A 57,671-nucleotide genomic window follows, 5' to 3' on the forward strand; every position below is an offset into this window, starting at 1 on the left:
GTGAAGCAACTTGCTGCCAAAGTCCACGCCAGCCGCCAGCCGGTATGCCTGCCCCAGCTTGGTGGCGTACAGCCCCAGCACCACATACGGCAGATTCAGCAGAACGAGTTTTCTTATATTGATTTGCTTCATCGTTCACGCTCCTTTTTCCTGGTGTGGTCGGTGATGGCGTTCTTCACCAAATCCTTGAAGTGGTTTAGCCTGGCAAGGACAGAGGGACGCGATGCTTTCTTGACTTTCTTACTGGAATACTCCGAAAAGGCGGCGGTCAGGGCGTCGGCATCACGGGCCTTGAAGAAAATCATGTATTTGGGCGGTGTGGTGCTGCGGTCTTTCTTCACGGCATAGTCCACACCGTACTTCCGGGCGATTTTCTCAAAATCCCGTACCGATGGGTCTGTGATTTCCAGATTGGAAACGCCCTGGTTCTGGCCCACCAACTGCTTGACCGTCTGTTTCCCCTTGGGGATTACCGGCGCATCCCGGCTCTTTTTCGCTTTCTTTTCTTTGAGGTGCGCCATGTACTTGGAAATGGCGGCTTTTAACAGCCGGCCGGTAAAACGGGAACCGCTGACAATTAGCGTCACGGTTCGGTTTTCAACTTCTTCCTGCATCGTTCATCGCTCCTTTCCTTGGGATTTGCAGGGCATATTCCGACTAAGGCGGCACCACCAGCCGCCGCAAAAGGTGCTTTTGCATGGCATCCCCCTTACCGAACCTGGTCTTTGCGGTCGTAGTAGAGATTGCCACTTACCACCTTTGCATGGCTTAAAATCCTGATGTCCCCGCGCTCCTGACAGGCAAGCATTTTCTGGTATCCCCCGTCCGTCAGGAACAGGCGCATCCGCTCCCCTTTGTCGCCCACCGGCGATTCATGGGTCAGGACATCAAAGATAACCATGTGCCGGGTATCCGGGGCAAAACGGTTTAGATCCATGTATTCGTGGCCTGCGTACTCCTTGGCTCCGGCTTTCAGCCGCATTTCCTCCATCAGTTCGCCGATTGTCTTTTTGTTACTCACAGTCCTGTCCTCCTTTCCCGGTATCGCGCCCCTGCCCTTTGACAGTGAGGATACCAGCCAGCGTGGTGGCGGTGATCCGCAGCCGCTCCGCCATCGCAATGTCATTTTTTACAGTTTCATCTACCACGGAGCCACAGACCACCAGCACATGAGCGCGCCGGAGGTAATCCCTCGCCATGTCGATGCCGTCCTTATGCTCCGCTGGAATCTCATCTTTCAGGAATAAGGGCAGGAACAAAAGCGGGCAGGCGGGAGAAAAACCGGCCTCGTAAACCAGCCGGCAGTACCGAGCGGCATTTTCCGTGTTTTCAAATTCATTTGCGCCCCACGGGGCGGTGATATAAGCTAAAGGTCGTTTCATAACAGTTTCCTTTCTCCCGGCATCCGGGCCGCAAAAAAGGCAGCTAAATGCTGCCCTGTGCCATATCGTGGTTGACAAGCGCCGAATAGTAATTGCTGATAGTGGCCGGCGCATTGAACAGTACCGTCAGCAGATATTGCTTGATATTGCGCACCTTGGTGGTGTTCTCCTTCATGCAGGAAAGCACGAACTGGATATGCTCGCTGTCCAGCTTCAAAAGTCTTGATTTTACCACCTCATGAGGAAAATCACTTCCGGCAACCCGTGTATATTTGCGTTTCGCGCAGACCACCTCCAGCATCAGTTCCACAATTTCCTCCAGGGCTTCGGTGTCATAGGGGAATTGCTGGCACAGGCCTTCAAAGCCGATATTTTCAAGAATCAATTTCCGATAATTCTCAAAATCATCTGTGTCCATCATTTCCCTTCGTTTCGGTTCCGGCGGGCTTGCCGCCGTTTTCCCGAAAAGGAAAGGAATCGAATCGGTACTTACTCTGCCTGTATTTATTTTTTCTGTATTTTGTATATCTATATTTAATTGCGTTGGATTTTCCGATGACGATTTTCCCGTTGACGGATTATCCGTTGTCGGAAAACCCGACAACGGTTTTTCCAATGACGGTTCCGGTTCCATAGGGCTTTCGTGGATGATGTACTCATTCCCACTGAATTTGCCGCTGGCATCGGTGGTCTGGCGGCGGATAATATACCCGCCCTTTTCCAGTTCATTGATTGCTGACCGGATGGCGTCCTTGCTTTCCCGGTTGATAAAGGACAGCCCTGCAAGGGTATAGTCCCAATCCTCCGGCAGCGAGAGCATCTGTGAGAGCAGACCCTTTGCTTTCAGTGACAGGCTTTTGTCCCTTAGATGATAGTTTGACATTACCGTGTAATCCCGTGTGCGTTCGACACGAAACACAGCCATTGGCTTCACCCCTTCCTGCTTTTTGGCATGAAAAAAACCGCAGCTTCAAATCTGTGAAACTACGGCAGTATCAATGATATTTTATTGTTTTGGCGCGTCCGTAAAAACCGTATGGCTTCATTCGGAAACGCCGTTCCTGCGCAGGGTGGAGCAGCGCGTCCAGCTGTGACAGGGCGTGTATGCTTTTATCACGGCTGTCCTCCTCGCCGCTGTTATAACACTCCCGCACACTTTCCCGGATTTCTTTTTCCGTACACATGATACCCTCCTTACAATTCATAGAATGGGGCTTCGCCCTCAAACTGCGGCTCACACAGTTCAAACAGCTCTGTTGTCAAATCGTCCGGCATAAACCCGATGTCACAATCGGCATCCAGCTTTCCCTTGACCGTGCGGTATTCCGCAAGATAGCTGGCATCTCCGCAAGCGGCCTTTACCGTCATGTTGGAAACCGCCATGACCGTCATATCCTCCAACAGCCACAGTTCATAGGAATGGGAAGTAAGGATGAAGTCAGCCTGACAGCGGTTGACTGTTTCAAACAACTTTGTCGCCCGCTGGGGAAACAACTCCTGCCCGCAGTAAACAAAAGCGTGTTCATAGTCGCCGCCGGCTTCAAACGCATAGACCGTCCTTGCGTTGTCACGGACAGCCTGCGCGATGGCTTCAAAGTCCAGCCCCGCCAACTCCTTTGCGACTTCCTCATCACTGTAATCAGGAAGCAGGATTGTAAAAATATACTTGATTGCGGATGTAATCGCCCTTTCAGAATACATAGATTAAGCCCTCCCTTTCTTTTTCAGGTTTTGATAAAGGATATTCCCCTCGATCACATGGGCGTACCTCTTGATTTTGATCTCTTTCTGGTTCTGGCTAAAAAGCGCCTGCCGGTAGGCTTCATCGGACAAGAACAGGCGGATTTCATCGCCAACGCAGCCATAAGCAGATTTTTTTCGGACAACAAACTCAATCATGTGCCGGGTACTGTCCATGAATCGCTCCAGAGCCAGAATGTTATGGCCTTTCATTTCTTTTGCGGAAATGTCCTGCATAAGCGGCTCCTTTCATCGCTCCTGTTGCTGCTGTCGTTTTTTCTGCCATTGGTCTAACAGTTTGATAATGGTTTCCTGCATACGCAGCGGCGTGTAGCTTTTCGGGAAATACTTTTTCAGCACATCCGAGTTCAACACCACCTTATCCAGATCGCTTTTCTTTTCTTCGGACATAATCGCGGACATGGCATCGTACCCCAACTTCCCCTCGGCACTGAATTTTTTCAGCCGCTGCGCCTGCGATAGGGACGGGGTGGCCTGTTCCTCATCCATAACGTCAATGAGCTGTCTTTGTTCCTCTGGCTTGAGGAAAGACAGCTCATAGGCGGGATTAAAGGCTATTTTCTTTTCATCGACCATATCCAGCAATTCGGGGATAAGTTCGGTCAGACGGACAAATCGGAATATCTGGTTTTTGCTCTGCCCAACCTGTTCGGCCAAAATCTCACTGGATTTCTTACCGCCATAATCGTTCCCAAGTTGGGAACCATTTTCTTTAGAAGGTCTACCGGCCTGTCGCTTCATAGCTTCCAGCTTCATCTTATATGCAAAGGCTCTCTCGCTGGGGAGCAGTTCCTCACGCTGTAAGTTGCTGTCAACCATGATAATGGTGGCAGCATCATCGTCCAGATCGCGGATAATGACCGGCATGGTATCCTTCCCGGCAATCTCGCTGGCATGGTGGCGGCGGTGTCCGGCAACCAGTTCATAGCCGCCGTCCGGGTCTGGTCTGGCAATGGCAGGCACCAGAACGCCGTACTGGCGTATGCTCTCGGCGGTATCCATCATCGCTTCATCATCCTTGACTTTGAACGGGTGATTCTTGAACGGGTGTAACTCCGCCAGCGAAACTTCCATCACCTTTTCATGTTCCACATCGGCTCGGCTTTCTTCTGTGGAAAACAGGTCATCGACCGAAGCCAGCTTTACATTTTTCGCGCTGCTTTTCAATTTTAAGCACCTCCTTTGTCAGATTTTCATACCCCTCCGCCACCTTGCCGCCGGGGTCATGGGCAAAGATGCTCTTGCCCTCGGCGCTGGTTTCTTTGGCGCGGACAGAATGGGGAATGTCGGTTCCAAACACCTTGATTTTGCCGCCGTAGGTTTCCCGGAGCAAAGCGCTGACCTCTTTTGCAAAGTTCGTCCGGCTGTCCACCATTGTCAGCAGGATACCGTCAATTTGCAGCTTCGGATTGATTTGCCGCCGCACCTTGCTGATGGTCTGCAAAAGCTGTTCCAGGCCTTTGGCGGGCAGATACTCTGCCTGGACGGGAATCAGTACCCTGTTGGCGGCGGCAAGGGCGTTGACCGTCAACATACCAAGGGACGGCTGACAATCTATCAGAATATGGGTATAGTCCCGCTTCACAGTGTCTAAATATTGCTTTAAGACTGTTTCCCGGCTCATGGCGTTTACCAGCGATACTTCCATGCCGGAAAGCTGAATATCTGCTGGCATGAGATCAACCCCCTCTGCATGGTGCAGGATTCCCTCGTGCGGTGCTATCGGCTGGTCGGTAAGAACCTTGCCCATCATGTCAGAGAGCGTAACCGGCAGCTTGTCCGGCTGCGGGTTTCCTAAGCTGATGGTAAGGCTCCCCTGCGGATCGCCATCCACCAGCAGCACCTTTTTCCCTGCCCGTGCCAGTCCAATGCCGAGATTGGCACAGGTGGTGGTCTTTCCAACACCGCCTTTCTGATTTGCGATTGCAATGATTTGTGCGTTCAATTTGAAACACCTCCTTATTTTTGGACAAAAAAATAGAGCGCCTATCCGTCCCCGTGAGTAGGGGCGCATAGACGCTCTATGTAAATTGTCGAGGCAAATCGGACATTCGGAATCCGCTTCGCTACTTCCTCATAACCTCAAGTAAAAAGCAACTTGAGGTTAAATTTTATTTGGATTGCACAAATTCATTCAAACCATGCCAAACTGCATCAGCGGAAATTTGCTCTCCAGATGATCCTAAAAATCGTTCTCGAAAAAGGGCCGAATCCGGCTCGAAATTAGCCCATTATTTAACCAGTCAGCCTATCTTTTTTGCGATTTAACCCCTATTTAACCAGTAAAAATTGAGTTAAAGCACATCAGATACTGTCAAATTTCGTCAAACCATTTAGGTAAAGAAAAACCCCGAAAGCCGCATGGCTTCGAGGTTTTTCGGGGTTTTTGTATGTCGATTATCGCTTGGAGAACTGCGGTGCTCTACGTGCTGCCTTGAGACCGTATTTCTTTCTCTCTTTCATTCTCGGGTCACGAGTCAGGTAACCAGCGGATTTTAATACTGGTCTGTACTCAGCATCTGCCTCCAGTAATGCTCTGGAGATTCCGTGACGGATAGCACCAGCCTGTCCTGTAAATCCACCGCCATGAACGTTTACTAACACGTCAAATTTGTCTGCTGTCTCAGTTGCCACTAAGGGCTGACGAACAACAACTTTCAGTGTCTCTAATCCGAAATATTCATCAATGTCTCTTTTATTGATAGTGATCTTACCTGTTCCCGGTACTAAGTAAACACGAGCTACAGATGATTTTCTTCTTCCTGTTCCATAGAATTTTGTACTAGCCAATGTTCTCTACCTCCTATTAAAATGTTAATACTTCTGGCTTCTGAGCTGCATTCTTGTGTTCCGGTCCTGCGTAAACGTGCAGCTTTTTGATCATGGATCTTCCTAAAGGTCCTTTCGGAAGCATTCCCTTAACAGCGAGTTCAAGAACCTTTTCCGGCTTTTTAGCCATCATTTCTCTCAATGTGGTCTCTTTCATTCCGCCAACATAGTCAGAGTGATGATAATAAATCTTCTGGTCTAATTTCTTACCAGTTACGCTTACTTTCTCAGCGTTAACGATGATTACATAATCACCTGTATCAACATGAGGAGTGAAAACTGGTTTGTTTTTTCCTCTTAAAACTTTAGCTACTTCAGATGCAAGGCGGCCTAAGGTTTTGCCTTCAGCGTCCACTACATACCATTTTCTTTCAATCTTATCCGGATTAGCCATATAAGTGTTCATGGTTTTACCTCCTAATTTTCAGCATATACAGTAATATTCAAATTCATAAATTTATAATGAAAAATACCATACCGGGGCTTTTGGCTAGGTATTTTCGCACTACGTCACATTGAGATATTATATTACACTTATCCGGGCATGTCAACAGGTTTTCTCGAAAATTTTGGCAAAAAATAAGCCTTTCTGCGTGCTTCCCATCTAAATGGACCAGCCCGGCAGACGGATTTGTCTGTCGGGCTGCCACTTCCACACTTTTGCAGTTACTTTCTAAGATGATATATCTCGATTGCTTTATTCATAAGGCATTCGGGCATTTTTTGTTTTATTTTTTTGTCATGTTTTACTGGATATATGTGGATGTATATGATATAATAAGGGTATTGGAGGTGTCAATTATGCATTTAAGAAAAACTAAAACATCAAAAGGACGTATCTATCTGGCAATTGTAGATTCCTATTATGACAAACAGCGAAAAATGTCTCGTTCTAAGACTGTTGAATCTTTGGGCTATCTTGATGAATTGGAAAAACTATATGATGATCCTATTGCCCACTTTCAAAAACGTGCTGAAGAATTAAAAATCGAAAAAAATGCGATGCAAGCTCCCATTAACTTTACTTTTTATCCTTCCGATCGTTTGTGCACGGATGATACTTCTCTTCGAAAAAACTTTGGCTATGCTGCTCTAAGTAAGATTTATCATGAACTTGAAATTGATAAGTTCCTTATTAATCGCAGGCGCCATTCAAAAGAGAAGTTTGATGCAAATACTATCATGAAGATGCTTGTATATTCAAGGCTTCTCTTTCCAGCATCAAAGAAAGCTTCTTTTGATAACAGGGAACAGTTCTTCGAAAAAACAGACTATTCTTTAGATGATGTTTATCGCTGTCTTTCCTTCTTTTCAAAACACAAAGAAAGCCTTCAAGTCTGGATGAACGATAAAATCAAAGAGAAATACGGTAGGGACACCAGCCTTATTTATTACGATGTGACGAATTACTATTTCGAATCAGATGACCAGAATGATTTCCTTCGAAAAGGTGTTTCCAAGGAACACCGTCCAAACCCAATCGTACAGATGGGATTATTCATGGATAACAATGGAATTCCTATTACCTACGAACTTTTTGCAGGAAATACCAACGACTGCCTCACCTATCGTCCAAACTTTGGGCGAATCAAAAAAGAGTTTGATCTTGGTCGTGTTATTTCTGTTGCAGATAAAGGAATGACCACTGGTGATAACATTTGGTATACCATTAATACTCCCACAAAAGATGGCTATGTATTCAGCATGTCTGTACGTGGTGCTGATAAAGAAATGAAAAAGTATGTGCTCGACGAAGAGGATTATACCTGGCTGGGCACTGAATATAAAAGAAAGTCACGCAAGCACCCTCGCACGATTCAAGTCACCTCTCAAACCGGACGCAAGCTAAAGAAAACTGTACATGAAAAGCAGGTTGTCTTTTGGAGTGAAAAATATGCGAGACGAGCAAAAGCCGATCGTGCTGCGGCTCTTGCAAAAGCTGCAGACCTTGCAAAAAATCCAGGTGGTTATACCCGAGCAACTTCTTATGGTGCAGCAAAATATGTAAAGAAAATCGATTATGATAAAGATACTGGTGAAATTTTAACCGCATCTTCCATCTTAGAAATTGACGAAGCAAAGCTTCGTGAAGAAGAGGCACTTGATGGTTATTATGTTTTACTTACAAGTGAAATGGATGAAAGTGATGACAAAATCATTGACATGTACCGAGGACTTTGGAAAATCGAAGAATCATTTAAGGTAACTAAAAGCGAATTAGAAGCCAGACCCGTATATGTATGGACAAGAGAACATATAGAAGCACATTTTCTTACCTGTTTTGTGGCCCTTACCATCGCTCGCATACTTGAAACAAAGTTAGAGCAAAAATACAGCATTGGTAAGCTTCTGGAATCACTCTCTAAAGCAAGCTGTACCCTAATTCAACAGAACTATTACTTGTTTGATTACTACGACAATGTACAGAAAGACATCGGCAAGGTTCTTGATATTGATTTCAGTAAGAGAATCAGAACTCTTGGTGAAATAAAAAAAGTTTTAGCAGCCACAAAAAAGTGAAAATACACCATGAAAATATGACAAAAAGACAAACCCGTTAGTCAGCTTATTTGCTGGGCTAACGGGTATTTTTATACTTAATCATCTGCAAAAGTCAGGNGTGAAATAAAAAAAGTTTTAGCAGCCACAAAAAAGTGAAAATACACCATGAAAATATGACAAAAAGACAAACCCGTTAGTCAGCTTATTTGCTGGGCTAACGGGTATTTTTATACTTAATCATCTGCAAAAGTCAGGTTATATTACACTTATCCGGGCATGTCAACAGGTTTTCTCGAAAATTTTGGCAAAAAATAAGCCTTTCTGCGTGCTTCCCATCTAAATGGACCAGCCCGGCAGACGGATTTGTCTGTCGGGCTGCCACTTCCTTCCTATATAATATTTACAGAACTCAAAATATTATGACTTGCGGACCTGTTTTTTCTTTTTTATTACAAGGCCGATCCCGCCCAGTCCTGTGGCCGCTAATATGAGATAAAGTACAATCGGTGTCTCGTCTCCTGTCTTGGCATTGCCGGCACTTGTTGTCTTAGTCCCCTTGCTTCCTGTACCACCTCCCTGATCGGAAGGTTTTGTACCGGGAGTTTTTTTATCTCCGCCTTTGCCGTCATCTTTTCCGTCGTCTTTACCATCATCTTTGCCATCGTCCTTGCCGTCATCTTTTCCATCATCAGACGGGTCCTTGCCATCATCCTTTTTCTCAACACTTACATGTGCCAATTCCACTGTCTTATCAAAAACAGCAGCCGTCCAGCTCACATCATATGCTTCATCGGGGTTGATACTGCCTGTTATGTCATAAGAAAAACTGTCTTCTGCAGAACCGTCTGCCGTATAGTCCCGTTCAGATGCGGTGTATACGGTTTTACCTCCCTGTGTGACCGCAAGGGTAACCGGTATGGAGAGTGACGGCGCTTCATTCTCTGTGTATATGGATTCCGGTATCTTATTCATATAACTGCTGATGCTGTCCTCAACTTTGATCCCGGCCTTTACAATGGCCTTTCCATCTGTATTTTCCAGAACCGCCGAACCGCCAATCTGCTCTGTCACCGTTTCGTCTGCCTGATACATATGATCTCTCACATAAGAAAATGCGGATTTGAAGTAAGGGATATAAAATTCACTGTTGTGGTCCCCGTTCTCAATGAAGAAGCAATGCTCCACACCACGTTCCGTAAGAGCGGCATCCAGTTCAATGGCCGGAACGCCGAAGCCATAGAGATCCTGGTTTCCGCACATAAAATACATGGAAAAATACTGCAGGTATTCTGTTGATACCTCCTGTACAATTTTATTTGGGCTGTAGTCACCACCCATACTGAACGCTCCGAAGAAGCTGACTGCACCTGAAAACAAATCAGGATTGCGCAGAGCCAGGCCATAAGCCCCCTGTCCGCCCATGGATGCTCCTGCTGTCAAACGGTATCTGGCATCCCGGATCGTCCTGTACCCCGCATCCATCATGGGCACTATCTCATCTGTGACCATCTTCTCCCAGTCACCTCTCCACCAACTGCTTTCCGCACTGTTTGGTATTACCACGATCATTTCATCAATGAGACCTTCCTCAATCGCTTCATCAAAAAGCCTGTCTACATTATCTGTCATGTATGATGTATGGTCACTGTTAAACTGGTGCAGCAGATAAGTAGTCGGATAATTTCTGTCAGATTCAAAATACCCTTCCGGCAGGTATACCAGATATTTTTCTTCTGCTGTTCCTTCTGCACCTGCCGCGGATGCCGCATAAGCAGAATCGTATGAAGTCTCAAAAAATCTGGAATGGTTTCCATACATATAAATCCTGTCATCTCTGCTGATATATGTATCCTGGAACTTTATTTCCTGTATATTTCCGTCTGCAAAAGTAATTTTTCTCTCTGCATTGTATAAATAAGAAGTGACACCCTCTTTATCCTCTGTCTCAAATATGGTAATACCGGTATCCTCAATATCCGTAATGTCATTCTCATTTATCAGTGCTTCTGCCTCTTTTACCCTGTCTTCCTTTTTATTTCCTGATGAGAAGTAGTCCTCTGCTATTGTATTTGCATAGTCTTCTATCTTTCCTTCTTCCAAACAGGTATTCTGATATGCAACTGCCTCTGTTACAGACTCTTTTACTTCTTTTTCAGGCACTCTGGAGGGCAGGCCCTGCAGTTTATTGTAAGCAGCCTGACTGTAAAGGCCAACCGGACCGCTGTACCATCCGCCGCCGCCGTACGGAGGATCATTGTATACATGCACATACACCGTATTTGTACCACCGTAGTTCAAAATACTTGGGTCAATGGAAAATTTGCTGAGAACAGCCCAGGTTGTATCCCCTGTACTGCTGCCGTCTTCCTTGACACCGGTACCTCCCACTCTTTTTCCGTTGACAAAAACTTCGCCTCTGTCATCCATATAGCCGATGGAAAGTGTCAAATTCTCTTTCGTGAAATCTTCCGGCAGTTCAAAGGTTCTGGCATACCAGCCCCAGCCGGTGTTCATATACCAGATTTTTGTAATATTTCCAAATCCCTGTTCCCAGTTGGCAAGGGCAGGCTGAACCACGGACCATGATTTATATTCCTCTGCGGTCAATGTATCTGCCTGAAACGGGTCAGACAACCCTACATAGTTAAAGTACCAGTCCCCCATCAGATCGATCTGCTGCTCATCTTCCGACTCCCCGGTATCCTGGATCCGGATCAGTGTGGCTGTATCAAGGTCCAGGCGGACGCCTAAAAGATCAGCGTACATTTGGATCGTGGAGGACGTCTTATTTACTTTATTCGGAACCTTCACGCCGCCCTCATACTTTCCGGGGCCGTTTATGGTCTGTGAAATGGTGGTATCGTATAATACCTCTTTTGTGGAGGGATCAAGAACTGCAATGGTGATATCCATATTGCTGTTCCCTCCCTGGAAAAATTCAGCATACTTATTTCCAATCTCTATGGAATAGTTCACTTCCGCTGTCTTATCATTTCCTGTAAGCGCCGCTTTTTTCAGAGAAACATTTCCTGACGCCATACCGGAAATAAAGCGGTTTGTCATGCGGCTTACAACTCTTTCCAGGGATTCCTGCAGGTATTTGGCGCTGTAAGAGCCTGTTCTGACCGTAAATTCATGATAGTCAAAGGAAATGGATTTTTCCCAACTGATAAACAATGCGCCCATATCGCTGGTAGAGTGGGCCATATTTGTCCATCCATCGCCCGCCGGTGCATCCATGTACGTGTAGAAACTGTTATAAAATCCCTTCTTTGCATTTTGGCACTGCACTAAATAATCATATACATCACCGTATATCTCATACCAGGGGTTTTCACTGCTGACAAAATCACCTCTGATACTGGCGATCATGCCGAATGTTTTAGGTGTTGTAAGAGGAGTGCCTGCAATTACCTTCTGCTGTGCATCAAGTGTTTCGGGTGCATCCGTATCGGTCTCCTGCGGTTTTTGTGCATTCATGTCCGTATTCTTTTCGGATTCCTGCGGAGTCTGTGCATCGGTATCCTCATTGCTTTCGGACTCCTGAGGGGTCTGTGCATCTGTTTCTGCGTTCTTTCCAGACTCCTGTGGGGTCTGTGCATCTATTTCCGCAGTTTTTCCGGTATCCTGGGGGGTCTGTGGAATCTGTGCATTTATTTCCGCTGTCTTTCCGGTCCCCTGGAGATTCTGTGTATCTGCTTCCGTAGTCTTTCCGGTTCCACGGAGATTCTGTACATCTGTTTCTACTGTCTTTCCGGTCCCCTGAAGATTCTGTATATCTGTTTCTACTGATTCTACTGTCTTTCCGGTCCCCTGAAGATTCTGTATATCTGTTTCTACTGTCTCTCCGGTCCCCTGGAGATTCTGTGCATCCGCTTCCTCAGACTTTCCGCTCTCCTGCGGATTCTGTGCATCTGCTTCCTCAGACTTTCCGCTCTCCTGCGGATTCTGTGTATCTGCTTCCTCAGTCTTTCCGCTCTCCTGCGGATTCTGTGTATCTGCTTCCTCAGTCTTTCCGCTCTCCTGTGTATCAGAATCCGAGGAGTCCGATTTGTCTATGTCTGTATTTTCCTCATTATCCTGCCCGGCCCGGGAATCCACGTCTGTTTCCGTCTGACCTGCCGTCTCTTCTGACTGTTCTTCCGCTTCCTTTGGATCCTCCCGGTCCTCAGATTCTTTTGTCTCTGTCAACCCCAGTATATATGCAAGATATCCACCCACACCGGTCCCCACAACTGCTCTGTTGGCGGCTCCCGGAACCGTATTATACTTTGCATCCACATCAGCAGCAACCAGATCCATGACCTGCCGTACGTCCATATCCATGGTAAATACAGGTTTTACCAGGATCATATCCATTCCTTTTTCCCCGGACATGGTTTCCTGCAGTACATCTTCCATTCCCTCCGGATAATTTCCCAATCCGTCCTCCGGAAGCAGGTACATAACCGGATATTGCAGTCCCCCATCCGGGTCATATCCCTCAGGGAGTACCACCTGATACTCGCAGGTATTCCCATTCCACTCCACACTCTGGTTATCAGCCGCTTCTGTTTTCGCCTTTATTTCCAGAGGCGAAATAATGCTGCTAAGAACCATGGAAAGAGTTAGTAAAACCGTCACAATCTTTCTCTTCATAAAAGCTCCTCCTGTACATTTTGACATATGACTTTTATTCTCCCTTTTTAACTCCCGTCATATTGTCAGATTCATACCTTTAAAATACAGGATAAGCCTTCCTCATAGTAAGCAAAATCGCTCCTTAAACAATCAAATCTGATTTTCTTTCCTGTTTCATTTCTGCTCCTCCACCAGGATCTTTTTAATTTCGTATTCTCCCCTCTCCTTTTTTCTGTAAAGCCGTCTTTCCTCCCTCCATTTTGCCGGCAGAACGCCCATACGTTTTTTAAAATTCCGCTCAAAGGATGATATGGAGAGATAGCCGCACTTCTCCCCGATGATCCTGATCGGCTCCATTGTATTTTGGAGCCTCCAGCACGCTTCCCTGACTCTTATGCAGTTAATGTAATCCACCGGACCGAGCCCCTTCATTTTCTGGAACACCTTACGGAAATGGCTCTCACTGAAATGGCACATTGCGGCCAGCTCACCCACTTTTATCTGTTCCATATAATGGTCGAATATATAATCAATGGCCGGCAGAAGGGGCAGGCTCACTGCCTCCTCCTCAGCCATATGATCATGCTCCAGCACATCATACAGCATAAACAAAAAGGCACACAGCATGTTCATGATCTGCACCTTATAGGTTCCCTTTTTTTCATCCGCTGCTTTGAAGATCTGTTTCAACAGAGAGGTGATCTGCCCATGTTTCCTCTCATCCAAAATCTGGATCCCATAAAATAATTGTCTGCAAAGTTTCAAATGCATTCTTTCATCAATGAATGAAAACAGTTTTACAAAATCCTCCAAGTCTACGAACAGATACCCCCACATAGTATACACGCCATTTTCGTTTCGTGTGGCATGCAGCAGATTCGGTGCCACAAGGCTGATGCTTCCCGGACTGAAGGCTGCCTCTTTCCCCTCGCTCATGATCGTTCCCTGCCCCTCATAACAATAGCCAATCTCCAGATAATAATGAAAATGAAGGGGATCATTTGCCCCTGCTTTTGCCCATGCGATTTTATCCAGTACCATTAACGGATAGTCCGGATATATTCTGAAAATATGGTCCTCCACATATTTTTTCTTTTTCCGCCCCACTTTTTTCTTCTCCTGCTTTTCATACTGTATTTTAGGTGTATGATATTTTTATATTATACATTATTTTTGTAGGATTGTGTCTTTATTTGTCATATTTATCCGTAATTTACTGGTATTTACTCTGAGAACTCTTTTCTTTATTGCAGTTTTTTATATTTTTCGATATAATAGGAGAGCATAAAATATAAGGGAGAGAAAGACTATGAATGAACAAAAAGAATTCAAGCCTTATATTCCGGCCGAGCGCGTAACGCCGGAATTAACTGTCACCTCCATTGTTATGGGTATCATTCTGGCCGTCGTTTTCGGCGCTGCCAATGCTTACCTGGGACTTCGTGTAGGTATGACAATCTCCGCGTCCATCCCCGCAGCCGTTCTAGCCATGGGAGTCATCCGCGTTATCATGCGCAAGAATTCCATCCTGGAAAGCAACATTGTACAGACCATCGGTTCCGCCGGTGAGTCTCTGGCTGCCGGTGCCATCTTTACTTTACCTGCCCTGTTCTTATGGGCTGCTGATGGCAAAATGGAAACCCCGAGTATTCTGGAAATCACTTTGATTGCCCTGCTGGGCGGCCTTCTGGGTGTACTTTTCATGGTACCGCTGAGAAATGCCCTGATTGTAAAAGAACACGGCATTCTTCCTTATCCGGAGGGAACTGCATGTGCGGAAGTCCTTCTGGCAGGTGAAGAAGGAGGCGCAAACGCGTCCACTGTATTTGCCGGTATGGGATTTGCGGCAGTCTTCAAATTCGTCATTGACGGTTTGAAAGTAGTTCCAAGTGAAGTATCCCTGAGAGTAAAGGGCTTTGCAGGTGAAATCGGAACGCAGATCTATCCGGCTGTTATGAGTGTGGGTTATATCTGTGGTCCTCGTATTTCTTCTTATATGTTTGCCGGCGGTCTGGTAAGCTGGATGGTTCTGATTCCGGCTGTTGTGCTTTTCGGTGCTGACCTGACTCTGTATCCGGGAACTGCCCCCATCGGTGAAATGTTCGCAGAAGGCGGTGCAAGTGCTATCTGGGGAAGTTACATCCGTTATATCGGCGCAGGTGCATTGGCAGCGGGCGGTATCATCAGCCTGGTGAAATCCCTGCCCCTGATCATCCGTACATTCCGTGATGCCATGAAGAGCCTGAAAGGCAATACAAATACCAACACAACCCGAACAGGACAGGATCTGAATATGGGTGTCATTCTGGGCGGTGTGCTTCTGATCACGATTGCTATCTGGCTGGCTCCTCCGATTCCGGTAACTTTCATGGGTGCCATTATCGTAGTAATCTTCGGTTTCTTCTTCGCTACCGTATCTTCCAGAATGGTCGGTCTGGTAGGAAGCAGCAACAACCCTGTTTCCGGTATGGCAATTGCCACGCTGCTGATCGCCACTATCCTGCTGAAGGCAACAGGCGACAGCGGAATCCACGGAATGCAGGGCGCTATCGCAATCGGTTCCATCATCTGTATCGTAGCTGCCATTGCAGGCGATACCTCACAGGATTTGAAAACCGGTTACCTTCTGGGCTCCACTCCCAAGAAACAGCAGATTGGTGAGTTCATCGGTGTATTTGCTGCTGCTCTGGCAATCGGCGGTGTGTTATACCTGCTGAATGCTGCATGGGGATTTGGTTCCGAAGAACTGGGTGCACCTCAGGCCATGCTGATGAAGATGATCGTGGAAGGTGTTATGGAAAACAACCTGCCATGGACACTGGTATTTATCGGTGTATTCCTGGCGATCGCAGTGGAGATCGTGGGTATCCCGGTACTTCCATTTGCAATCGGTGTATATCTTCCGGTCCAGTTAAATGCCTGCATTATGGTTGGCGGACTTGTTCGTCTGGTATTTGACAAAATGAATATGAAAGATAAAAAGAAAAAAGATGCCATTGTCAATGACGGTGTGCTTTACTGCTCCGGTATGATCGCCGGAGAAGGTCTGGTGGGCATTCTTCTGGCTGTCTTTGCAGTCTTCCATATTGATAAAGCCATCGACCTGTCCGGCAAACTCAATCTGCCGACAGCAGTTTCCAACATCGGAAGCCTTGTTGTATTTGCACTGGTAATCCTTAGTCTGCTCAAATTTTCTCTCTGGAGAAAACGTAAAGAGAACAAATAATGAAAAACAAAGAAAATGTAATTGATAAGAACTATCTGGAATTCATTCCTGAGAGAAATACACTCCTCACCTGGAAAACAGACAAAAAGGGCATTGTAACCCTGGATGTGGAAAACACCGGATTTTTCAACCGGTTGGCACAAAAATGCTTTAACCGCCCAAAATACACCCATGTCCATCTGGACAAGCTGGGAAGTTTCGTCTGGCCTTTGATCGATGGTAAGAAAAATATTATTGAACTGGGCAAAGAGGTGGATGCACATTTTGGTGAGGAGGCAGCCCCTCTCTATGAGAGGCTGGCTAAATTCTTTCAGGTACTGGAAAGTTATCATTTCATTAAATTGAATAAGGATGTATAAAAACCAGCGCACTGTGGAGGAAGGAATCCATGGTGCGCTGGTTTTACTTTGTGTGTGAATACCCGGCAGCTATGAGGAGATCAAATTACTGTTTTTTATTTTTCTGTATCATAGGGCCAGTCCGTGATCCCCCCGAAATCGTATACCTGGGTGTATCCTGCCTCTATCAGTTTCTTAGCAGCCTGGGCACTGCGGTTGCCGCTCCGGCAGTATACCAGGATTTCCTGATCTAAATCCGGCAGTTCTTTTAACGGTTCGCTGCTGATCGTCTCATTTGGGATCACAATCGCTCCGGGTATATGTCCTTCCCGGTACTCCTCCTCTGTACGGACATCCAAAATAATGATCTTATCGCCTTTATCCATCCTCTCTTTCGCTTCTTCTGCTGTGATCTTTTTATACTCTGTTTTCATTGTGTCCTCCTGGGCCGACTTTGTATCCCGGCTGGTCTTGTCCTGTCCGCACGCAGACAGCGCTGCTGCCATGATACCTGCGGCTATGACCGCCAGAAGCCATTGTTTCTTTTTCTTCATGTGTTTTCCTTTCCTCTGCTGTATAGGATTCTAATATGGTGAGCAGATTATACATACTGTGGCTATTTCCGTTACAGTTTATACTGTAATTATAATTGTTTCAGTTCAACTTGTCAAGTATGGATATAAATTTTATTTTGGACAGGTATCCGTCTTCTCCCATTAAAAACACCCCATCTTCATCTTATCCCATCTCTATCACCATGACAATATCACTGCAAATCCCCTATTGGCTTGAGAAAACCAGGGCGGTTGGGGCAGGGTGCTGTTCTCCTTTGGCAGACATTGCGGCAGAGAGCCTGAAAATAAGCGGTTACGGAGACTTGGCGCGAAGCCTTTGCTGAGCGTCTTAGTCGAAGTTAGCGCTTAGTTGAAGGGGAACGAAGCTGGCTGCCAAAGGAGAACAGTACCCTGCCCCAATCGCCCGTCCGCCTTCATCCCCCACTGCCTGCCCCNGGATCAGGAGGCGGGGGCTGGAGGCAGCAGGGTATGGGGGGAACGAAGCGTTCCGCTGCCGGGAAGCTAACCTGCTCCCAGTCACTAAGTTCATCGCCAGTGGGCTCTTCATTAAGTGTCTGGGGCAGGTGGATCTTCCCGGCGCTCCTCTGTACATCGTTCCCCCCATACCCTGCTGCCTCCAGCCCCCGCCTCCTAATCCTCCTGGTTTTTTCTGCCGGTAGGTAGGTAAAGAAAAAAGTCAAATGCGTAAGTGGATTGAAAAATGGGCTTACGCATTTGGCTTTTTTATAAAAGAGTATGAAAAAAATTATGAATCTAGTATGGGTGTTCTTATTATGTTTTTGTCGGTGAAGATGTCGTACTCGTCTTGGCTGGTGGTGCTGAATTCTGAGATTATGGCGCCTTGGGGGCCGGCTTGGAACCAGTGTTTTGTGTTGGGTGGGATGGTGTGCTGGTGGCCGGGATGAAGGATAATCTCGTGATAGACAGTGTAGGTGTCTTCATAGCTGGCTGGGATTTTTCCGGTCAGCGGCTGGGTGGGGGTGCCTTCTACATAGAGGTAGACTGTGCCGTATCGGCAGCGGAAGGTCTCCTCTTTACCCTCGTAATTAAGTGACTGGATGGGGGCATGGCAGTGTTCCGGACAGGTTTGTCCCGGGAAGAGGACCATCTCTTTGGAACAGCACCTTGGTGTATTGATGTAGGTGATCAGCTGGAGCCCGATGTGTTCCAGGTCGTTCAGGCCGAAATCGGCGATCTCTATGTTTGCTTTCTCTTCTTCGGTGAGTGCTATGTGTGCCTTCTCAAAATAGGCCAGTACCTGGGCTTTTTTTTCGTTGTATTCGGTCTTTTTCATGGTGTTCTCCTATTTTACAGATGTAAGTTCCAGTGAGGCTTGCCCGGCATTTTTGATGGTGAATGTTTTTGTTTCCCCGGGAAGGAGGTCAAAATAATTGTCGGAACATCTGTAGTTGCCTTTTATGTGCACGCCGTGGGCAAACGCTTCTGAGTGAACGGTGAGGGTCCTGTCACTGCCTTCCTGATGGTCTGCTGTACAGATGACAGGACTTTTCTCAAAGGCAAGGTTTCGCATATCGTCTAAGCGCAGCCATATATTGTCTATGTTCTCGTCATGGATGTAAAGCATGATGGTTCCTTTTTTGTAATCTCTGTCCGGAAGTTTCTCTTTCAGAAGATAGGTTCGTTCCCCGGGGGATACTTCCAGTTGGATCTCTTTTGTTTCGCGAATCGTACCGTCAAAAGATACATAGCCGAAGTCTGCTTTTACGGACAGGGGGGCCGGGGTATCGTTTGCACCATGCAGGATAATGCTGCCGTCTATGAGACGCATGGTGAATTTCCGGTGGGCAAGGGCACGTTTCACACCGTAATAGGCGATTTTTCTTCTCAGGTAGTAGTCTATGATCGTCCAGCCCACTTCTCCCCATGCATCGTTGTACATCCAGAAAAGGCCGCCGTAGCATTGTTCCTTAAAACGCATGGCCTCCAGGGAATACCCGTACATCATTCCATGTACCATGCCTGCATAGGTAATGTAATCCTCCAGGGACAGTTTGTCTGCATGGTCCACGTAATTCTTTTCTATAGCTGTATTTACAGTGTCTTTTTCAAAGACGTTGTTGTGCATCTGCCATACTTCACTGGTTCTGCAAAGGGGCTGCCCGTCCATGTACTCCAGGATCGTTTCCATACAGCAGGGGCCTACATAGCCGTATTCGCTGACAAATTTTGCTTTGATCTTGTCGTAGTCTTTTGCCTCGATACGCTCTTCCATCTTTTTGCTCATGTATGCCTGCTGCCAGTGATGGATATCCCCCACCGTATCGTCATTGGGAAGTTCTCCTCCATATGGGGAACTGTTCCAGTAAGGGATGAAGGGACAGTTTGCATGTATGATCTCTTTTGATAGTATGTTTGCAACGTACATGCCGTACTGGTGCTCATAGGTGAATTCAATTCCCCACTTTGGATTGTCGGTGGAATTAAAAAGCCAGTGTACTTCATTTGTACCACAGAAAAGTCCTAGGCAGCAGTGGCTGCGCAGACGTTTTGTCTGATAGTCGAATTCTCTGCGCATCTCTTCCCGAAACCACTGGCGATGGTCCGGATATGTGGAGCACGCAAACATAAAGTCATGCCAGACTAAAATTCCTTTCTCATCACAGAGCCGGTAGAAAATATCTCGTTCGTACAGGCCTCCGCCCCAGATTCTCAGCATATTGAAATTGGCTTCTGCCGCCTCGTCGATCAAAACCCGGTATTTTTCATCCGTAACTCTGGCATAGATAAAATCATTTGGTATCCAGTTTCCGCCTTTGCAGTAAATGGGCTTGTTGTTGATCACAAACTGGAACTTCCGGTCTTTTCCCTCCAGAACGCTTGTGTCCAGCTCCAGCTTACGGATACCATAGGAAAATGCGGGATATTTTTCTACGCTTCCTTCACACGCTGCCTCCACCTGCACTTCATACAAGGGCTGTTTTCCATAGCCATTGGGCCACCAAAGCTCCGGATCGGATAGTGTGATTTCTTCCTCAAAGTAGTTATATCCCGATGTGAACAGCCTGTCGTCATAAGTCTGCTCAAAGACCGGCTTGTTTTCATAGCTGATCCTGACTTTATACGCTCCGTCTCTGGAACTGATGAATCCCAGGTTTTCCACGTTCAGCATCAGTTTTAATTTTGCCTGTTCCCCCACTTCTTCTGTATGCAGGCAGACTTCCCTGAGTGCTATTTTTTTGTGGCCTTCCAGCCTGGCACCGCCTGTGATACCACAGGTGATCACTTTTGGTCCCCAGTCCCATCCTACCGTATACTGCGGTCTTCTGACAAATGCCCTTCTGGCATCCCCCCGGTATTTTCCCCCGTTGTCCGTCTCCAGGCACACAGCGTGATTCAGTTCTGACAAATCCTGGTCTGACACAGTCTCAAGTCCGCTGGTCACCCGGACTGTGATCACGTTTTCACCCTCTTTGATCATCTCTTTGATGTCATACACGAATGGATAGTGAACACTGTAATGGCTGCCGATATATTGTCCGTTGATAAAAATATCACTTCTGGAATCCAGACCTTCCAGGATCAGCTCAATAATATCCTCATCTCTGTCCACTTCACTGCTGTCAAAAGTGCGCTCAAACCACCAGGCTCTCTTTTCTATCCACTCAGATTCCCTGCAGTAATCTGCCAGTACCGGGTCTTTGATAACCCCCTCTTTTATAAGCGGCATCCTTACATCTGCAGGCAGGCTGCATGTATACCATCCGTCTTTCAGACCATGCACATAGGCCCACTGTTCCTTTTCCACACGCAACAGGCTTTCGTGCAGTTTCCAGTCTTTGTTTATCTCCAATCGAAACATATTGCTGTTCCCCCATTCTATATGACCATTTTATGGTTTTCCTCCAGGTCCTTCCAGTGCGGCACCGCATTCTGGGCGCCTTTTTTCTGCACGGTGAGAGCTGCCGCTGCATTGGCAAACTCCACTGCCTGGAAAATGTTTTTTCCATCTGCCAGAAATACTGCCATTGCAGCATTGAAAGTGTCCCCCGCTGCCGTGGTATCCACAACCTGCACCTTTTTTGCAGCAAAATTTCTTCTGACAGTTTTGTTCATCAGCAGAGCACCCTTACTTCCTAGTGTTACGACCACATTTTTGATCCCCTTTTCAAGAAGTATGGCGCATCCTCTCTCTATCTCCTCTTGCTCTGTATCTCTGATTTTTGTCAGTTTCTGCAGTTCTGTCTCATTGGGTGTGATGTAGTCGATCCACGCATATGCTTCCTCACGGATTTGGGCGGGCGCCGGTGCGGGATTAAAGATCACAGTCTTTCCCATACGGTGAGCCTGTTCCATGGCATAATAAACCGCATCATGGGGGATCTCCATCTGCACCAGCAGAATACTGCATTCCTCTATCACCTGCAGATTCTCTTTTATATAAGAAACATCACATGCAAGGTTAGCACCGGGTGAGACGGTTATACAATTGTCACCGTCTGCATTTACCGTGATGATCGCAAGCCCGGTTTTCTTCCGGCTCTTCTTTATAAATTCTGTATGTACGCCTGCAAGCTTCAGGTTTTCCAGCAGTGTTCTGCCGTTCTCATCACAGCCCACTGCCCCCAGCATGGTTACATCTCCGTTCAGCCGCCCTGCCGCGAAAGCCTGATTGGCGCCTTTTCCTCCGGGTGACTCCTGAATATCCCCTCCGAGTACCGTCTCTCCTATGACCGGGATGTCCTCCACCTTCAGGACCCAGTCCATGTTAAGGCTTCCTATTACAAGTATTTTTTTCTTATCCAATTTTCATTCCCTCTTCGTCATATCACTCCCAGGGTTTTAAAATCACTTTACAGGTATCCTGTCCCATAAACTTTTCAAAAGCTCCCTGTACATTAGAAAATCCATATACATCTGTAATGATTTTATGTACAACAGGTGAACGCCTGAGGATTGCAAACATTTCCTCCCTGTCGTCCATGTTGTAGTGCCAGGAACCGATCAGAGTTAGTCCCTTTCTGATAAAATCATCGCTGGGACAGATGGGAACTGTATTGTGGTTTTCCCCTATAAACGCCACGGAACCTCTTGGGTCCATCATATCAATGCAGAGTCTCTCTGCGTTTCCGTTCCCTGAGGCGTCTACTGCCTTGATAAGCGGTGCACCCATTTTCGCTTCCCTGATCTTTTCTTTGATGTCAGGGTCTGTAGGATCCAGAACCACATCAGCGCCCATTTCCTTTGCCATATTTTTACGGAAAGGAACACTGTCCAGGGCGATGACCCTGGCGCCCAGAAACTTCGATACTGCAATGGCACCCATCCCCACAGGACCAAGGCCTGTGATCAAAATGGTGTCAAACCCCTTTACATTGAGCCTTTTGATGGAGCTGAACGCGGGACCCAAAGCACAGCAACCCAGGGAACCCTGGTCATAAGTGATATCATCCGGCAGTTTTGTGCAGACGAAATCCTGTACCAGCACATATTCCGCAAAATGACTGAAATACTTAGGCTTATCCGTACAATAAATATAGTTACCGGAACGGCACAAGGAGCAGTGTCCGCAGCCGGAAAGAGGATTCAGGATCACTCTGTCCCCTTCTTTAAGCAGGTTAGACCCATTTGCAGCAACTACTACGCCGGCACCCTCATGCCCTGCGTCGCGAACAGGTGTGGGGGAAACAAAAGCTTTTCTGTCACTCCCGCAGATGGGTGTGGATTCCACTTTGACAACTACCCACTCTCCGTGAGGAACAGGATCCGGAACCTCCTCCAGATATGCCTGATTATTTCCAAGAACCAATGATTTCATAATAATGCCTCCTTTATGCCTCTTTCGGCCATACTTTATTGATGGCGCTGCTTACTACCGCCACAGCTTCTTCAAATTCCATTTTTCCTAACTCTTCCACAAACGGCTCCGCAAGAACAGGTCCGGTATATCCCATATGTTTCAAGCCTTCAAAAAACTCCCCAATCCTCAGGATCCCTGTACTTCCTGGAAGCGCGCGGACTACATCCACCTGTTCTTCCCTGGGTATTCCGGCAGGCGCGTCCATAATATGCGCACAGACAACCCAGGATTCATCCGGAAATTTTGCAAAATCATCAAATGTCTGCCCCGCCATGTCCCAGTGCCACACATCCATCAGGATCCCCACATTTCCGGTCCCGATAGCCCTGCACAGTTCCAGCATTTGGTCCAGGGTATGGATGAATTCATATTTTTTCCCCGCTCTTAATTTAGGCGGCCCTAAAAACTCCAGGCCAAGTGAAATATGGTATTTTTTTAAGATTCGGGCAGCCTCCCCAAGTCTTTCACGATGCATATTGAAATTCTCTTCATAAGTCAGCTCGTCACTGGCCGGTATGATCCAGGTGATACACCTGTGCATCCCGCATTCCCGGGCATACGCGGCGTACTCCTCCAGTTTTTCCATGTCCTTTCTGAAAACAGACTCCTCTTTTCTGTATTCCACGGGAAGACCAAAACCTGCAGCCTTCAGACCGTATTTTTCCAGCAGCATCTTTGTCTCTTTTACAGGCATCCGGGCATCCCGTTCCATATTGAACCAGATTCCCTCAAAACCATATTTCTTCGCAACAGGTGCAGATATTTCAAGCCCGGCCTTGTGTCCGATACAATCCGGTGCCAATGTCTTATACATAATTTTTCCTCCAACTTTAACCTTTCACGGCTCCCGCCACCATACCTTCTATGATTCTCTTACTGAATACAAAGTACAGGATCATGACCGGCAGCGTGGTTGTCATGATACCGGCCATTAACCTGGGATAGTCCACTGTATACGCGGATTTAAACATGGTCAGCCCTACTGGAACCGTCCGCAGGGTATCACTGTTCACCAGGATCAATGAAAATGAAAATTCATTCCATACCGCGAAAAACTGAATGATGGCCACTGTGGACAATATAGGCATTGCCAGCGGAAATACGATCTGGAACAGGCACCGGAAAAATCCGCAGCCGTCAATGGATGCCGCCTCCTCCAGTTCTTTGGGTATGGATGCAATATAACTCTCGATCAACATGATAGATATGGGAAGCCCAAACGCCACATAGGGAAACAGCAGCGTATACCAGTGATTGGTAAGCCCGCTCTGCCTGAGCTGTACATACATAGGTACAAGCAGTGCATGTACCGGGATCAGCATACCCATGATAAAATAGTTATAGATAAGGCTTCTTCCTCTAAAACGATATCTGGAAAGGACATAACCGGCCAGGAAGGAGAACACGATTATGATCAATACCGATAAAATTGTATTCCTGGCACTGTTCAGCATATACATCCCCAGTTTTGTCTGGGTAAATACGGATATGTAGTTTTTCAGATTCAATGCCTGCGGAAGTGCGGTTGAGCTCTGCGTGAATTCCGTCTGTGTTTTGAAAGAGGAATAAAATATCCATACCATTGGAAAGATGCAGGAAAAAGAAAACAGCAGGAGCACTACATTACAGATTACTTTTCCGATACTTTTTCCGGCCTTTTTCACCGGCACAGTATTTCTTTTTATATCTGCCATGATCAGTAATCACTCTCCTTTCTCCATGGTCTGGTAATCACCAGCCTGCTGACTCCAACCAACCCAAGGCTCAGCACCAGAATAGCAATAGACATGGCACTGGCGTATCCGAACTGGTTCTTAATAAATGTTGTCTTATATACCTGAAGCGCCATGACCATAGAACTGGTTCCTGGGCCTCCGTTTGTCATAACATAAATATGGTCGAAAATCTTCATATTACCTGCAATACACAGCATAACCGCCACCGCTATGGAACCTTTGATCAGCGGAAGCGTTATCTTTACTGCCTTCTGTATCCCTGTAGCCCCGTCAAGCTCGGCCATCTCGTATATACTTGGGTCAATGGAAGTCATAGCCGCCATGATAATAACCATATAATAGCCAATGTACTGCCAGATCAGCGGTATGCTGACAACACTGATGATCGTATTCGGATTATCCAGCCATGGTTTTGCAAAGCTTCCAAGATGCAAGGCTCTCAAGATCACATTTACCAGTCCATAGTCATAGTTAAAAATAAAGGACCAGGTAAAACCTACAACAACTGCGGATATGGTGGCCGGAAAATAGGCCACGACACGGTGAAGTTTTTTGAATTTTACAAACCGGGACGTCAAAAGCGCCGAAAAAACAAATGCAATGCCAATCTGCCCCAAAATGCACAGAACTGCGATCCAGATATTATTGCTGAATGCATGCCAGAAGGATGTGTCCTTTAACAGGATCTGATAATTCTTCCATCCTACATACTTCGCCTGAGGTCCCCCCGACCAGTTATAAAAACTGTAGCTAAACGCATTGATGATCGGCAGGATAACCACATAGGTATAAACAAGGAGAGCTGGCAGCAGGCATACAATAATTGCCATTCTCGTTTTAGGCTTCAGCGTGGATTTTCTCAAGCCGGTACCCCCTTTTCTAATATCGCGGGGATTTTATCCCCGCGAATTTACGTCATTCTCTATGATCCTGTTTCTTTACTGTGCAAGTTCCTGTTCCATCTGTATCTCTTCTGCCAATTCCTCAGGTGCCTTCTCTCCGATCAACAGAGACTGAAGTCCCACATTCATGGTCTCGATCACAGATGCATCCATGCAGGCATCATAGATCTGGACAGCAGTGATATCTTTGATCATGTCATTATATTCATTAAATAATGCCGGAACTTTAGCGGTATCATACTCCGGGTTTGCCCATGCGGTAACACCGCCCATGGAAGCTGTCACGTTTGCCTGGCGCTCATCTGTCAGTGCTTTCAGCAGATCCATAGCCAATTCACGTTTTGCCGGGTCTGTCACTTTGCTGCTCAGAGCCATAAACCAGGCAGGCCCGCCGGATACTGTCTTCTGGTCTTCTGCGCCGCCCTCAACAGACGGAAGGATCGCCAGTTTTGTTGCAGCTTTTACATCCTCCGGAGCAGTGTTGTCAATAGTCGGGATAAACCAGGTACCGTTTACGATGGCGGCTGCTTTCTTGTTGAAGTACACCGTATTCTGCTCTGTATCATCAATGGAGTTGATATCTTCATTAAAAGCACCTCTCTGGGCCAGTTCCTGGAAAGCAGTCAGCGCTTTTACAAATGACTCGTCCGTGAATTTGGCGCCTGAACCATCCAGTATGGACTGTGTCCATTCCGGTCCTGTAAAACGGTCTCCCAGTGTGCTTAACCAGCAGGACTCTGCAGGCCAGTTAGGCTTATTTCCCATGACAAATGGTGTGATGCCTTTTTCTTTAAATTTATCCACTGCATCCAGCAGTTCATCCCATGTCTCCGGGAAAGTCTCATATCCAATCTCCTTCCACATGTCTGAATTATAATAAACCATACCTGTGGACATACTCTCCTGGGGAACACCATAGTTCTTTCCGTCTCTTGTTGCTGCGTCAAATCCGCCTTTTATGTAAGCATTCTTCCATTCCTGGTCTGCGTCCAGTTCCGCAGTAATATCCGATACCCATCCGTTCTCCACGAACGTTTTCGTCCAGGAACCTTTCATCATGAACAGATCGGGTATATCACCGGAGGCACCCAGGGAGTTGATCTTTGTCTGATATGCCGTCTGGTCCATCTCCTCCACTTTTACTTCCACATCCGGGTGTTCCTCCTGCCATGCATCAAGGGCCCCAAAGAAACCGGTGGTAAAGCCTCCCTCGCCGATATTGCTTCTGGATTGGTGGCAGATCAAAGTAAGCGTGGTCTTGCCTCCCGTACTCTTCTCCCCTTCCTCCCCGCTGTCCTGCGCTTTGTTCTCTTCCTTCTGCTCTGTTTTCTGGTTGTCACTGTCATCGTTCACTGCCTGAGGTGCACCGCATGCTGCCATGGATACTGCCATTGCTGCTGCCATAAATCCTGCTAAAGCTCTCTTCTTCATCGTTTTTCCTCCAATTCTTTTTCCTTGTCCTTAAGGCTTCACTACAACTTTTACCGCTTCTCCCTTTGCCAGCTTCTCAATTCCTGACTTCAGTTCTTCAAGAGGGATTACGTCTGTCACAAGTTTCTCCATATCCACCATGTGTTCTTCCAGAACCCGGATGGCCTCCGGAAAGGTTGCGTTGGCGAGCCAAGTTCCGTGAACCGTGATCTCTTTTGTGGTGATCTCACACTGTGCCACTTGACTGACGGATTTTTTATTCACACCGAAAAGTACCACGCGTCCGCCTTTTCTCACCAGATCCACTGCCTGCACTACCTGGGAACCCGTCACATCAAAAACGTAATCCGGACCGATCCCTGTCTGCTCCCGTATGATCTCACCGGCATTCCTGCTTTTCACATCTATGACTTCCCCCAGCCCAAGCTTCTCTGCAAACGCAATTCTGTAGGGTGCAGCTTCCAACAGGAATAATTTTCCCACGCCGGATGCCTTTGCAAGCATGGCGATCATCAGTCCGATAGGCCCGCAGCCGATGATCACCGCACTCTCTCCCGGCAGAATGTTCACTTTATGAAATCCGTTGATGGCACAGGCCAGAGGTTCTGTACATGCCGCGGCCTCTGATGACACCTCTTCTGAAATCTTATATGCGACTTTCCCGGAAATCAGGCAGTATTTTGCAAAAGCACCGTCATAGTCTATTCCCAGAGGAATGATATTCTCACATTCATTGGGAAGATTCTTTCTGCAGTATTGGCATACACCGCAGTAGTCGTTTGGATTTACCACAACCCGGTCTCCCACCTGGAGATGTCCCACCGCCTCTCCTTTCTCTACAATTTTCCCAACCAGCTCATGGCCCAGGATGGTACCGGGGGTTGCCTGGTATCCGGGCGGCACTGCTGTGATATGTACATCTGTCCCGCAGATACTAACCGCCTCCACTTCCACAAGCACCTGATCTTCCTTCCGGATCTGAGGGACCGGGACCATTTTCAGTTCCAGTTTTCCAACATCCTCAAAAACCGCCGCCAACATTTTTTCCATGTATGTTCCTCCTCTTAAAAATTAACGCCGCCCTCTAATATGACATTGGCGTAGGGTGTGCACTCACCGGTCCGGATAATCACTTTCGCCTTGGGAAGCATGTCCTTTAAATCCTCATGAGGCATTTTCCGGCCCGGTACATTGGAAAGTCTTTTTTGCATGTGCTGCAGAAGTTCCGTGCCGGATGCCTCTATCTCTTCCGCGTAAATGTAGGAATCTATCACCAGCTCCCTCGTCACTGCATCAAAAACTTCCATAAATCCGGGTACTCCTTTTACAAGTGAAATATCAATGACTGTTACATTCTCCGGTATGGGAAGTCCCGGATCTGCGATCACCATGTAATCCGTATGACCAAGTGATGATATGGCATAACAGATATCAGTATTTAAAATTCCTTCCTTCCGCACGATCTATTCCCCCGCTCTCACATTCCCAGTATTTTTGCTGCATATTCCCTGTTTGTTTTGGCACCTTCATAATTGCTCACCGTAGGGGTATCGTTCTCTATCACCAGGTATCCGTCATAGCCGTTCTTTTCCAGCAGCTTTAGGACTTTCGGAAAGTCAATTCCTTTTGTGCCCAGTTCATAAAATCTCTGATGTTTGTCCCATTCATGGATCCACTTATACCTGTAATCCTCCACATCCACTTCTGTATCCTGGTCTTTCAGATGTATATAACCGATCCTTCCCCTGTATTTCTCAAACAGACGTTCAAAATCAATTCCCGCAAGTACCGTATGCGCCGTATCAAAACAAAATTTTACATAGGCCGGATCTGTATGCTCTGCCACAAAGTCAATCTCGTCCTCCTGTTCTACGGTCATCTGAAAATGAGGATGGAGGCAAAGTGTCACATCATACTCTGCAGCCATTTTCCCAATCTCGTCCAGGATACCTGACAACTGCAGGAGATGTTCCCGGGATGGCTTTCCGTTCCTTGCCGGTGCCTGGATATTCATGATCCTGGCTCCGGTTTTTTTACAGAACTCCAAATATTTTTTTGCCTCTCCCACATGGTCAGCATCCATATCACGTATGTAATGGTATAAAGCTGCAAATTTCAGTCCGTATTCTTTTACCAGCCGGTTAAACTCCTCCTCACGTCCTTGATACAGATCAGCCATGCCAATGAAATTCTCAAAATTATGATAGCCCAGCTTTTTCATGTCATTAAGCGCTGTCTTCAGGTCTTCTTCTGATTCCAGCCCCCATTCCCAAACCGTATAACCTATCTCCATAAGCCATTTTCCTTTCTCTGGTTGATAAAACGTTTTATCATTATTTATGATTTACATTATATACGCTTTTTCTACATTGTCAACACTTTTTTTGATTTATTTTCTATTATTTTGTGCATTTTAATTTTTTATAAACTTTTTTTACTATTAATCTCCTATCATTTTGCCCCTAGTTTTCCGGCGCTACCCCTGTATTCATGTTAAAACGCTTTATCATTTTTACAGATAATGCTGCAATACAGAACAACTCATTGCATTCAGAATTTACACATGATAAAATCAGATTGCAATACCATACAGTGTACCGTTGCTATAGACAACTGGCAGACGGCATACCAGTATTTACGAGGTGAAAATATGCGGGTAACATTAAAAGACATCGCAAAAGAAACGAATCTGTCTGTAACTACAGTCTCACTGGTCCTGAACAAAAAGGAATGCCGTGTTTCAGACAGTACACGCAGTCTGATCCTGGAAACTGCCGAAAAAATGCATTATTATCCCAACCAGCTTGCGGTTGGTCTTGTAAAACAGGAGACAAAGACCATTGGGCTTATCATCCCTGATATCAGCAACCACTTTTTTGCTAATCTGGCTTTGGGAATCGATGATGAAATGCTGAAACATGACCGGAATATTATACTCAGCAATACGAGCGACCGTCCCGAACGGGATTTAAAGAGTATCCAAGTATTAAGATCCCGTGGTGTGGATGCCATCATTCTTGCCATGGCATCCAATATCGACCGGACCTATATACCTTCCTACAAAGACCTTATAAACGATTCCCCTATTCCCATCATCACAGTTGACCGCTGCAATCCCGCCCTCAACTGCAGTGCCCTAAAGCTCAATAATAAAAAAGGCGCCTATAATGCGGTCAGCCACCTGCTGTCTCTGGGGCACAAAAACATTGTCTGCATTACCGGTCCCGCCAACTCAGACAGCACGCAGGAGCGCCTTGCAGGTTACGAGTGGGCTTACCGTGACGCGGGAATCCCCCTGCCTAAAAAATATGTATTTCACGGTGACTATCTGCGGCACAGCGGAAACGAAGCCACAAAACAGATCTTAAAAGAGACAGACGCAACCGCCGTCTTTGCCTTCAATGATCTGATGGCATTGGGAGCTTACCACTGCCTGAGGCAGGAAGGACTGTCTGTCCCTGATGATATGTCCATTGTGGGCTTTGACAATATTGATTTTTCCGATATGCTGGAGGTTCCGCTGACCACGGTCAACCAGCCCACATATGAAATCGGACGGGAAGCCGCCAAGCGCGCACTTCTGGAAATCTCCAGACCGGAGGCGGAAAAGCAGACCATAAGCTTTGAACCCCACCTGATCATACGAAAAAGTACGGCAAAGCCGAGATAGAGGTATATTGTATGGGAACCACAAAAAATATGCAGTTTTTAAGAACCAGCAACCGGGCTGCCATTATCAAAGCCCTGGCCCTTGGGGAGGCATCCAACCGTGTAGAACTCTCCTCTCATCTGGGTTTGTCCAAAATGGCTATCAGCGGCCTTATCAATGACCTGGTTGCAGACGGCTATGTGGAAGACAGAAAATATTCACCCTTCCGGGATTCTACCTGGTACACCGGAGATGCCAGCGGCAGAAAGCCATCCGCCCTTTCCATTGTCCCCAGAAGGATCCATGCCATAGGGATCTTACTGAAACGGTATGAGGTGCACTGCCTGATCGCGGAAATACAGGGAAATATTTTGTATCATGATTTTTGCGCGCTGCCTCAAAACGCAGACAACCTTTCCCTGTCGGAAATACTGGTTTCCCTGGTTGAAAAGGCTCTGCGCGCCCATGAAGACCGTTTTATGGCAGGTATAGGGATTGCGTCTATCGGCCCCCTTGACATTACGCAGAAAAAGATCCTTTACCCTCCCAATTTCTGCAGCATTGGGAATCTGGATATGGGAGAATTACTGGAAGAAAAATTTCATCTGCCGGTCTATCTTGACAACGATATGAACGCCAGCGCTATTGCAGAACAGTTCTACGGTGTGGGAAAGACGGCAGATACCCTTGCCTATGTGGGCTTTGGCTCCGGTGTGGGCGCCGGGATCATTATCCATGGAAAACTACTCCACGGAAGCGCGGGATTTGCGGGTGAAATCGGGCACATTTCCATCAATCCGCAGGGTCCTCTGTGTTCCTGCGGACAGAAAGGATGTATTGAAACCTACACCAGCGTCTCAAAACTCCTGGACGATATGGGGACCGATTCCGTCTCCAATCTCTGGCAGATGATACAGGATAACAAACTGGATGGACCGAAGAAAGAGCGCCTGGAAGCGTGCCGGTATGCGCTGAAAACCCTGCTCATCACTATCGCCAATCTCTATGATCCGGAGGTCATCATATTTGGAGAGATCCCGCCAAAACTGACCCCCATCTATCTGGATGAAATGGAGGCTTATATGAATGCCAATATGTTCCATCACGGCTTTCAGAATATACGTCTTTATCCTTCTTCCTTCGGTGAAAATGCACCGCTGATCGGTTCTGCTTCACTGATCTTTAAACGGATCTTTGACGGAAAGATCCCTCTTCCCGATAAAGTTCCCGACTAAAAAAATACCGTCTTCCGAATGATTTCATTCAGAAGACGGTATTTTATTACAGCGATCTCTTTATATAGTCTGTGATCATTTCCATGGACACCACAGAAGGATTAGCCCCATTCAGGATCATATCAGCCCTCCATTTGGAGGGTTCCACATACTGGTCATGCCGGTATCTCACCACATCCAGATAAACATCTGTGATTTCCTCCTCGGAAAGCCCTCTCTGCATATTTCGTTTCAGCCTCCGCAGGATTCTCTCATCCGCACGGCAGTCTACATAAAGCTTCAGGTCCAACAGGCTCAAAATGGCATCATCGTACAGGGTAAGGAGTCCTTCTGTCAATATGATCTGCACCTTACCGCTTTCTTTTTCTTTTGCCATATCCTCATATAACTGTGTCAGGTACATAGTGTCCGGATGATTATCGTCCACGTACTCCCGCTCCCCAACCAGTGCACGGGAGCGGGGACGCAGCTCTTCCGGTTTAAAATAATCATCCATATGAAAGACTTTTACTCTATGATCTTGAAGCTGTTCAGACAGCTTATCGCATATAGTCGTTTTACCGGAAGCACTTCCCCCGGCGATTCCAATGACTAACGTTTTTGTTTTTTCCATCCCTTGCGCCATCCTCCTCCCGGCTATTCTGATGCCAGGTTTATTCCCAGATCATATGCTTTTTTCACACCTTCAGAGTGCTCCATATCTCCCTTAGCATCCATCCCCGGAACAGTAAGTATCCCCTTATTTTCCCATCTCAAATAGGCACAGATATCCTCATAGGCAGCAATCGCAGAGCGGTAAACACCATCGGAGGCGGAGTCCAAAAGAAGTGCCGCATACCGGATATTAAATCCTTTTCTGGCTCTTGCATACAGTCTGTCAATAGCAGCTTTTAACTGCGCACTGATAGAAAACCAGTACACAGGTGATGCAAAAACGATCATATCCGCGCTATCCACCTTATCCAGTATCTCCGCCATATCATCCTTCTGCACGCACACACCGTTATGGGTAAAACAAAATTCACAGGCCAGACAAGGCGCGATCTTCCTGTTCCCAAGATTCACTTTTTCAACCATATGCCCCTTTTTGCGGGCCCCCTCTATAAAAGCATCCGCCATTATTTCCGTATTTCCATTCTTACGGGGACTTCCGTTAAGTACAAGTATATTCATTCTCTAATTCTCCTGTTTTGCTTTCGTAATCCTTCTAATCTATTTCTGTTTTCACTGCCCTACGGGACATAGGAATCAATAAGTATACATGGATATTCGCCGCACAAAGCGCAGTGCTCCGGATCCTTTTCCTTCAGTTCTTCATCCCCTGTCCCAGCAGCAATAAAAACCGAACACTCCGAACAGACAAGACAACAATAAGCAATCTTATTCTCCTTAAAACTTCCTTCTTTTCGGGTTTCTATCACTATAACATTTAGAGGGGAAAAAGTCACTATAGAGGGGGGAATTACCAGGAAAAAATTATAAAAAGGAAGGTGGCTGCGGAAGTTTCTTGGATAATAGGACGGGCCGTTGCGGCGGGGTGCGGTCCTCCTGGGGCAGCCAGCTTCGTTCCCCTTCAACTAATCGCTAACTTCGACTAAGACGCTCAGCAAAGGCTTCGCGCCAAGTCTCCGTAACCGATGGATTTTCAGGCTCACTATCGCAATGTCTGCCCCAGGAGGACCGCACCCCGCCGCAACAGCCCTGGTTTTCTCTCCGGTTGTGTATTAATTCAATCTACCTCAGTAATTTTAAAGAGTGAGACCATATTTTTATAATTTCATGGTTTAATCTCATGTCAGTAGAGGAGACCCATTACTCTCCTCCTCTGCCTCTAATCATCTTTTTTCATTTTTTTCACTCGATCTATAGGGGCGATTCTCACTTAAAAATATGTATACGTTTAAGTTATTTACTCTTACATCCTGCCTAGAATCTGTGGGTCGTAGACAAACAGGAAGTGGCTTGGAGAGGACCGGGGGGAGGGAGATGCGTGTGAGCGATGTATAGTGGAGCGCCGCGGAGATCCACCTGCCCCAGCTACTTAATGAAGAGGCCATTGCCGATGAATTTAGTAGATGGGAGCAGGTTAGCTCCGTGGCAGCGGAACGCTTCGCTCACAGGCATCTCCCTCCCCCGGTCCTCTCCCAGCCACTTCCGTCCGCCCTATCTATCCTACCTCACAACCAGTTCCACCACTTCCCCTTTTTCTACATCCACCACCCCAAAATCCGTCAATTTCAAAGCCGGACTCACCGGAAGCCCCAGCGTGCAAAGCGACATGATCGGATTATAATGCTCATACCCCAGCCCCGCCAGGCTCCTTCTCACATCACCCAGCATCCTGCCAATATCATCCGCCGGAAGTTCTGAAAGGATACCGCATACAGGCAGCGGAAGTTCCGCTGTCACCTGACCGTTCTCCACCGTACATATTCCTCCCTGCAGTTCGATCAAACGTCTGGCCGCTGTGAGCATATCCTCAGGATCAGCACCGATCACCATTAGATTATGATGGTCATGGTAATAGGTGGTAGCTGCCGCTCCCCGTTTCAGACAATCACCGGTCACAAATCCATAACCTATATTGCCATTCTTTCCATGACGTTCCAGCACAACTGCCAGCACACACCCGGTTTCCTGCCATTTTAAACGGCCATTTTCCACTTCCATAGAGACATGTTTTTCTCTTGTCTGCGTGCGGCCGTCACTTACTTCAATAACCCGCACCTGCACAGAGCCTTCCTTCACCCGGACCTTTGGCTCCAGATCTTCAGGCTCTATCTTCTCCAAATGTACCGAGTGATAAAATTCCGTTGGAAAGCCATAAGGCTTTAACTGCCTTCCGTCTCTTCCCTTGCGGAAGATCTCCTTCCCGTCTTTGAACACAAGATCCGGTTCAAAACCGGATACTGCCTCCTCTTTCACAAGCTGGAAATCCGCCTTTTTTCCCGGTGCCAAAGCACCTCTGTCCCTGAGATTCATTCGTCTTGCCGGGGTATAAGACGCGCAGTATATTGCCTCTTCAAGAGGAAATCCCATCTCCACGGCCTTTTTCACAATATAGTTAAGCTGTCCTTTTTCAAGCAAAGCATCTGCCATGGTATCATCCGTGACAAAACAACAGTGCTCAAAAAGGCTGTTTTCAATAATATGATCCAGAATCTCCGGTTTCAGCATTTTCTCCTGGAGTTCCACAAACATGCCATTTTCAAAACGCTGTCTGATCTCCTCCAGCGTGTGCTCTGTATGGTCCCCGTCAATTCCCCTGTACAGGAATTTTGCCAGATCCAGACCTACCAAAGAGGGACAATGGCCTTCAATCACTGCCTGAGGCTCCTCCTCCCTAAGGTAATCCAGAAACCTGGTGATCTCCATCTCAGTGCCCTTGACAATCTGGCGGTAGTTCATGATCTCTCCCACACAGACAACGCCCTCTTCTCTCATGAGATGCTTCATTTCCTCAAATCCGATGACCCCGCCTGTGGTTTCCAGGCTCTCGTTTGTGGATGGAACACTGCTGGGAATTCCGTAAAAAATATCAATAGGCGAATCTTTTGCCCCGTTGATCATCTCGTGGATTCCTTGTACTCCCATGACATTAGCAATCTCATGAGGTTCCGAAACCAGTGTCGTGACCCCGCAGGAAGCTGCCCGTTCCCCAAAGGAAACCGGGGTCATCATAGAGCTTTCAATATGCATGTGTATGTCAATAAATCCGGGAAGCATCAGATATCCGCTGCCGTCCAGCACCTCACCCGGAGAAAGCGTTTCCTCCTGTCTGGTATCCACATAGAATATCCTTCCCTCCCGCACATATACATCAGCAGGCATAAAACATTTCAGGTATGAATTGTAGACTTTTGTGTTTTTTATCAGTAAATCCGCCTTTTCCATAAGGCACCTCCCATCTTACACAATTGAGTAGAAATAGAGCAGACAGACTGCCACCAGCACCCACATAACGGGACGGATCTCTTTTATCTTTCCCGCTGAGATCTTCATGACCACATAGGTCGGAAGCGCGGCGCAGATACCGTTTGCAATGTTGTTTCCGAAGATAGTAAACGCAATACATACAAAGGATGGAAATGCCTCTGTAAAATCATGAAACTTAATGTTTTTCATGGCGCCCAGCATGTTGATTCCAATATACATCAGCACCGGGGCAGTAGCTGCTGAGGGGATCATAAGGGCGATCGGTGCAAGGAACAGTGCCAGGCCGAAGAATATAGAGGTGAACACCACCGACAAACCGGTCTTTCCTCCTGCCTCCACACCTGCTGAGGACTCCAGATATGTGGTCATACTGGGCATACCGAACAGTGCGCCGAAGCTGGTTGCCACTGCATCTACCTTGAAACATTTGTCGATTCCCGGAAGGTTGCCGTCCTCGTCCAGATATCCCGCTTTTGCCCCTACACCCAGAACGGTTCCGAAGGTGGAGAAAAAGTCAGGGACAAAAAGGGCGATCAAAAAGGGAATATAGGCAAAATTCAATGCTCCCAGAAAATCAACGTTCAGGAACTGCCCGCCGATATTGGCCGGCATGGTGAATAGGCTTTCCGGCATTTTTGTAACGCCAAAAGGGATTCCCACCAGTGTGGTAATGGCAATGGCCAGGATCATATCCCCCGGTACATTTCTTGTTTTCAGTATCAGTAAGATCACAAAGCCAATCACTGCCACAATCACAGTGGGCACGGTCAGGTCACCGAATCCCAGGCTTTTCTTTGCCTCGTTGGCAATGATCAGGCCGCAGCTCTTTGCACCCAAGAGCGCAATAAACAGGCCGATACCTGCACTTACTGCGTGTTTCAGGCTTACGGGAATGACTTTTACCACTGCTTCCCTGAGTCCCAAAAAGGATATTGCGATAAACAGCACGCCACTCCAGAATATTACGCCGGAGGCAACATCCGGTGCGATCCCGTCATTTGCTATCATTGCGGTTACGATACCTACACTGCCAAGTCCCGGCGCCAGTGCAAAGGGGCGGTTTGTATAAAACGCCATTGCGCAGGTTGTGAGGATGACCAGCAAGATCAGCACAGTGAACATTACGTGCTTGTCCAGCCCTGCGGACTCCATCATGTTGGGCACTGTTGCCAGAACATAGGCCATGGTCACAAATGTAGTAAGACCTGCCAGAAGCTCTGTTCTGACATTTGAATGAAACTCTGATAATTTAAATTGTTTTTCCAGCCACTGTTTCATATAGATTTTCTCCTCTTCGTATTTCCTTGATTCTTTTCCATTTTCATTGTATGATAACCCTGATCGGAAGTCTAATTCATCTTAACTATAAATTCTATTCCAAAGTGGAATAGTGGCAGCCATTCGGTAACGATCCAGTAGGTCCGGACATTGACTGTGCCGTCCAACAGCCGGGTAAAAATCCCATGGCCAACCTAAAACACTGTCTGCGGAAAGGTGGAAGAAAATCTATGAACATCCACGAATTGAACTACGTGCTCTGTATTGCCAAACATCAGAATATGACAAAAGCCGCTCAGGAGCTTTTTATCTCCCAGCCAACCCTCAGCAAACATCTCGGAAAACTGGAACGTGAACTGGGTGTCAAGCTGTTCAACAGGATTGATAACTGCTATATCCCAACTTATGCCGGAAGACGGTATATGGAATACGCATCCCGTGTACTGGAACTGACCCATGAATGGGAGAAGGAGCTGGATGATCTGTGTTCCTTAAATGACGGCGAGCTGAACGTTGCCTTTCCCCTGATGCGCAGTTCTTGCATGATCCCCAAGATCCTGCCTGCTTTTCGCCGGATACATCCCAATATCCGTCTGAACTTTCTGGAGGAGACTTACGCTATCCAGGAACGTCTTCTCACAGACAGCCGGATTGATTTTGCGATCTTCAGCGACGGAAACCTGAATCCCAAACTGGAATATGAAACTCTGGGCCGGGAAGAGATCCTGCTGGCGGTCTCCCCAGCCCACCCTCTTGCCAAAGAAGCAGGAAACCTTTCCTGTCAGGACTGTGTTTATCCCCAGGCGGATTTGTCCCGGCTTGGAAACGAAAAATTCATTCTGCATTTTCCGGAGCAGAATACAGGGGCCATAACTGAACAGCTCCTGAAAAAGTACGGTATAGAACCAAAAGTTCCGTTCTACACACGGAATACACAGGCTGCGCTTTTGCTTGTCCAGCAAAATGAAGGGATCTGCTTTGCGCCGGAAACTTATATCCAGAACATGACCTTTGCCACCCCTCCGGTCTGCTTTTCCCTCCATGACCCCGATGCCTTTACAAGTACGATCCTGGCTTACCGGAAGGGTGCCTATCTGACTTCCTATGCTATGGATTTTATTCAGATAGCAAAAGATTATTTCCGCATTCCTTAACAGAATGCCCATGGCGGCTGATAAATATGCCCTGCGCTACCGCCGGAAGCTTTTTTGTATCCCGAAGGCCTCTGTAACAGTAGAGCCGCTCCGGATGAAACCTCTCTTCATCCCTCCCAGACATTCTTTCCGGATGAGATGAAGAGGGGCACAGCAGTTCCGATGGGACAGCCTTAACCTGCACGTACATCCGCACGGCTTTCCCGCATGAATCGAGTAGGGGGAATTTAATCCCCCTCTCACACCACCGTACATGCCGTTCGGCATACGGCGGTTCAACATAACTTCAAAGCATGGCGTTCCATGTAATAGTCATAGCAACTTACGAGCCCCGCCTGTAACAGTTTTTCTTTTGAGATTGCCCTGACTACACACGTTTTGGTCACTATCCATTGGTAGCGGTTGCCGCAGTATGCTGTCACTCTTGCCAGGTCTTTTCCTATTCCCAGCTTCTGCAATCCCCATTGCCGTTTTGACGGTACTTTCCATTGCTTCCAGATGATTACTCTTAACCTTGTACGCAAATGAGCGTCTATGTCGTTCATTGCCGTTTTCATTGAGCCTAACGCAAAGTAGTTTATCCACCCTCTGATTACCCTGTTCAGCTTCTGCACCCTTTCCGCAAATGCCATGCTCTGGCTTCTGTTTGTCAGTTTCTTTAGTGTTCGTCTGAAGTTTGCCACGGATTCACCGTGCGGTCTGCATTTCCATTCCTTTGCCTTTGGGTCTTTGTAAAACCCAAAGCCCAGATACTTCAGCTTGCCCGGTCTTGTGATATGCGTCTTTTCCGCATTTACCTTTAGTGCGAGTTTCCTCTCTATCCAGTCTGTAATGGAATACATGACACGTTTGGCGCTTGCTTCGCTTCTGACTGCTATCACACAGTCATCTGCATATCTTACGAATCGCAGTCCTCTCTTTTCCAACTCTTTGTCCAGTTCATTCAGCATGATGTTTGACAGCAGCGGTGACAGATTTCCGCCTTGCGGCGTTCCTCTGTCCGTCTTTTCATATCTGCCCTGAATCATGACGCCTGCTTTCAGGTATTTTCGTATCAGCGATTCCGTGTCTCCGTCATTTATGATGTTGTGTACGAGGCTCATCAGTTTATCCTGCGGTACATTGTCAAAGAATTTCTCCAGGTCAATGTCCACTATCCACTCATATCCCTCTTTTAAGAATACAAGCATTTCCCTGATTGCCATTTCACAGCTTCGATTCGGACGGAATCCATAACTGTTCTCTGAAAACAGCGGTTCACACATCGGGCTTATGACCTGCGCTATCCCCTGCTGGATTACCCTGTCCATGACTGTCGGTATTCCGAGTTTCCGCTTACTTCCGTTAGACTTGGGTATCTCTACCCGCCTTACCGGTTGGGGTGTGTAACTTCTTTTTCTGATTTGCTCTTTGATACTTTCCCAGTTCCCACGGATATATCCGTCGAGTTCATCAATCTCCATGCCGTCCACGCCGCCTGCGCCTTTGTTGGCACAAACTTTCTTATACGCTTCGTTCATGTTCCTCTTGTCCAGTATCTTTTCCAACAATTCTGACATACTTTGTGTGCTTCGCTCCTTTCCGCCCCCTGTGATTATTCTTATGTTGTGCGTTTACGGCTCCTATACGTTTTGCCTACATCCGCCTGTCAGACATTCACAGGTACATACATTCGTCTGCACGGTTACGTTGTTCAGCCCTTCGGTTTATCTCTGGCTTTCAGAGTTTGCCTACTATGGCTTCTGCTGACTTCTCACAGTTCGTTGTTACTACGGCTAATGGAACCGCCTATGAGACCTCACGGGATAAGTCTGTGTTCTTTCCTCGTCTACCCTCCTGATCTACGCCTATGGGTTACGGCTACCTTTGGGGCCTCATTGTCTTAGGCCAATTTACCCGCCATAAACGCCTTATTATCAGGTTTCTGTCCGTAGGGCTACGATTTCGCTATCTCTTCTTCTCGCCTGCACCTCACGATGCAAACCTTGAGAGTCGCTATGAAGTTCGTCGGTAACTACGCCTATGTGGACTTTCACCACAGAACACGGACATGCCCGTCATACCAAAAAACCGCCCATCCGTATAGGACAAGCGGTCTGCTGCTTATTGTTATCACAAATTCACCCGGCATACTCCAGTACCTTTTCCCTATATGAAACCATTGCAAAAAACTCCGGTTTTCATTCAGGGCATCTCTGTGTTGATTCTACCTGTCATCTCCTCTATCTTCTCATTCACCCTTCCGCGGAAATCCAGAAGCCATGTATCAGACACCGGATATTCGGAAAAAGTGATCTCTCTTCCCAATCCCTTCTCCATCTCTTTCACAACCGCTTCCCTGCCGATCAAATGCTCTAAAAGTTCCATGGCACGGATATCCTGCATGGCATGGAAAAGGACCATCAGACGCAGGGATTCTTCCGGCTTCTTATCATCCCCCGGATATACCAGAAATGCATCCCCGGATGGGAATGCGGAATCAGCGTCCGTCACAGCATACGGGTTGATATGCTTCAAAGAAAACTGAGAATTATAAAAATTAAATCCCCAGTGCAAAAATCCCTCTATTCCAAACTTGTACAACTGCACACCTAAAATGCGGTTTCTTGCGGAAGGCATTGCCATAAAGCGGTTCGCAACCGCCGTACACTGCGCTGTACAGTAATAGGTCCAAAGTCCGGGAACTTTTGCTTTCAGAAAGGGTTCGATGCAGTCACTGGCCGGAACCGGCTTTTCCACCAGACCTTTTTCATAAAACGCATGATCCGACAACGCGTCTATTGTCTTGAATCCCTGCAGATAAGGTTCTATCATTTTTCTGGCCCTCTGATATGACTGCAGATGCTCTTCCGAAGGTTCATCGGATGTGTGAAAATACACATAATCTTCCATCCCCCACTCTATCAGTATGGAAGTGAGGGCCTGCAGGTATTCTTTCAGGAAATCCCGGTAATCCAAAGAATCGGATTCTGTCTCCCAGCCGAATATTTTCTTTACTTCCCCGTCCTCCCGTACGATCACTTTAGGCGCGTATTTTGCTCCCCACTGTGTAAACAAATGAGAAATCTCAAAATACCGGATCCCGTATTTTCTGCACAGCGCGATCCACCTCTTCAAACGCGAAAAATCAAAAGAATAATGTCCCTTCTCCCTTTTAATGACAGCTAACTGTATGGTTGTTCTCTCACCGCCCACCGCCGTGTCAAGAGGCGGCGTCAGCACAGGAGTGAGAATCGTATTCATACCTCTTTTTCCATAGACTTCTATGTAATTTTCAAGCATTTCCCAGTATTCTTCACTCCACGGCTCCATTCCGTAATAATCCGCAAGACAGTCCCCATGGAACCATTCTGTGTGATACAGCTTCTGCGTTGGAAGCAGGGCATCAATGACCTTTATCTCCCCACGGCCGCTGCAGAGGTCCTCACCCTTTTCGTTTTTCAGAGAAATCACGATCTCATAACTTCCGGCCCCGGCATCCTCCGGAATTTCCGCGTCGATCCACAAGGCCCTCCACTGCCGCGGGATAAGCGCTGCTTTGCTGTCCTCTAAATCTCTCAGTAAATCCGGGAACATTCCCGGAGTTGTCCGCAGATAATTGTCATCATAAGCTGCGTTGCAGGGATAGGCGGAAGGCACCAGCTCCACGCTCCGGATGCGGATCCAATCCCTGATTTCAGAGTCCACTGCCACTTGGGCGTATTCCTTTGTCATGCAGGCGCCATAATAAGCCGCCTGAAACGAGACCGTCTCTCCTTTTAAACCGCTGTACCTCATGTTTTCCGTCATTTCCACAGGCGCTTCTTCAGGAAATACTTTGACCAGCGGACTTAGAATTTTCATTTCAAAATCTGTTCTCCCAGGTATCATACTTATGCCTCTCTCACTTCATTGTCTTATTGTAGTCTGTCCCGCAAAACTTTCTCATATATCTCAAGGTCCTCATCCTTAAACACATTGAATACCACCCGCTCTATCCTGCTGTGTTCCAGCCATTCCCTCACTGTTTCTACCGCAATCTCCGCTGCTTTTTCGTTAGGGAAATGAAACTCTCCGGTAGATATACAGCAAAATGCCACACTGTCCAGCCCGTTTTTTTCAGCCAGGCTAAGGCAGGACTCATAACAGGAGGAAAGCTGTCTGCAGTGGTGTTCTGTAAGGGCTTCATACACAATAGGTCCCACTGTATGCAGTACATATCTGCAGGGCAGGTTGTACGCACCGGTTATCTTTGCCTTTCCTGTGGCCTCCTCATATCCCTGTCTCTCCATGATCTCCCCGCATTCCTCCCGCAGGCCTAAACCTGCCGCAGAATGTATGGCATTGTCGATGCATCCGTGACAGGGAACAAAACAGCCCAGCATCCCGGAGTTGGCCGCATTTACAATGGCATCCACAGACAGCCTGGTGATATCCCCCTGCCACAGGGAAATCCTGCTGCCCAGCTTTCCGTTTATCCCGTACGCCTCCTGTATGGTGGGAATGGCCTCCACCTGCACAATCCCTTTTTCCGCGGCCTCCTGCTGCAGGAAGGCATCCTGTATTTCCAGAAATTCCTCTGAAACCGGCCCCGGCATACGTATATTCATAAGGGAGCGGAGTGTGGCGCGCCGTTCTGCTTTTTCAACCCTGAGACCTTTGTACCGGACAGAATCCCGGCACAAATATTGGATCAGATACTCCAAACGCTCCTCCTGGGTCATATCCTTAGCTTTCATCTTCCATTCTCCTCCTCCATATATTTAAGATTCCGCCGATATCCCGGTTGATACAGATGGATTTTTCCTCTATATCCCGGGGTGCAAAAGCCTCTCCCAGATTGATACACCCATAGGACGCTCCCGGCCATTCACAAGCCATACGCCAAAAACTGAATTTAATGATCCCCGGCGTATTCATCCCGCAGCCCAGTTCCAAAAACAGAACCCTGCTGTTTTCATGCGCCTTCAGGAACTGCTCATACCGTCCGCTGGCCTCATGCCATCCCGCATCCTCCACAAACGTATCGTCTGCCCTCAGATTCATGCTCATGGGCTTTTTACAGACCGGACAGAGAGGAACCAATTCTCCCGGAACGCGCATATCTTTTTGCTCTGCAAACATGCGGCGCACCACTTCTTCATTGTCATATGTTTTCTCATGACACGGCACGGAACACTGCCACAGTCCAAAATCCCCCTGGGTGTAAAACAGCCGTTTTTTGTCAAATCCGGCCCTCTGGAAACAGTGGTCCACATTGGTTGTCAGCACAAAATAATCCCTGCCCTCCACCAACTTAAGCAGATCCTCAAAAACCGGCTTTGGCGGCTCCTGATATCTGTTCAGATAAATATATCTGCTCCAATACGCCCAATATTCTTCCGGAGTCTCATAGGGATAAAAGCCTCCGCTGTACATGTCATGAAAACCGTATTTTATCTCAAAATCATGAAAGTGATCCCGAAATCTTTTTCCGGTATAAACATATCCGGCAGAGGTGGAAAGACCTGCCCCTGCCCCGATCACCACCGCCTCTGCCTCCCGCAGCTCCCGGTACAGTTCCTCCTCCTTCTTTCCTTCCTCTCTGCTTAATGCCTCCATCTGTTCCACCGCAAATCCCTCCTGCCTTCCGTCCTGTATCACTTCTGTGTGTTTGGTCATTTTCCCCATGTCAGCTCACAAAACACTTCCCGGCTGACAGGATAGTAATAGTGGAACCCGCTGACCATAGTGCATCCCAGTTCTCTCAAAAAGGCTTCCTGTTCCTCATCTTCCACCCCTACACTGAGCACCTCCAGATTCAGCTTCCTGCATAATTCCACTACGCTTTTCACTACCACTTTTCCCTGGGGCTTATGGATCTCACTGATCATTTCCTGCCTCAGTTTAATCCCGTTAATTCCGCAGTAAAGATAATGAAAGAAAACCCTATCCAGCTCCAGACCTGCCAGATACACATCAAACCCATACTGCCTGAGCTGTTTTATCGTCTTCATGTAAATGTCTGACTGACTCATTTCCACCATCTGGTTTAACTGGACTATGATCTGATCCCGGCTGATCTCATACTGTTCGGCTATGGCATACAAATGCCCTGCAAACTGCTCGTCACCGATATTCTCAACGGTAAAGTTAAACAGCAGTCTGAGAGAATTCCCCTTCTCTGCCTCCTCCTTCAGAAACCGGCAGCCCTGCCGGTAAATCTCCATATTCATCTTTCCTGTGAGCTGCTTGCGCTTCATGACATTTAAAAAATCATTTGGTCTTAAAAGCCCCCGGTTGGGATTCTGCCATCTGACCAGGGCCTCCGCTCCACATATTTTGCCGCTTTCCAAGTCCACCATGGGCTGCAGATACATGATAAACTCTTCATGCATCAGCCCGTGGATCGCCTCATGTTCCATGGCATAACCGGATATGGTCTCCCGCTCCACATATTCATCATAAAGGGCGTAATCCTGGACGTGCATCTTTGCATATTCCATAGCTACTTCGCTGAACTGGATGGTCTTCAAAGGGTCCTCGTCCACACTGGTCATTCTGTAGATACCTGTGTGCATCTCCAGAAAATATTTTTTCTGCTGTTTTTTAAACGCCTCCACTACTTGCTCCTGCATGTCCCTGACCCGCTCTTTCAGCTGATCCACACCGGTATACTCTACGAAGAAAATATAATAAAATTCATTAAACCTGGAAAATGCCTCCTTTTCAGGTTTGATCAGGGATTCACAGGTATCACTGATCAGTTGAAGTGCATTCTCCGCCTCCTTGTATCCGTAAATATGGCTTACCACGTCAATACCCGCATACAAAAAGAGCACAGCATAATGGTTTCTGTTCTCCTCCACAATACATTTTGAGAATTTCTGCTTCCAGGATGTAAGATTATCTCTGCCCGTAACGTCGTCTTTATAAGCCATCAGCTCCATCTGGTGCCTCTTTCTCAAAAAGAAAACCGGAAAAGTCACCAGGATCAACACAGAAAAAACGGAAAGTCCCACTATGGTCCAAAGATAAATGCCTGCTCTCCCTGCAGCGTCATCCCCCTTAGCAGCATAGCCTGCATAAACCCCCTGGATCTTCGCTTTATCAATATTCAGAAAAGCCTCTTCCAGTTTTTCTATATCTCCGTCCTCCATACTCTTGGTATAAGCCAGGCTTATTGCCTGTTCTTTCTTGTCATTCTCATATACGATCAGGTCACGGCCCTTTTTAAGACCTGCGTCGTTTATCTCATCTTCTGTAAGTCCCAGGGTCCAGACCGCATCGGCCTGAATATTCCCAGCCAGAGCCAGACGCCTGTCCTTATCGGAAGGCTTTATATACTTTATGGTGATTCCCGCAGCATCCCCAGCCTCTTTTAAAAGGTCAGGAAGCACCCCTTTGTAGTCATTCTCCCCCTTGCTGTAAAACTCAAATGGCCAGGAGTCCGGCATACCGGCCACATAAACCTCATTTCCTGCACGGCATACAGAGGGTGCCCAAAAAAGCATGGCTGCGGCAAACACTGCCAGACACATGACTTGGGATCTGCGCATTTTTCCTGTCTTCCTATTTTTCATCTCCTGTTTTCCCCTTTTCTCCGCCTGTTTGATTGAGATGTATTTTCTGTCTTTTAATCTGCCCCCACACATTTTTCCGCTTCTTATATCCGAAAAATGCCGTCATTCTGGTAAACGCCTGAATGAATCTGAAAAAAACGCTCTCCGCAATACACAGATAGACAGCCTTCACCACATCCAGCGCGGACAACTTGATATTCTGTGTATAGATTCTGGCAAAGAACGCGGTGATGGTCAAAACAGCTCCATAGAGGGCGTAAATCAGAAAAAACATTATCATAAACGGCACATTTATCAAATTTACCATATATGCCAGAAGAATAGTCACAAGCCCGAACAGTTCGATAAATGGTGACAGCAATTCATACAATAGATAGTATAAATATGAAATATAACCCACCACTCCGAATTCTGGGGCCATAAACATTCTCCTGTGTTTATTCAGACACTGGAAAAGTCCTAAAAACCACCGCCTCCGCTGCTTCTTCAAATCCCCTATACTGGATGGACACTGGCTCCAGCAGATGGCATCGGGAATATACCGTATTCCGTAAGGTATCTTGTTGATACGGCAAAAAGCATGGAGTTTAACCACCAGTTCCATATCCTCCCCCATGGTGGAAGCATCATAACCGCCCACGCTGGCAGCCATATCCTTTTTGAACAGCCCGAATGCCCCGGATATGATCAGGTTGCCGTTAAATTTATCCATAAGGATCCGGGATGCCATAAAAGAGCGGTCATACTCCAGTATCTGCATTCCCACAATGGGATTCCAGGGCATGTGATAGTCCACCAGCTCTCCCTCACTGAGCACTGCACAATTGGATATCCTCACCAGCCCGCCTACAGCTATAATGGTATCATCCTCCAAAACAGGGCGGACAATATATTTTAAAGAGTCCTTCTGCAACACACTGTCCGCATCCATACATATAAAATATGGATATCTGGACGCATTGATCCCCATATTCAGGGCATCCGCCTTACCGCCGTTTATCTTCTGCACCAAAGTGATATTGATTCCATTCACCACCGCCTCATAGACATTTTGTTCCTTTTTGCACCCTATCTGGCGGTTTATAGGCCGCATCACCTTTTTCAGATGAAAAGCATCCAGAAGTACCTGCGTTGTCCCATCCTTTGACCCGTCATCCACAACCACTATCTCATATAGTTTGTAATCCATCATCAGCAGGGATTTTACGGTATCAACCACCGTAACCTCCTCATTATATGCGGGAACTACAATAGACACCGGTACATAATAGTTATGATCGATCTCATTGTGGTACCTTCTTTTTTTGCTCTCTTTATACAGGTCAAGGGAACCGGCGATCACAGAGGCTATCAGAAATGTGGAATACCCCAGCAGGTAGATGACGAACAACACACCAACTACGGTATAAAAATACTTAACAAATTCAAACATCTGTCTCCCTCAGCTCCATTTCCTGGCCTTTAATCTCAATTTTTTCTGTGACGTAATGCAAAATCTCCCTGGCATAACGGTCACGGCCATTGTACACGTCGAATAAATCTTTTTTCTGTATTTTAAGTCCCACAATGAGCGCATCCGCGCAATTGAGCCTCACATACCAGTTAGCAGCTTTCAGCCCTTCTTTCAGACAGTCTACGGTATCCGGCCCCGGATAGGACGCAAGCGCCTGGGCCGCCACCGCGGCGTATTCCCAGTCCAGAAATTCATGGTACTGCAAAAATCTCTGCAGTGCCTCTCTTGCCGGTCCATATGGGTATTTTCTGAAATATCGGACTGCCTCCAGGCGGATTTCCTTATCCTCTGTCTCTTTCTTCATGATTTCAAGGAATCCACTCCTGAAGTCCTCACCTAAGAACCGGATAAACTGCATGACAGGCAGTATCAGACGTGGTTCAAATCTGTCCCTGTGGCCAAACAGCAGACAGGCCAGCTCACCCCTGTCACCGGTGAAGCTTAGAAGACCATCTGACAAAAGTTTTTTGCTGTGATAGATCTCGTTATCCTCCATCTTCTCCCAGGCTGCCAGCACTGCCCCTTTATTCCCCATCATATAGAGGGCTTTCAGCGCATTTTCCCTGACATACACCCCTTTATTCACTACCATCCGTATCATAAGATCCATCAGACCGTCATACCCCTTATGCCCTCTGTCAATTTCAAATTTCTCCACAAGGCTGGCAAAATATGCCTGTTCGATCTCATCCCTCTTTTCATATATGGGGACCAGCTCCAGAAAAACCCTGCGCAGATGCTCCAGATACTCTTTCATATCCTCTTTTGGCACTGTCTTCTGTATCTCATCCATGGAAAACTCAAATGCCCTCAGCTTTTCCAGCTTTCTAAGTCTGCGGGCCAGACCAAAAAAATAGGCCTCCTGTATATTGCCTTCCTTCGTGTCCTGTATCTGCCCGCTGATCTCGTCAACCATCTCCAGACTCCTGTGCTCCAGGCGCCGGCCTTTATACTTATCCACAAATATATAGAGTATATTAAACACAAGGACAGCCAGGCAGCTTGCCATATAAAAATAGAGAATCATTTCCGGCTTGATTGAAAGTACATGCATTGGCTCCTCCTTTATGTTTTCCTATTTGTTCCATATTTCCTGCATCATGTAATAAGATTGTTTCAGCCGCTCATGATAGGTTGGATTTTTCCCCCATCCCTTCAGCTCCTTCCATTCCATCCCGATCCTGTCATTTTTCGCAGCATCGGTTCCGATTCCTGCATAAATTCCGTCTATCTGCAGATTCTCGATTCCATAGTTCTCATAATAGTCATCATGCACCTGCATTTGGGAGGGATTGGAAAAGTTCAGCAGATCCCACGGAAGGCGGATTTCAATATCGTCGCCACTGACAATAAAGTCCGATACGGAATTGTATTCCCGGTCATACGGGTTTCCATTGCCATAGGTAAGGCTTCCCGTCTCGAACTTCTCAGACATTCGGTCCCCCTCTTCCGCTGCATTTACATTGCCGATCTGCAGGGCCATATAGATTCTGTCAAACACAGGGCTATCCTTATCCGGTGGATCAAAGAACGGATTTTCCTCCCCGTAATCTTCGCTGTACACTACGTGAAATACATCGTAACGCTTCTGCACCAGCACACGGCTATTCTTCCTGCCGTCCAAAACCAGCAGAAAATCGGCCTGGCGTTCAAATTTCACATCCTCCCCTTCCGCATAATAACTGCCCGTCTTAGGCGTAATATCAAGAGGAATATAAATTTTCTCATTTTCAAGATCCAGGTTATCCTTGTGGACTCTGAAATAGATAAACTTCTCATCATATTTCATGGACAGCGCATAATCTCCATTTTCCGTAAGAACGTCATCCCCGCTCCACTCCCCTATGTCTCCGTCCGTGTAGCAGACGCTCTCTTCCTCCCCGGGGTCAAAAGACATCAGCCCGAAAAACTGCTCATTTGTCTGAAAATCGCTCCAATAGGCAGTCTTGGTCAGATCCACGTTGGCCATGGTATTCCACGTCCGTTTGAACCACTCATCCTGCCAGGAAAAAACAACGCTTCCCGCACACCCGGACTTTTTAATATCCTGATAGCTTGACACCAGGGCATTTCCCTGTTCTTTCTCTGACATATATCCCTGGGAACGGGCAGTATGAAAGTCAAGCTGTGCCCTGCCCCTGGATGTAGGTACCCCGAACTCCGATATAACAACCGGCATAGAATGGTGCCGGTTCAGCATCTCCAGATATATGCCATAAGTGTTATAGCTGCCGTCCTCCTGCAGGTAATCGTCCGCATAAGGGATCTCATCCGTCCAGGAGTCATAATGGCTCAAATAATCAGGATAATAAGAGTATACATGGTATGAGGCAAACTGACCTGAGAGGAATTTGTCCGTGGACGCAATATGCTCCACATCTACTTTTGCACATTTCATAAACAACCGGTTGATCTCTTCCGGATACTCCATGGGGTCTGTTGTCGGCCAGTTGGAAAATGCCACAAGGCGCTGCTGCTTATATTTTTTGCTCTCATACATAATGATCTGGTCTCCCACTTCCGCCAGCATGGCCTCAAATGGTGTGGCCTCCTGGGTGGTATACATGTATTCCCCCCGGTAAGTATTGTTTTCTTTTCGCATATGGTCCGTATATGCCACCGTCACATCTTCCCACTCCACTCCCAGAATATATCCCAATACCCATGGGGAGATATCTTTTGTATAAGAACCGCTGGCATTGGACGTGCTGTATCCAAGATTCACCTTTTTCTTACCGTGGATGATATCAACAAGAGTCCTGCAGTCTGTCTTAAACGTTTTTAGAAAAGAATCATCAAACGCATCCACATGGGAATTCTGTATATAATCATTGACCCATACCCCGTGGATAATATAGAGGGGATCGGGATTGTCCTTATTATATTCATACACTGCCTCATAGAAATCGCTGGAAAGAATGGTGTACACACGGATGGTATTTGCTCCCATCTCCCGGATCATACCAAACCACCTCAGGTACGTTTCCTTGTCAATGGCATATTCTGTGGCAAAATGTCCCGGTATTCCGGCCCCCAGATCCACACCCTTTATTTCAAAAGGCTTTGGACCGTTTCCCTCATTCACCAGGATCTCCTTTCCGCTGACTCCGGTAAATGTACTGACCTGCCTGCCCGGATGAAGATCAATATAGAATCCCCACCGGTAATATGCCGTATCCAGCAGGAAAACCAGAAGGATCAGTGAAACAGCCCCTATCAAAAATTTCTTCAAAATGTGTTTCCTCCACTAGTCATTGAATTTTTTATTCACAGACTCATGACTATAAGAATACAGGTCATCTATGTGTTTATCCAGCCATCCCATGCGGCTCACAAGACGTTTCCGGTATTGTTCCACCGCCTCCTCATAAGAGCCGATCTGCCGTCCTTCCCCTGCCAGCAGATCATTTTGGGATTCAAAAGTATATCCCCATACCCGGAAATTCCGCTCCACCGCACATCCCAGATAGTCCTGCACTTCTTCCATATATGCCTTTACATTATCATCGCTCAATATGCCTTTTCTGAGCTGCCTGTATCTGGTTATTATCTTCTCCGTAAAGTCCTCATCCTTGGTGAGCATAAAAAACCAGGTTCTGTTCTGCATGAAAAATCCTGCCATGGGCTGCTGGTATTCCATATAATTATCACAGCAGTTATTAAAATCCCACACTGACATTTTCAGCTTTCCCGTTATATCTTTGTAAAAGTAAGTGGAATAAATGCCTGCATCAGCATTCTGTGTCACCTCATTGATAATAAAATAATCCACAAAATTGTCTGTATCTATATAATTCCGGTATCCATAACGTTTGGAAGTATAATCGTAGGAATACAGCGACTTCTCAAATTCCGAAAAATCCCGGCTGATATAATCCGTGATCTCCGGTGTCAGTTTCCTGGCCCCCGGATATTTGACCTCCACCTTGCTGGTCATACGCCTTGCATATTCTGTAAAGTTATCCAGGTAGTCCACATCATTAACGCTCTCTCTGTCCACACACACAATATAGCTGGAGATATTAGACCTTCCGTCGTACTCCGTCACCTCTATCCTGCCTTCCTCCACGCTTATCTGTTCTGTCATCACATATACTCCCTGGTAAGCCCCGTTTAGGAACACCTCACAAAAACGTACATCAGGCGCCCACTCCATGATCTGTCCGGAAAGGTTATACCACATGTAATTCCGCATAAGCGTTTTATCCAGAAACGGCCCGTGCAGCACCCAGGTGCTGTCCTGCTCCATCCCCATAACCTCATAGGGCTTATCGCTGCCGTCCGTGTCAGTAAATTTAAACAGATATCCCACCTTATCAAACAGCCTGGAAGAATTCCCCCTGACACGTATCTGTATGTCTGCGTCCACCTGTGGTTCATCTTTCAGTGTATTGAGCTTTCCGTCATTTTCCATGATCTGCATCCTGGCTGAGATAAAGGTATTCTCCACCTGGCTTACCCTCTGGCCTTGTTCCGGCCTTCCCGGTATGGTCTGCCCATCTGTCTCAATACTTACAACCGGCAGATGGGAGGAAAAATCTGAGGCCTCGACAGATAGATTGGTATCCTTCACCTCTGTATTGTAAGACTTATGCTGCTGCACCCTGGCATTTTCCGGCTCCGCAAATTTTGCTATGCTCAGTACGCCGGCCAGTGACAGCAACACTGCCCCCACGTATATCCATTTACTTTTCATGCTCTGTTACCCGCTGATCTCATCATTCTGCGTTACAATGTTCACATATTCAATAGATTCCAGTTCATACAGCATTTCCGCAATGCTCTTTTCTTTTTTATTAGAAATAAGATACGTCTTTCTGGGCATCTCGTATATCAGTTCAATGGATTCCCGGCTTGTATTCTTAACCCTCAGCATGGCTTTTGCTTCAAAATAGTCAAATACTATTGCTTCAATCCTGCGCTCCATATTTCTGGCCCCCCGTATGATGAGGAGAATCCTGTTGTCATTCTTGACTCTGCCAAGCACAAGCAGGACCAAAAAGACAATTCCGCTTCCCACGCAGGCTACCACATAGTCCCCCACACCGCAGCAGATACCCACAATTATAGTCCAGAAAATATAAGTGGTATCCCGGGAATCCTTGATCGCTGTCCGGAATCTTACAATGGACAGCGCACCTACCATACCAAGCGATAATGCAATGTTATTTCCGATGACAGTCATCACTGTTGCGGTCAGGATTGTCAGGGTTATGAGAGATACATTAAACTTTTTGGAATACACCCCGCCTGCGTGGGTGAAATAATAAGACAGGTAAATGACAACTCCCAGAATAACGGCCACCAGTATATTTAAGATGATCTGTTCCGTATTCAGGGAACCTGTCTCCTCAAACATAGAGTAAATGTAATTTTTCATATGGTTCTTATCCTCTCTTTCTGCTCTCCCTGGAGTTTGTGTGTATCATGAAGCGGCATCTGCCAGGGTACGGAATCGTTTTTTAAAATAAATAATGAAGGCTGGTGCTTCTGGAAAGACTGTATTTGCTCACCGAAAGAGGACTTTTCCCCTCCAAGCTTACCATCTTTTTTATATAGCTTAACATAAATCCGCTGTATTTTACTTCCATAACCACCAGATATCTATCCATCACAGGATTCTGATTTAAATCCGGGGCAAAAATCCGGAAATCACTTTCTGTAGCTTTTATATCAAAATCAAAAGTGATACGGGTCTTGTTCTCGCTTGCTATATATGCTTTCCTCTGGTATTCCACAATGGATTTTGGGCGGTAACACATCATATTCATAAGCCCATAACACTCCTTTGCAAAGGAATCCTCATACCCCAGAAGGCATCCGTATCTTCCCTGTGACAACTCTATTGCATGCTCTCTTGTGACCCGCAGAGACCTTTTTTTCTGATTCTCTCCCTGCTTTTGTTTCATCTCCAGCATTGCAAAATCGGACGAGGGGTCATAGGTTCTCAGACGTATCTTTCTGCGGATCTCAAGCCCATCCTCCTTTTCATAAAAATCTCTCTCCTGCATGGTATCAAAATACAGACTGCGCACCGCGTATCCGGTCACACCGTTATGGGGGTCCGGATGCAGCACTTTTTCAAATGTATTATCTAATGTTCTGAACTGGTCATAAGACAACAAATATTTTTTTTCCTGGCGCAATACCTCTCTCATAATCCATTATTCCCTTTCCCTCAGCAATTCCAGCACAGGTTTCAGGTAATGCCAGGAAAATCCCATATTCTCATTTGGGATTTCTTCCCTGAGATGTTTCCAGCTTTTTTTGACCGCCTCAAAACCATCCTGGTAATACGTGTTTTTCGGTTCCAGTTCATGGGTGCCCGGCTTCTGCATTTCCGTGATATGAATGATCCCCTTTTCATATTTTGCCGCCAGCTCCGCTTCTCCTGATATCTGTCCTGCCTCATCTGTTTTGTCATAATTCATAACAGCTACAGCATCACAGCCTGACTGGATCAGCTTTTCCAGCGACTCCTCCATGCCCACTGCGTCGTAAAAATTGGGAATACACAAAATCACCAGCAGATCCTGCTCTTTTGCAGCCCGGTATGCCTTTACAGCGTTCTGTACAAACTGTGCCATGACTGTGACAGGGTCAGTCTCCCACCGCATCAGCAGATAGGGTTCCACATCCCATACGATTCCGCAGAATCCCCCATCCCCTCTTGCCTCTTTATTCCATTTTCCTACGATTTCAACAGTCCGAAGCATGGCTTCCCCGTTCTTCTGCACTGCCCACTTTGAATCTCCGGCCAGGCAGTAAACATCCTGCCCCGCTTTCCTGCGCCGTTTCAGATAATCCTTTATTACGTCAATATCCGTATCCTCCGGTATCTGCTGGTACACCGCCTCGCAGCCAAGTGTTTCCAAAGCCTGCCCTGCCTCCGCCTCCATATCTGGCAGCAGGTATTCCTCTTCCCATGAAAACATACTAGTTTTACATACCCTTTTTGCTGTATCCTCTTTGTTATTTCCACATCCGCCGGTGCAGCAGACCAGCAGACAAAGCAGCAAAAAAAACGCAGCTCTGATCACCCCTGCCATGAAAACCTCCCCTTGATCATCAATAGAATGAACCTTTTTATTATTTTTTACATAAATGATACAATAATTTTATTATAGCATATGGGTAAACTACTGCAAATTAATATATTTTTAAATGACCGGTACTTCCATGCACGGCCTGGAAATCACATGAAAAAAGCCTCTCCTAAGAGAAGCCTTTTCCATCTTATTTACTGTTTCTTCTTTACCGGATAACAAACCTCCGTCACATACTCCTCCGGATCCTGTGTATCCTTTGGTCCCACATGATAAATGTTAAATCCCATTCCATCGAACTCATACCCGTTGTCCGCACACCACTTAGCCACTGCTTCATTCACCTTAGTGATCTTTTCATACTGCCCTTTAAAAGCAGCTCCGGCATACTGGACCTGGGGTGCAGTTTTGAATTTCACATGTTCTGTGTCCTGATAGGTGCCGGTTACCGCCCGCTGCACCTCCACATCCACATTTCCCTCCATATGCTCCCCATCATAAAATACGGCCAGGTCATAAGCAGGGCTGTCATAGCGAATGTTCCTGCCCAATGTCTCCTCCATCATAATATGCCACAGCCTCCCCTCCTCCTCATAGGAAGGGATCACCTGCCGCACACTGGCTACATAACGTTTCGGCAGAATCTTCAGACTTACATCGTATCCCATAATATTACCATCCTTTCTCAGCCACTCCATGGTACTGTCAATCAGATGTTTTCTCCGCCTCAGTATCTGCTCCTGCTCTGCAATTTCATGTCTTTTGATCTCCAGAAAATGCTTCAGTTCCTCCGGGTCTGCATAATTCTCCATGATCTCCCGGATCACGGAGAGACCAAATCCCATGTTCTTCAGCACCTGGATACGCTCTCCGTCCAGAAGCTGGGATTCGTCATAATATCTGTAGCCAGTGAACACATCCACCTTTTCCGGCTTCAGCAGACCGATTTCATCGTAATGCCGCAGCATACGGATACTGATCCTTGACAGTTTTGAAAAATCTCCTATTTTTAACATGTTTTTTTACCTTTCACATATGTGAATGATTCGAGCTCATTTAGAGTATAGGGTGTAACATTATGGGAGAGTCAATACTTTTATTCAAAAAACCGTCTGTACTAAAATCATGTAAAACACCGTGCCCCCTGCTATAGATAACAGCATCTGCCGTTTCCAGAGATGAAGCACCACCACCAGCAGAATAGCCAGAAGTTCGGGTATGCCGTGACTGCCTGTAAAAACACTTACATTCTTCAGGCAGTAAATGACCAGCAGCCCAAAGACAGACGCCGGCAGCACCCTGCCAAGATACTGTATGTACTTGGGAGTCGGTTTTCCCGCGGGAAAAAGCAGAAAGGGCAGAAAGCGTGTGAGCATGGTGCCCAGAACCACCATAGCAATCGTTATGATCTGCTGCGTAAGAGTCATTGGCAGACTTCCCCCCTTTCTTTTTCAATAGGTTTCCGAAGCAGGGTCAGCACTCCTATGATTGCCGCCATGGCAGGGATCATGAAATTCTCCGCCCCAAAGGCCAGCAGGCACAGAAGAGACAAACCCAGTCCCAGCAGGGAACTCACATGGTTCTTTTCTTTGAGCCATTGCTCCATAAAGATAACCACAAACATGGCAGTCATCACAAAGTCAAGCCCTTCTGTATTGAACTTCAGAAGAGAACCAAAGATCCCACCCAATGTGGAACCGGAAAACCAATAAAAATAATTCAGCAGCGTCACGAAAAACATAAACCAGCCTCTGTCTACGTCCTCCGGTATCTTTGCTGTATAGTTGATGGTAAAGCTCTCATCACACATCCCAAAAATCAGGAACCCCTTTTTCCAGCCTGTATTTCTGTATTTATCCAGCATGGAAATGCCGTAAAATAAATGCCGGGCATTTATCATCAGGGTCATGACAAAAGCCTGCAGGGGATTGAACGCGCCCAGCAGCATATTGACCACCACAAATTCTATAGAGCCTGCAAAAATGGTGAGGCTCATGATCATGGGATACCAAAAACTGAATCCGGAGACATTCATGTAAATGCCATAGGTCAGCCCCAAAAACCAAAACCCTGCAAAAATAGGTATGGTATAAGGGAAGGCCGCACAGAATGCCCTGAAGATCCTCTTTTTCTTTCCTTCCATTTTCTTTCCTGCCTTCTTATCTTTTGTCATTCGGCACACAGGCTGGCTGTCCGGGAGGACATTTCTCCTCATTGCGGACGATCTCCTCCTCACCGCTCAGCGGATAACTGCTGCCATTTTCCTTTCTATTCTATCAAAGTCACAGATAAAAGGAAATGGAAAATGAAAAATTTATGGTGTTTTCTGACTCTTCCCGGCCGGCTTTTTTCTTAATTTCAATTCTATCCCATGTGCCCCGGCTGCTGCCTGAAACAGCTTAGAGACAAAAGCTGCCCGCTCTTTTGGCGGCAGGTCCATGATCCCCTCTTTCTCCGCAATCACCTTCATCACGGACCTGATATCCTCTAAATCCAGCAAATTTACTGCCAAACAGTAAAAATTCTTTTTTCTCCCATCATTAAAATGCTCCAGTAGATATCTTAAAATTTCCGCTTTCTCTGCCTGTTCTTCCCCATAAGCCCTGCTGCCTGCCTCTTTAGCCTTCTGCATGTCTTTTCCCCTGCTGCGATGTGTGATAAAACTGTCGTATTCGTCTCTCCCTTCATATCTGCCGCAGGGGTAATCCCCGCACTGCCAGCAGTATTCCACTTTATCGTGCTCCAGACTGCATCTGGCAATGGCACAGGACTGGTTTCCCTCACCACCCCCGCATCCGGGACAATACCCTCCAATCTGCATGGGACACAGCCCGCAGTTCAGCCCGCACAGCGAAAACCGTTTATCTTCCCTGGTAAATCCCTTCATCTCATCCTCCTCATACTGCCCTGATCTCCGTTTTCTTTCCTATTCCCGCCTGTATACCAAATCCGTCATACCGTTATAGCATTTGGCTGAAATAAGTCTCAGTTTTATCTTGGGATTTTCTCCGTCAAACAGCCTTATGCCTTTTCCCAGAATGACAGGTATGACGGTGATCCGGTAATCGTCGATCAAATCTCTTTGGACCATCTGGTTTACGATATCCGCCCCTCCGCAAATCCAGATATCCTTCCCCTCCTGCCCTTTCAGACGTTCCAAAAGAACCTCAGGGGTTTCCTCCGTGAAAGTGATCTCCTT

51 protein-coding genes and 2 pseudogenes (2 of these 53 running past the window's edge) are annotated in these 57,671 nt (G+C 46.8%); 6 read left to right on the forward strand and 47 right to left on the reverse strand.

The window, feature by feature from the left end; translation table 11 throughout:
- The 12 genes and pseudogenes from C6P39_RS05240 to rplM form a co-directional block, all read right to left on the reverse strand.
- Nucleotides 1-132 (reverse strand): annotated as a pseudogene (locus C6P39_RS05240) (type IV secretory system conjugative DNA transfer family protein) (its annotated part extends 663 nt beyond the left edge of the window); the annotation flags it as partial.
- Complete coding sequence (locus C6P39_RS05245) at nt 129-614, reverse strand: PcfB family protein (RefSeq protein WP_104803066.1); 486 nt, start codon at nt 612-614, stop codon at nt 129-131. The pseudogene C6P39_RS05240 and the gene C6P39_RS05245, both read right to left, overlap by 4 nt.
- 95 nt (nt 615-709) lie before the next feature.
- Complete coding sequence (locus C6P39_RS05250) at nt 710-1,021, reverse strand: DUF5720 family protein (protein WP_104803067.1); 312 nt, start codon at nt 1,019-1,021, stop codon at nt 710-712.
- A complete protein-coding gene (locus tag C6P39_RS05255; RefSeq protein WP_104803068.1) occupies nt 1,014-1,382 on the reverse strand; it encodes a DUF7768 domain-containing protein in 369 nt (122 codons plus the stop codon). The genes C6P39_RS05250 and C6P39_RS05255 overlap by 8 nt, the downstream gene beginning before the upstream one ends.
- Nucleotides 1,383-1,425: 43 nt before the next feature.
- Nucleotides 1,426-2,307, reverse strand: a complete 882-nt coding sequence (locus C6P39_RS05260) for a DUF6017 domain-containing protein (RefSeq protein WP_104803069.1) — start codon at nt 2,305-2,307, stop codon at nt 1,426-1,428.
- 70 nt (nt 2,308-2,377) lie between these two features.
- Nucleotides 2,378-2,566 carry a hypothetical protein gene (locus tag C6P39_RS05265; RefSeq protein WP_104803070.1) on the reverse strand — a complete coding sequence of 63 codons (189 nt, stop codon included), beginning with the start codon at nt 2,564-2,566 and terminating at the stop codon, nt 2,378-2,380.
- 10 nt (nt 2,567-2,576) lie between these two features.
- A complete protein-coding gene (locus C6P39_RS05270; protein ID WP_104803071.1) occupies nt 2,577-3,083 on the reverse strand; it encodes a hypothetical protein in 507 nt (168 codons plus the stop codon).
- Nucleotides 3,084-3,086: 3 nt separating this feature from the next.
- Nucleotides 3,087-3,359: a DUF5720 family protein gene (locus tag C6P39_RS05275; RefSeq protein WP_104803072.1), complete on the reverse strand. Its 273-nt coding sequence runs from the start codon at nt 3,357-3,359 to the stop codon at nt 3,087-3,089.
- 12 nt (nt 3,360-3,371) lie between these two features.
- Nucleotides 3,372-4,310: a ParB/RepB/Spo0J family partition protein gene (locus tag C6P39_RS05280; RefSeq protein WP_104803073.1), complete on the reverse strand. Its 939-nt coding sequence runs from the start codon at nt 4,308-4,310 to the stop codon at nt 3,372-3,374.
- Nucleotides 4,267-5,088 carry a ParA family protein gene (locus C6P39_RS05285; RefSeq protein ID WP_104803074.1) on the reverse strand — a complete coding sequence of 274 codons (822 nt, stop codon included), beginning with the start codon at nt 5,086-5,088 and terminating at the stop codon, nt 4,267-4,269. Before C6P39_RS05285 ends, C6P39_RS05280 begins: the two co-directional genes overlap by 44 nt.
- 452 nt (nt 5,089-5,540) lie before the next feature.
- On the reverse strand, nt 5,541-5,933 hold the full coding sequence (gene rpsI / locus C6P39_RS05290) for a 30S ribosomal protein S9 (protein ID WP_095176088.1): 393 nt from the start codon (nt 5,931-5,933) through the stop codon (nt 5,541-5,543).
- Nucleotides 5,934-5,949: 16 nt separating this feature from the next.
- Nucleotides 5,950-6,378 carry a 50S ribosomal protein L13 gene (gene rplM, locus C6P39_RS05295; RefSeq protein ID WP_065540580.1) on the reverse strand — a complete coding sequence of 143 codons (429 nt, stop codon included), beginning with the start codon at nt 6,376-6,378 and terminating at the stop codon, nt 5,950-5,952.
- Between the two features lie 395 nt (nt 6,379-6,773).
- Here rplM and C6P39_RS05300 point away from each other — a divergent pair.
- Nucleotides 6,774-8,505, forward strand: a pseudogene (locus tag C6P39_RS05300) (IS1634 family transposase).
- Nucleotides 8,506-8,891: 386 nt separating this feature from the next.
- On the opposite strand, the gene C6P39_RS05305 reads toward C6P39_RS05300, so the two are convergent.
- Entirely contained in the window at nt 8,892-13,112 is a 4,221-nt protein-coding gene (locus C6P39_RS05305; RefSeq protein ID WP_158661465.1) for an alpha/beta hydrolase-fold protein, read from the reverse strand.
- A gap of 156 nt (nt 13,113-13,268) precedes the next feature.
- Nucleotides 13,269-14,201 carry an AraC family transcriptional regulator gene (locus tag C6P39_RS05310; RefSeq protein ID WP_095176086.1) on the reverse strand — a complete coding sequence of 311 codons (933 nt, stop codon included), beginning with the start codon at nt 14,199-14,201 and terminating at the stop codon, nt 13,269-13,271.
- 202 nt (nt 14,202-14,403) lie between these two features.
- Between C6P39_RS05310 and C6P39_RS05315 the strand changes: the two genes are divergently transcribed.
- Together C6P39_RS05315 and C6P39_RS05320 are read left to right on the forward strand one after the other, a co-directional pair.
- A complete protein-coding gene (locus tag C6P39_RS05315) occupies nt 14,404-16,320 on the forward strand; it encodes an OPT family oligopeptide transporter (protein WP_104803076.1) in 1,917 nt (638 codons plus the stop codon).
- The gene (locus C6P39_RS05320; protein ID WP_095176084.1) at nt 16,320-16,679 is read left to right on the forward strand and encodes a PqqD family protein; all 360 of its coding nucleotides are present in this window, start codon (nt 16,320-16,322) and stop codon (nt 16,677-16,679) included. The genes C6P39_RS05315 and C6P39_RS05320 overlap by 1 nt, the downstream gene beginning before the upstream one ends.
- Before the next feature lie 95 nt (nt 16,680-16,774).
- Here C6P39_RS05320 and C6P39_RS05325 read toward each other — a convergent pair whose 3' ends face one another.
- From C6P39_RS05325 to C6P39_RS05385, 12 genes are all read right to left on the reverse strand, one after another.
- Nucleotides 16,775-17,212, reverse strand: a complete 438-nt coding sequence (locus C6P39_RS05325; protein WP_104803077.1) for a rhodanese-like domain-containing protein — start codon at nt 17,210-17,212, stop codon at nt 16,775-16,777.
- Between the two features lie 766 nt (nt 17,213-17,978).
- The gene (locus tag C6P39_RS05335; RefSeq protein WP_104803078.1) at nt 17,979-18,527 is read right to left on the reverse strand and encodes a cupin domain-containing protein; all 549 of its coding nucleotides are present in this window, start codon (nt 18,525-18,527) and stop codon (nt 17,979-17,981) included.
- A gap of 9 nt (nt 18,528-18,536) precedes the next feature.
- On the reverse strand, nt 18,537-21,053 hold the full coding sequence (locus tag C6P39_RS05340) for a beta-mannosidase (RefSeq protein WP_104803079.1): 2,517 nt from the start codon (nt 21,051-21,053) through the stop codon (nt 18,537-18,539).
- Nucleotides 21,054-21,070: 17 nt separating this feature from the next.
- Nucleotides 21,071-21,997 (reverse strand): ribokinase, encoded by a 927-nt coding sequence (gene rbsK / locus C6P39_RS05345; protein ID WP_095176077.1) that lies wholly within the window; start codon nt 21,995-21,997, stop codon nt 21,071-21,073.
- A 22-nt stretch (nt 21,998-22,019) separates the two neighbouring features.
- A complete protein-coding gene (locus tag C6P39_RS05350) occupies nt 22,020-23,009 on the reverse strand; it encodes a zinc-dependent alcohol dehydrogenase (RefSeq protein ID WP_095176076.1) in 990 nt (329 codons plus the stop codon).
- Between the two features lie 13 nt (nt 23,010-23,022).
- Nucleotides 23,023-23,865, reverse strand: a complete 843-nt coding sequence (locus tag C6P39_RS05355) for a sugar phosphate isomerase/epimerase family protein (protein WP_104803080.1) — start codon at nt 23,863-23,865, stop codon at nt 23,023-23,025.
- Between the two features lie 16 nt (nt 23,866-23,881).
- Nucleotides 23,882-24,745 carry a carbohydrate ABC transporter permease gene (locus C6P39_RS05360; protein ID WP_095176074.1) on the reverse strand — a complete coding sequence of 288 codons (864 nt, stop codon included), beginning with the start codon at nt 24,743-24,745 and terminating at the stop codon, nt 23,882-23,884.
- A 2-nt stretch (nt 24,746-24,747) separates the two neighbouring features.
- Nucleotides 24,748-25,650: a carbohydrate ABC transporter permease gene (locus C6P39_RS05365; protein ID WP_095176073.1), complete on the reverse strand. Its 903-nt coding sequence runs from the start codon at nt 25,648-25,650 to the stop codon at nt 24,748-24,750.
- A gap of 75 nt (nt 25,651-25,725) precedes the next feature.
- Nucleotides 25,726-27,120, reverse strand: a complete 1,395-nt coding sequence (locus tag C6P39_RS05370; RefSeq protein WP_104803081.1) for an ABC transporter substrate-binding protein — start codon at nt 27,118-27,120, stop codon at nt 25,726-25,728.
- A gap of 30 nt (nt 27,121-27,150) precedes the next feature.
- A complete protein-coding gene (locus C6P39_RS05375; protein ID WP_095176071.1) occupies nt 27,151-28,170 on the reverse strand; it encodes a zinc-dependent alcohol dehydrogenase in 1,020 nt (339 codons plus the stop codon).
- Nucleotides 28,171-28,184: 14 nt separating this feature from the next.
- The gene (gene rbsD / locus C6P39_RS05380) at nt 28,185-28,580 is read right to left on the reverse strand and encodes a D-ribose pyranase (RefSeq protein ID WP_095176070.1); all 396 of its coding nucleotides are present in this window, start codon (nt 28,578-28,580) and stop codon (nt 28,185-28,187) included.
- A gap of 17 nt (nt 28,581-28,597) precedes the next feature.
- Nucleotides 28,598-29,413 (reverse strand): sugar phosphate isomerase/epimerase family protein, encoded by an 816-nt coding sequence (locus C6P39_RS05385; RefSeq protein WP_095176069.1) that lies wholly within the window; start codon nt 29,411-29,413, stop codon nt 28,598-28,600.
- A 357-nt stretch (nt 29,414-29,770) separates the two neighbouring features.
- Here C6P39_RS05385 and C6P39_RS05390 point away from each other — a divergent pair, with 357 nt between their 5' ends.
- Both C6P39_RS05390 and C6P39_RS05395 read left to right on the forward strand, forming a co-directional pair.
- Nucleotides 29,771-30,790: a LacI family DNA-binding transcriptional regulator gene (locus C6P39_RS05390; RefSeq protein ID WP_104803082.1), complete on the forward strand. Its 1,020-nt coding sequence runs from the start codon at nt 29,771-29,773 to the stop codon at nt 30,788-30,790.
- A gap of 11 nt (nt 30,791-30,801) precedes the next feature.
- Entirely contained in the window at nt 30,802-32,004 is a 1,203-nt protein-coding gene (locus C6P39_RS05395; RefSeq protein WP_095176067.1) for an ROK family transcriptional regulator, read from the forward strand.
- Nucleotides 32,005-32,050: 46 nt separating this feature from the next.
- Here the strand turns inward: C6P39_RS05395 and C6P39_RS05400 are convergent, their stop codons facing one another.
- The 4 genes from C6P39_RS05400 to C6P39_RS05420 all read right to left on the reverse strand — a co-directional run bounded on the left by C6P39_RS05400 (nt 32,051) and on the right by C6P39_RS05420 (nt 37,218).
- A complete protein-coding gene (locus C6P39_RS05400; RefSeq protein WP_158661466.1) occupies nt 32,051-32,617 on the reverse strand; it encodes a uridine kinase family protein in 567 nt (188 codons plus the stop codon).
- Nucleotides 32,618-32,640: 23 nt separating this feature from the next.
- Entirely contained in the window at nt 32,641-33,177 is a 537-nt protein-coding gene (locus C6P39_RS05405) for a flavodoxin family protein (protein ID WP_104803084.1), read from the reverse strand.
- A gap of 999 nt (nt 33,178-34,176) precedes the next feature.
- Nucleotides 34,177-35,898: an adenine deaminase C-terminal domain-containing protein gene (locus tag C6P39_RS05415; protein WP_104803086.1), complete on the reverse strand. Its 1,722-nt coding sequence runs from the start codon at nt 35,896-35,898 to the stop codon at nt 34,177-34,179.
- Nucleotides 35,899-35,913: 15 nt separating this feature from the next.
- Complete coding sequence (locus tag C6P39_RS05420) at nt 35,914-37,218, reverse strand: NCS2 family permease (protein WP_104803087.1); 1,305 nt, start codon at nt 37,216-37,218, stop codon at nt 35,914-35,916.
- Nucleotides 37,219-37,448: 230 nt separating this feature from the next.
- Between C6P39_RS05420 and C6P39_RS05425 the strand changes: the two genes are divergently transcribed.
- On the forward strand, nt 37,449-38,372 hold the full coding sequence (locus C6P39_RS05425) for a LysR family transcriptional regulator (RefSeq protein WP_104803088.1): 924 nt from the start codon (nt 37,449-37,451) through the stop codon (nt 38,370-38,372).
- Nucleotides 38,373-38,647: 275 nt separating this feature from the next.
- On the opposite strand, the gene ltrA is transcribed toward C6P39_RS05425, so the two are convergent.
- From ltrA to C6P39_RS05510, 17 genes are all read right to left on the reverse strand, one after another.
- Entirely contained in the window at nt 38,648-39,931 is a 1,284-nt protein-coding gene (gene ltrA, locus C6P39_RS05430; RefSeq protein WP_104803089.1) for a group II intron reverse transcriptase/maturase, read from the reverse strand.
- Between the two features lie 625 nt (nt 39,932-40,556).
- Entirely contained in the window at nt 40,557-42,242 is a 1,686-nt protein-coding gene (locus C6P39_RS05435) for a DUF4091 domain-containing protein (protein WP_104803090.1), read from the reverse strand.
- Nucleotides 42,243-42,268: 26 nt separating this feature from the next.
- Nucleotides 42,269-43,075 (reverse strand): protein-ADP-ribose hydrolase, encoded by an 807-nt coding sequence (locus C6P39_RS05440; protein WP_104805858.1) that lies wholly within the window; start codon nt 43,073-43,075, stop codon nt 42,269-42,271.
- A gap of 4 nt (nt 43,076-43,079) precedes the next feature.
- Nucleotides 43,080-43,952 (reverse strand): SIR2 family NAD-dependent protein deacylase, encoded by an 873-nt coding sequence (locus C6P39_RS05445; RefSeq protein WP_104805859.1) that lies wholly within the window; start codon nt 43,950-43,952, stop codon nt 43,080-43,082.
- Nucleotides 43,953-44,008: 56 nt separating this feature from the next.
- Nucleotides 44,009-45,889 (reverse strand): GGDEF domain-containing phosphodiesterase, encoded by a 1,881-nt coding sequence (locus tag C6P39_RS05450; protein WP_242986941.1) that lies wholly within the window; start codon nt 45,887-45,889, stop codon nt 44,009-44,011.
- A gap of 13 nt (nt 45,890-45,902) precedes the next feature.
- Complete coding sequence (locus tag C6P39_RS05455; RefSeq protein ID WP_104803091.1) at nt 45,903-47,345, reverse strand: glycosyltransferase family 2 protein; 1,443 nt, start codon at nt 47,343-47,345, stop codon at nt 45,903-45,905.
- Nucleotides 47,338-48,480, reverse strand: coding sequence for a hypothetical protein (locus C6P39_RS05460; protein WP_104803092.1), 1,143 nt, complete (start codon nt 48,478-48,480; stop codon nt 47,338-47,340). Before C6P39_RS05460 ends, C6P39_RS05455 begins: the two co-directional genes overlap by 8 nt.
- A 21-nt stretch (nt 48,481-48,501) precedes the next feature.
- On the reverse strand, nt 48,502-50,658 hold the full coding sequence (locus C6P39_RS05465; RefSeq protein WP_104803093.1) for a hypothetical protein: 2,157 nt from the start codon (nt 50,656-50,658) through the stop codon (nt 48,502-48,504).
- A 15-nt stretch (nt 50,659-50,673) separates the two neighbouring features.
- Entirely contained in the window at nt 50,674-52,122 is a 1,449-nt protein-coding gene (locus C6P39_RS05470) for a CotH kinase family protein (protein WP_104803094.1), read from the reverse strand.
- A gap of 6 nt (nt 52,123-52,128) precedes the next feature.
- A complete protein-coding gene (locus tag C6P39_RS05475; RefSeq protein ID WP_095175402.1) occupies nt 52,129-52,806 on the reverse strand; it encodes a DUF4956 domain-containing protein in 678 nt (225 codons plus the stop codon).
- 82 nt (nt 52,807-52,888) lie between these two features.
- Nucleotides 52,889-53,584 carry a polyphosphate polymerase domain-containing protein gene (locus C6P39_RS05480; RefSeq protein WP_095175403.1) on the reverse strand — a complete coding sequence of 232 codons (696 nt, stop codon included), beginning with the start codon at nt 53,582-53,584 and terminating at the stop codon, nt 52,889-52,891.
- A 6-nt stretch (nt 53,585-53,590) separates the two neighbouring features.
- On the reverse strand, nt 53,591-54,475 hold the full coding sequence (locus tag C6P39_RS05485) for a hypothetical protein (RefSeq protein WP_104803095.1): 885 nt from the start codon (nt 54,473-54,475) through the stop codon (nt 53,591-53,593).
- Nucleotides 54,476-54,666: 191 nt separating this feature from the next.
- Entirely contained in the window at nt 54,667-55,488 is an 822-nt protein-coding gene (locus tag C6P39_RS05490; RefSeq protein WP_104803096.1) for a MerR family transcriptional regulator, read from the reverse strand.
- Between the two features lie 84 nt (nt 55,489-55,572).
- The gene (locus tag C6P39_RS05495) at nt 55,573-55,899 is read right to left on the reverse strand and encodes a branched-chain amino acid transporter permease (protein ID WP_278277954.1); all 327 of its coding nucleotides are present in this window, start codon (nt 55,897-55,899) and stop codon (nt 55,573-55,575) included.
- Nucleotides 55,896-56,615, reverse strand: a complete 720-nt coding sequence (azlC, locus tag C6P39_RS05500) for an azaleucine resistance protein AzlC (RefSeq protein ID WP_095175670.1) — start codon at nt 56,613-56,615, stop codon at nt 55,896-55,898. The genes C6P39_RS05495 and azlC overlap by 4 nt, the downstream gene beginning before the upstream one ends.
- Before the next feature lie 171 nt (nt 56,616-56,786).
- Complete coding sequence (locus tag C6P39_RS05505; RefSeq protein ID WP_104803097.1) at nt 56,787-57,359, reverse strand: DUF3795 domain-containing protein; 573 nt, start codon at nt 57,357-57,359, stop codon at nt 56,787-56,789.
- A 39-nt stretch (nt 57,360-57,398) separates the two neighbouring features.
- Nucleotides 57,399-57,671 carry the 3' portion of a dihydrofolate reductase family protein gene (locus C6P39_RS05510; protein ID WP_104803098.1) on the reverse strand. 258 nt of this gene lie beyond the right edge of the window, so the window shows 273 of its 531 coding nt (coding positions 259-531); the start codon falls outside the window, past its right edge; the stop codon is at nt 57,399-57,401.

Origin of the sequence: Blautia marasmi (assembly GCF_900258535.1) — a bacterium.
Taxonomy (GTDB): Bacteria; Bacillota; Clostridia; order Lachnospirales; family Lachnospiraceae; genus Blautia; species Blautia hominis.

What these genes read in the sequence shown, in the direction of transcription:
- C6P39_RS05245 (WP_104803066.1), bottom strand. Translation starts at nt 614, where the DNA reads ATGCAGGAAGAAGTTGAAAACCGAACCGTGACGCTAATTGTCAGCGGT.
- C6P39_RS05445 (WP_104805859.1), bottom strand. Translation starts at nt 43,952, where the DNA reads ATGGAGGCATTAAGCAGAGAGGAAGGAAAGAAGGAGGAGGAACTGTAC.
- C6P39_RS05260 (WP_104803069.1), bottom strand. Translation starts at nt 2,307, where the DNA reads ATGGCTGTGTTTCGTGTCGAACGCACACGGGATTACACGGTAATGTCA.
- C6P39_RS05270 (WP_104803071.1), bottom strand. Translation starts at nt 3,083, where the DNA reads ATGTATTCTGAAAGGGCGATTACATCCGCAATCAAGTATATTTTTACA.
- C6P39_RS05375 (WP_095176071.1), bottom strand. Translation starts at nt 28,170, where the DNA reads ATGGAAAAAATGTTGGCGGCGGTTTTTGAGGATGTTGGAAAACTGGAA.
- C6P39_RS05475 (WP_095175402.1), bottom strand. Translation starts at nt 52,806, where the DNA reads ATGAAAAATTACATTTACTCTATGTTTGAGGAGACAGGTTCCCTGAAT.
- C6P39_RS05440 (WP_104805858.1), bottom strand. Translation starts at nt 43,075, where the DNA reads ATGACCCAGGAGGAGCGTTTGGAGTATCTGATCCAATATTTGTGCCGG.
- ltrA (WP_104803089.1), bottom strand. Translation starts at nt 39,931, where the DNA reads ATGTCAGAATTGTTGGAAAAGATACTGGACAAGAGGAACATGAACGAA.
- C6P39_RS05485 (WP_104803095.1), bottom strand. Translation starts at nt 54,475, where the DNA reads ATGGCAGGGGTGATCAGAGCTGCGTTTTTTTTGCTGCTTTGTCTGCTG.
- C6P39_RS05350 (WP_095176076.1), bottom strand. Translation starts at nt 23,009, where the DNA reads ATGAAATCATTGGTTCTTGGAAATAATCAGGCATATCTGGAGGAGGTT.
- C6P39_RS05305 (WP_158661465.1), bottom strand. Translation starts at nt 13,112, where the DNA reads ATGAAGAGAAAGATTGTGACGGTTTTACTAACTCTTTCCATGGTTCTT.
- C6P39_RS05490 (WP_104803096.1), bottom strand. Translation starts at nt 55,488, where the DNA reads ATGTTAAAAATAGGAGATTTTTCAAAACTGTCAAGGATCAGTATCCGT.
- C6P39_RS05415 (WP_104803086.1), bottom strand. Translation starts at nt 35,898, where the DNA reads ATGGAAAAGGCGGATTTACTGATAAAAAACACAAAAGTCTACAATTCA.
- C6P39_RS05385 (WP_095176069.1), bottom strand. Translation starts at nt 29,413, where the DNA reads ATGGAGATAGGTTATACGGTTTGGGAATGGGGGCTGGAATCAGAAGAA.
- C6P39_RS05480 (WP_095175403.1), bottom strand. Translation starts at nt 53,584, where the DNA reads ATGAGAGAGGTATTGCGCCAGGAAAAAAAATATTTGTTGTCTTATGAC.
- C6P39_RS05435 (WP_104803090.1), bottom strand. Translation starts at nt 42,242, where the DNA reads ATGATACCTGGGAGAACAGATTTTGAAATGAAAATTCTAAGTCCGCTG.
- C6P39_RS05495 (WP_278277954.1), bottom strand. Translation starts at nt 55,899, where the DNA reads ATGACTCTTACGCAGCAGATCATAACGATTGCTATGGTGGTTCTGGGC.
- C6P39_RS05265 (WP_104803070.1), bottom strand. Translation starts at nt 2,566, where the DNA reads ATGTGTACGGAAAAAGAAATCCGGGAAAGTGTGCGGGAGTGTTATAAC.
- C6P39_RS05320 (WP_095176084.1), top strand. Translation starts at nt 16,320, where the DNA reads ATGAAAAACAAAGAAAATGTAATTGATAAGAACTATCTGGAATTCATT.
- C6P39_RS05325 (WP_104803077.1), bottom strand. Translation starts at nt 17,212, where the DNA reads ATGAAGAAAAAGAAACAATGGCTTCTGGCGGTCATAGCCGCAGGTATC.
- C6P39_RS05460 (WP_104803092.1), bottom strand. Translation starts at nt 48,480, where the DNA reads ATGCATGTACTTTCAATCAAGCCGGAAATGATTCTCTATTTTTATATG.
- C6P39_RS05425 (WP_104803088.1), top strand. Translation starts at nt 37,449, where the DNA reads ATGAACATCCACGAATTGAACTACGTGCTCTGTATTGCCAAACATCAG.
- C6P39_RS05390 (WP_104803082.1), top strand. Translation starts at nt 29,771, where the DNA reads ATGCGGGTAACATTAAAAGACATCGCAAAAGAAACGAATCTGTCTGTA.
- C6P39_RS05505 (WP_104803097.1), bottom strand. Translation starts at nt 57,359, where the DNA reads ATGAAGGGATTTACCAGGGAAGATAAACGGTTTTCGCTGTGCGGGCTG.
- C6P39_RS05370 (WP_104803081.1), bottom strand. Translation starts at nt 27,120, where the DNA reads ATGAAGAAGAGAGCTTTAGCAGGATTTATGGCAGCAGCAATGGCAGTA.
- C6P39_RS05360 (WP_095176074.1), bottom strand. Translation starts at nt 24,745, where the DNA reads ATGGCAGATATAAAAAGAAATACTGTGCCGGTGAAAAAGGCCGGAAAA.
- C6P39_RS05275 (WP_104803072.1), bottom strand. Translation starts at nt 3,359, where the DNA reads ATGCAGGACATTTCCGCAAAAGAAATGAAAGGCCATAACATTCTGGCT.
- rplM (WP_065540580.1), bottom strand. Translation starts at nt 6,378, where the DNA reads ATGAACACTTATATGGCTAATCCGGATAAGATTGAAAGAAAATGGTAT.
- azlC (WP_095175670.1), bottom strand. Translation starts at nt 56,615, where the DNA reads ATGGAAGGAAAGAAAAAGAGGATCTTCAGGGCATTCTGTGCGGCCTTC.
- C6P39_RS05340 (WP_104803079.1), bottom strand. Translation starts at nt 21,053, where the DNA reads ATGTTTCGATTGGAGATAAACAAAGACTGGAAACTGCACGAAAGCCTG.
- C6P39_RS05255 (WP_104803068.1), bottom strand. Translation starts at nt 1,382, where the DNA reads ATGAAACGACCTTTAGCTTATATCACCGCCCCGTGGGGCGCAAATGAA.
- C6P39_RS05405 (WP_104803084.1), bottom strand. Translation starts at nt 33,177, where the DNA reads ATGAATATACTTGTACTTAACGGAAGTCCCCGTAAGAATGGAAATACG.
- C6P39_RS05315 (WP_104803076.1), top strand. Translation starts at nt 14,404, where the DNA reads ATGAATGAACAAAAAGAATTCAAGCCTTATATTCCGGCCGAGCGCGTA.
- C6P39_RS05355 (WP_104803080.1), bottom strand. Translation starts at nt 23,865, where the DNA reads ATGTATAAGACATTGGCACCGGATTGTATCGGACACAAGGCCGGGCTT.
- C6P39_RS05395 (WP_095176067.1), top strand. Translation starts at nt 30,802, where the DNA reads ATGGGAACCACAAAAAATATGCAGTTTTTAAGAACCAGCAACCGGGCT.
- C6P39_RS05400 (WP_158661466.1), bottom strand. Translation starts at nt 32,617, where the DNA reads ATGGAAAAAACAAAAACGTTAGTCATTGGAATCGCCGGGGGAAGTGCT.
- C6P39_RS05420 (WP_104803087.1), bottom strand. Translation starts at nt 37,218, where the DNA reads ATGAAACAGTGGCTGGAAAAACAATTTAAATTATCAGAGTTTCATTCA.
- C6P39_RS05450 (WP_242986941.1), bottom strand. Translation starts at nt 45,889, where the DNA reads ATGCGCAGATCCCAAGTCATGTGTCTGGCAGTGTTTGCCGCAGCCATG.
- C6P39_RS05455 (WP_104803091.1), bottom strand. Translation starts at nt 47,345, where the DNA reads ATGTTTGAATTTGTTAAGTATTTTTATACCGTAGTTGGTGTGTTGTTC.
- C6P39_RS05470 (WP_104803094.1), bottom strand. Translation starts at nt 52,122, where the DNA reads ATGAAAAGTAAATGGATATACGTGGGGGCAGTGTTGCTGTCACTGGCC.
- C6P39_RS05335 (WP_104803078.1), bottom strand. Translation starts at nt 18,527, where the DNA reads ATGAAAAAGACCGAATACAACGAAAAAAAAGCCCAGGTACTGGCCTAT.